This window comes from Qaidamihabitans albus (genome assembly GCF_016464705.1).
Taxonomy (GTDB): Bacteria; Actinomycetota; Actinomycetes; order Mycobacteriales; family Pseudonocardiaceae; genus Qaidamihabitans; species Qaidamihabitans albus.
Window position 1 is genome coordinate 57321 of sequence record NZ_JAEHOB010000016.1, and the last position, 54711, is coordinate 112031.

Sequence of the window (54711 nt, forward strand, 5' to 3'; positions counted from 1 at the left end):
CCGCCCTCCCCCGGCACGGCCGGAGGCGCATTTAGCCCGCTAAACGCACCACGCTGGCCCGGTGGAGCTGCCTTCTGCGGGCAAAAGGCAGCTCCTAGGGTCTGCTGGGTGCCGGGGGGTCGGATAGTCTCCCGCCATGGCCAGCAAGCCCAAGCAGTTGCTCGAGGAGCTTTCCTACCCCGGGCCGCACAAGGTGCTGCGCGGCGATCTCGCGCTCGTCGGGCTCCCCGGCGTCGTCTACACGCCACGCGAGGGCCGCAACCTCCCGGCCATCGCGTTCGGGCACGGCTGGCTCCAACCGCCGGGGCGCTACCGAGCACTGCTGCACCACCTCGCGAGCTGGGGCATCGTCGCGGCAGCACCGGCCACCCAGCACGGTCCCCTGCCGTCACACCGGCTCTTCGCCGCCGACCTGCGCTCGACGCTCGACATCGTGCGCGGCGTCCGCCTCGGACCCGACGGCGTCAGCGTGGACGCCGAGAAGCTCGGCGCCGCGGGCCACTCGATCGGCGGTGGCGCCGCCGTGCTCGCCGCGGCAGCCGAAGGGGAGCCCACGATCCGCGCCGTCGCGACGATCGCGGCCGCCCAGACCATGCCCCCGGCCAGCAACGCCGCCCGCACGGTGGACGTGCCCGGACTCCACCTCGCCGCGAGCGGTGACCTCGTGGCACCGGCCGCGGGCAACGCCGAGGCCATCACCAGGGCCTGGGCAGGCCCGGTTCAGCTGCGGACCATCCCGAAGTCGACGCATCTCGGCGTCACCGAGGGCTCGCACTGGAGCCAGCTGCTACTGCACGGCAAGCCGCACCGAGCCACCCAACGGGTCGTGCGTTCCCTCTTCACGGCCTTCTTCCTCACCGAGCTGACCGGGACCGGCACCTACCGCCCGCTCCTGGAGGCCGACCTCAAGGCCGCACCGATCAGCCACGACAGCCACCTCGCCGTCAGCTGAGCACCCGGAACAGCCCACAGCCCACGGTCCCGTCCTCGTCCAGCGCCGTCGCCAGCCCCAGCCCTGGCGCCTCCAGTAGCGCGGCGACCTGAAAAGGCCCGATCGCCGCGCCCACGTCGCCGATCACCTCGGCCGGCGACAGCACCGTCGCGGGCGGCCTACCGAGGACCGCCTCGACCGCAGCCGATTCGGTTACCGCGAACTCCCCCTCGGCCGCCGACAGCGCGTGTGCCCCCACGTCGCCGGGCCCCACCCCGGCCCGCTCGAGCACCCGCCGCACGCATTCGGCCAGCGGTCCGGCCACCTCCCCGGCGACGGCGATCCGCGTCTCGATCCCGAGCACCTCGGCCAGCGGCCGGCGGCCGGCATCCGCCGGCTCGACGAGCAGCATCGCGGCACCTTCACCGAGCACCCGCCGGCCACCGCGGTGCCGTTCCAGCCAGGCCCGGGCGGTGCTGTACTCCTCGACCGCACCACACACCACCGCACCGGCCCGCCCGGTGGTGAGCAGCCGCGAGGCGTACCGCAGCACGCTGAGCCCGGACATCCGGCCGCCGGCGATGCTCGTGTTCGGCCCGGTGAGCCGGTGCCAGATCGCGCACTGGCTCGCGGCGCTGTTCATCAGCGCGAACGGCATCGAAGCCGGGTTGACGAAGTAGGGCCTGCGCCTGGTCAGCGAGTCACGGGTGAAGTCGAACTGGGTCTGCGCGCTGCCCGATGTGGTGCCCAGCACGATGCCCGCGCCGGTGTCCACGTCGACCTCCGCCAGCAGTTCGCCGACGGCACCGATCGCCAGGCCGCTCGCCCGGTCCATCGAGCCGGTGCCCTTCCTGCCCAGCGCGTGCTCGATGTCGAAGGCGGACGCGAGGAACGCTCGTGTCCCCGGCTCCGGCCCGTCCAGCACACTCGACGACGCCCACCCCCGCTGCATTCCGCCCGCAAAAGGCGCTCGGCCGACGCCGCACGCCGAGATCGCCGACCAGGCGGTGATCACCGCGGTCATCCGCGTCATCGCTTCCCCAGGAGGACGACGGCGTTGTTGCCGCCGAAGGCGAGCGCGTTGTTCTGCACGATCCGCAGGTCGGCCTCCACCGCCTCGTTGGGCACACAGTCGATGCCGCACTCGGGATCGGTCTCACCGTGGTTGATCGTCGGCGGGATGAACCCGCGGGAGATCGCGAGCGAGCACGCGGCCGTGCCGAGCGCACTCGCGGCGCCCATGGTGTGTCCGAGCATCGATTTCACCGACACCGTGCGTGGCGGCCGGGGCCCGAAGACGGCCTGGATGGCCCTGCACTCTGTCACGTCGTTGGACTTCGTACCGGTGCCGTGGGCGGAGATCAGATCGACGTCACCTGGCTCGACACCGGCGTCGTCCAGCGCGAGCTCCATGCAGCGCCGCACGCTGTCGCCGTCGGGCGCGACCTGGTGGTGGGCGTCGCAGTTCAGCCCGTAGCCGAGGATCTCGGCGTAGCCGTGGACACCCCTGGCCAGCGCGGATTCGAGCGGCTCCAGCAGGAGCACGGCGGCGCCCTCGCCGGTGAGGATGCCGCGGCGGTCCTTGTCGAAGGGCCGGCAGCACTCGGGGTCGACCGCGCCGAGCCGGTAGAAGCCGGTGAACGTCATCCGGCACATGGCATCGGCGCCGCCGCAAAGCGCGAAGTCGGCCTCTCCGGTGCGGACCGCGTCGAAGGAGTCGCCGATGGCGTAGTTGCCGGCCGCACACGCCGTCGCGATTGTCGACGTGTCGACATCGCTGAGGGCCAGTTCGCGGGCCACCCCCACCGCGAGCCTGCTCGCGGGCATCCGGCGCGCGGCGACGGGGTCCATCGCCGCGTGGCCCGAGGCCACGGCCGTCGCGGCGAGCCGCTCGCCGTCGTCAGACCCGCCGTCGGTGGTGCCGATGGAGACCGTGCCGTGCCGCCGCCGGAGCTCGTCCTCACCGAGCCCGGCGTCGGCCAGCGCCATCCGCGCGGAGGCGATGGTGAAACCGCCGGCCCGGCCGACCTCGTCGAGCCGCACCCGCCTGATCCAGTCTCCCGGGTCGAAGCCGGTGACCTCGCATCCCATGGCATGCGCGAACCCGGTCGTGTCGAACGCCCCGATCGGGCGGGCACCGCTGCGCCCGGCACGGAGGCCGTCCGCGAAGGCCGCCACCCCGACACCGATGCTGGACACGACACCGATCCCGGTGATCACGACCCGGCGCATCGCTCAAGCGTCCAGCGCGGCGCTCAGCACGTCGTAGACGCCACGAAGGTTGACGAGCCGCTCGATCTCGTCCTCGTCGATCTCGACGTCGAACTCGATCTCCAAATGGGCGAGCAGCTCGATCAGCTTCATCGAGTCCGCCTCCAGGTCGTCGGTGAACAGGTCGGTCTCGCCGACCTGGCTCTCCTCGACCTCGAGCACCCGGCACACGAGCTGCTTGATCTCGTCGGCCCGCTGTGTGACCTGCGCGTTCATTTCATCCAGCTGTTGTTCGAGAAGTCGTCGTCGTCGAACGAGTCGCGCCGGGCGTGCCGGGGTGCCCGCCGGGGCGGCGGGGGCGGCGGTGCGGGCGCCGCGGGTTCCGGCTCGGGCGGCGGCGCGACCGCGCGGGAGAACTTGCGCTGCTGCTGTGGTTCCGGCTGCGGCTCGGCGGCAGGGGCCGGCTGTGCTGCCGCCGCCGCTGGCGGTGGCGGCGGGGCGGCGGGACCCGCGGGCCCGGGAGCCGGGGCGTAGGCGGCCAGCTCGTCCGCGGGCCGCTCGTCCTCCTCCGGCCCGAAGCCCATCACGAGGTCCTTGTCCGACAGCGCCTTCTCGGTGGCCCAGCCACCGGCCTCCTTCTGCCTGCGCCCGAGCTCGCCGAGATGCTCGGCGACCTTCTCGGCGACCTTTCCCTGTGCCTGGAGACTCTCCTTCGACTGCTGCTTGGCGGCCTCCGCACTGCGTTCTCGCAGCGCGCGACGGTCCGCCATCTCCCGGCTGATCTGCCCCAGTCGGGAGACGGCCGCCGCGGCCTTTCCCTCGGCCATCCGGCCTCCTCGTGTCCTGTGTCGACGCTTCCGTCACCGGTCGTAGCGGATCGATCGGTCGCCGTCGTCGTCGAGCGAACCACTGATCCGGCTGGCCGCACCACCGGTGTCGAAGACACCGCCGTCGATGCGGTACGGGTTCGAGCGTTCCTGGTCGCCGCCGCCCTGGCCGCCACCACCGCCGCCCATCGCTCCCATGCCGCCACCCATCATGCCCATACCGCCACCGCCGCCACCCGCGCCGCCCTGCGGGGACGCCGCCGCCATCGGCTCGGCCATGCCACCCGGTGCGGCCCCGAGACCCGCGCCCGAAGAAGCGGAATCCGTGCCGACACCGGACTGCGCACCGGCATTCAGCGCGTCACCGCCGGCATCACCGGCACCGCTCGCCGCCGGCGCGCCACTCATATCGCCGCCGCCACCACCGACTCCGGCACCGACAGCACCGCCACCGGCTCCACTTCCGGCGGCTCCGGCGGCTCCGGCCGCCACGGTGTCGGCACCGGACGGGCCACCACCCGCGCCCGGAGCGGCCGCGGCGGCTCCGTCGCCGCCCGCCGGGACACCGACGTCGGGCGCACCACCGTCGGGGCCACCCCGCGCCGTGAACGGGTTCTCCCCGGCCGCCGGCATCGTCCCGATCCGCTCGCGCGGCATACCACCGCCCGCGCCACCGGCGCCGCCCTGGCCCTCCGCCTCACCGAGCGTGTAGGTCGTCGGCTCGCCGTTGCCGTCGTCAACGGTGACCACGGTCGGCCCGTCCGGCCCGTCGGGCTGCTCGGCCGTGATCCGCAGGGGCCCGTCCTCGATGTGGATCTTGCCGTCGGGTCCGGGACGGTGGACCTCGTCTCCTTCGCCCTGCGGCCCGAAGTCCTCGCCCTGCCCTTCCTCGCTCGGCCCTTCCTCACCGAAGTCGAGCTGGTAGTCCTTCGGCTCCCCTGAGCCGTCGTCCACCGAGATGCCCATCTTGCCGTCGGCGTCCGGCTCGGTGAGTTCGAGCTTGTGATCGCCCTTCTCCACGGTGACCGTGTCCTGGCCGTCCCCGGTGTCCTTGATGGCCTCGCCGGTCGCCGGATCGATCGGGTACGGCTCGCCCGTCTCCGGGTTCAGCTCCAGATCCTCGCCCGTGACCGGGTTCTTGCCGGGAGCTCCGGCCTCCGGCGTCTCGGCTTCCGGCTTGTCCATCTCGGGTGGCGGCGGGGTACCGCCACCGCCGCCGCTGGGCCCACCACCACTCGGGCCACCGCCGCTGGGCCCACCCGGTCCCTGCGGCGCGGACGGGGTCGACGGCTGCTGCTCGCCAGGGCCCTGCGGGCCCGGGACCTCCGGCCGGCCCGTCGACTCCGGGAACTCGTTCTCGTACTCCTTGAGGTAGTTGTTCAGCGTCTCCCAGGCGGTGTCCACCGCCTCGAGCGTGTCGTCGCAGATCTGCTTGAACCGCAGGTAGCGTCCCTGGGCGCCGCTGTTGCCGTAGAAGTCGACGTTGAACGACTGGCGGATCCACTTCTTGCACTCGGTGATCGTCACCGTCTTGTTCTCTTGGTTGAGATCGCAGTCGTCGGCGCGGATCGTGGCTTCGAGGTTGCTGCCGCACTCCGCGTCCACCCAGGCCGCGACCTCGAGCACCTGGTCCTGCGAGTCGAAGTCGCCGTTGGCCAGCGTGACGACCTTCCGGGCCATGTCCGGTGTGGCGCTGCCCACCGTGGCGCTGTGCAGCGCGAGCACCTCGTCGGCCTTGGCCTTGCAGGCCTCGTAGATGGTCTGCACGGCCGTCTCGATGACCTCGGCGCCACCGCTGAGGTACTCCAGCAGCGTCGCCGTGTTGGGGGCGATGTCCTCGCTGTACTTCTGGTAGGACGCGTCGGCACCGGCGCCGGTCCAGTCCTTGTAGAGCGAGTTCAGGCTCGACTCGCCGGTGCGCTGCAGTTCCTCCAGCACGCCGTGAGCCTCCCGCAGCCGCGCGGCCTCGTCGAGGAACTTCTGGAAGTCGATCCCCCGCTGCTCGTCGAACCGCTTCTGGATGTCGGCCTGGAAGTCCAGCGGGCCCTCGACCCCGCGGGAGTCGGTGGGGATCTCGGCGTCGATCGGGATGAACTCCTGGAACACCGCGAGCGCGGGTTCGGCGAGGTCGAACAGCTCGTCGGAGGTCGTGACGCCACCGGTACCCGCGCCGGGAGCGCGGGCGTTGTCGAGTTCGCCCTGGTTGCCGTCGATCTGGTCCTGGACCTGGCGGGAGTGGTAGCCGCCCTCCTCCGACTCCGCCTTCGCCTGCTCGTAGACGGTGTCGGTCGGCATCCACTGCGCGCCGTGGATGTCGCCGTGGCTCAAGTCGTACTTCTCGTAGTACTCGCCGAACTCGGGGTTGGTCTCGGCCACCAGTCCGGGCCCGCCGAACTCGCCGCCGTTCTCATGGGCGTAGGAGGCGAGCAGCAGCTCCTTCTGGTCCGCCGAGACGTAGGGGTCGTCGAGCAGCGGCTTGATCTCTTCCCAGGTCTTGCTCACATTCCGCTCCCCGACTGCGTGGCGGCCGCCGCCTGGTCGGACTCGGCCGCGTCGTACGACTTGCCCGCGCTGCCGATCTGCTGGGCGAGCCCGGTCAGCGAGTTGCACATCGCGGTGGCCCCGGTGCCGAGCTGCTCGATCGCGGCGGTGTAGTCCGCGGCCCACTTCGTGTGCTCGGTACCGAAGTCCGCCTCGCTGACTTTCGCGGGTTTAACGTCCTTGACGTCCTTCGCGGCGTCCTCAGCGGCATCGTGGATGGTCTTCGCCTGGCTCGCCATCGCGCCGGTGTCGGCGGTGTACCCCTCGGGCGGCGCCACTCCGCTGGTCGGTGCCGATGACGTCGACGATGTACTCGGCGGCGGTGTGGGCACGGCGGCTTCCCCTCAGTCGATGCTCCCGGTGGTTCTCGCCCCTACGACGCACGCGGCCGGATCCCGGTGCCGTCGCTAATGCACAGAATGTACCGATGCGCAGGTCGGCGCGCACCGAATTCGGACATTTGCGAATCGAAACCGTAGGTCAGTCGGTGACCCAGTCGGTCTCCGCGAAGTCGTCGTCGTCCGGCCGTGGGCCACTGCGGGCGGGAGACGCGTCCGGGCGTCGTGGCGGTGCCGCGACAGGTTGCGTGCCGAGCTCGGCGTCCTCGAAGCCGAAGTCCGTCTCCTCGTTCGGATCGGCGCGCGCGGCGGTCGCCCACCCGCCGGCCTGTTCCGCCCGCCGCTGAAGCTGCCTGGTCTCCTCCAGGTCGCGTCGCGCGGCCGCCGCACGCTTCTCCCGTTCGGCGGCCGCAGCGGCCTCCGCCCCGGCCACTCGCCGGTCGCGCAGCAGCCGTCGTTCTCGCAGCTCCCGCGCGGTCGCCGCCTGTGCGGCCCGTGCGGCGCTCAGGCGCTCGGCCACGTTCATCGTCGCCTCCTGATCACCGCTCGAATCGGACCGCTCGTTCGGCGCCCTCGTCCAGCGAACCGCTGATGCGCACGGCGGCCTCGTCCCCGCCGAACAGGTCCAGCGCGATGCGTTTTGCGGGCGAAAGGCGCTCGCCGTCGCCGCTGGCGCCTCCCCCACCGCCCCCACCGGCTCCGCCGGCCACGCCCGCGCCGGCCGGCTCGTTTCCGCCGGGTGCGGTGCCGAGCCCGGCCCCGGAGACCTCCGGGCCGGCCTCGCCGGAGAAGAGGTCGCCCGCGGTGAACGCCTGCGGCGTGGTGGCCTGCTCCGCGCCGGGCGCCGCCTCCGTGTCCGTCTCTCCGGTGTCCTCGGTGAGCGTGTAGGTGGCGGGCTCGCCGGTCCCGTCGTCGACCGTGACCACCGTGGCCCCGTCCGGACCGTCCGGCTGCTCCGCCGCCACCCGGAGCTCACCCTCCTCGATATGGATCACGCCGTCGGGCCCGGGCCGGTGCACGGCATCGGACGGGCCGGGTTCCTCGGCAGGTGCCGGGTCCTGTTCTCCTTCGGGAACGGGTTCCGCGGTGCCGCGCTCGCTCGCGCCGAAGTCGAGAACGAACTCCTTCGCCGTACCGGAGCCGTCGTCGAGGGAGATCGTCATGGTGCCTTCGGGGCCGGGCTCCGAGAACGACAGCTCGACGCCGCCCCTGGCCACCGTGAAGGTCTGCGGTTCGTCGCCGGGCATGGGCACGTCGGTGACCGTTTCCGGTGCGGCGGCGGGTTCCGTTGCCGCCGGTGCGGTGGGGGCACCGGCCGGTGGTTCCGGTGCGGGTGGCGGAGAAGGTGCCGGTGGCGGTGGTGCCACGGTCGGCGTCGGGGACGGTGCCGCGGCCGGTGGTGCGCCGGCGGACGCGGTCGCGGGCACCCCACCGGTCGGCTGCGGGGCCGCCGGGGCCTTGGCCACGGGTCCGCTCTGGGTGAAGGCGTTGACGTAGCCGTCCATGAACCGGGCCAGCTGATGCCAGTGGCCGTCGATGGCCTCGTTGGCGGTTCGGCACAGCTCGTCGAAGGCGTCCAGCAACGGCCGGAACTCGGCCGTGAACTGCTCGCACCACGCCTGGCACAGCGGCACGACGAAGGCGAGCACGGCGGCGTCTCCGACCGCCCCGTTGCGGCCTACCTCGGCGAGGTCGACGCCCCACTGCGCCTGGAAGAACGCCACGGCGGTGTCGAACTCCGCGGGCGAGTGCTCCGGGCCGCCCGGTGCGACCCTGGCGATCGCCCTTGCAGTGTCGAGCGGCGCGCCGGCGACGGTGGGCCGGATCAGCTGCAGTGCCGCGTCGACCTTGTCCCTGAGCACGTCGTGGATGGCGGAGAGCGTCTCCGGGATGAACTGCAGCGCGCCGTCGAGGTGGTCGAGCAGTTCCTGCGCGTCCGGTTTGATCCCCTCGTCGAGTTTCGCGCGGGCGGCGGTGGCCCCGGCGCCCTGCCATTGGCCGAACAGCGTGTTCAGCTCGGCCTGCGCGGCGTCCATCGTCTGCTGGACGGTGTCGCGGGCCCGGGCCAGGTCGGCGGCTTCGTCGCAGAACGCGCGGAAGTCGATGCCGCGGTTCTCGTGAAAGCGGTCCCAGATGGTGCTCATGTAGTCGACCCGGCGACCGTCGCCCGCGTTCCACACCTGGTCGATCCAGGTGGCGAAGAAGTCGAGCGCGGGCTTGGCGAGGTCGAGAACCTCGTCGGAGCCACGGACGCCACCAGTGCCACCGACCTCGGGCGGCCGTTGGGCGTCCAGCCGGTCGTAGGCCTGCTGCCTGGCGTCGTCGGCGGCGTCGCCCGCCCGCGCCTCCCCGAGAGCCTGCTCCCGAATGGCGTCGTAGTCACCGTGGGTGCCGACGCCGACGACGGTCGATCCGGGCTCGGCCGCGGCGGCCAGCCTCGCCTTGGTCTGCGCGCAGATGTGCGGGCTGGCCATGAGGTCGTCGTACTCTTTGCGACGCGGGTCGCCTTCGGGGTACAGCAGCGGGCTGATCGCCATCAGAGCTGACCACCCTGCCTGGTGACGGTCGTCCCGGTAGAGCCCTCGGCGGCGGTGTAGCTCCGTCCGGCGGCTCCGATGCCCCCGGCGAGGGAGCCCAGCTCGGCGGACAGCCCCTGTAGCGCCGCGCCGATCTGCTCGATCCCGGCGCTGTAGCCCTGGAAGTGCTCGGAGTGGATGCGCCCGAACTGCTCGGCGGTGAGCTGCGTGGGCGCCACCTTGGTGGCCACTGCGGCGGGCTCCTCCACCGCTTCGGACAGGCGGACCTGCGCGCCTGCCATCGCCTCCGGGTCAGCGGTGTAACCACCGTTCGACATCGCTCCCCCTCACGTTCCGTACGCTCACGGTTTCACACGGAATGTACCGATCGCCCGTGTTCTGCGCAGACGTTCCGGTGAGGTGAGCTCAGGAGGCGGCGGAGACCACTCCGGCGAGGCGGTCGGCGGCCGCTTGGGCGGTGTCCTCGGCGGGGGCCTCCACCATGACGCGGACGAGTTGCTCGGTGCCGGAGGGCCGCAGCAGCACGCGGCCCTCGTCGCCGAGCTCCGCGGTGACCGCGTCGACGGCGTCCCGCACGGCGGGCGAGTCGGCGACCGCGGCCTTGTCGGCGACACGGACGTTGACCAGCACCTGGGGCAATCGGCGCATCACTCCCGCGAGCTCGGCGAGCGGTTTGCCGGTCTCGGCCACCCGGCTCATCAGCCGCAACGCGGTAAGCAGGCCGTCGCCGGTGGTGGCGTAGCCGGGCAGGACGACGTGGCCGGACTGCTCGCCGCCGAGCGAGTAGCCGCCGGCGCGGAGTTCCTCCAGGACGTAGCGATCGCCCACCGCGGTGGTGCGGAGGGTGACGCCGTGCGCCCGCATGGCGAGGTGCAGGCCGAGGTTGCTCATCACGGTGGCGACGAGTGTGGTGTCGGCGAGCTCGCCGGCATCGGCCATCGCGAGGGCCAGAACGGCCATGATCTGGTCGCCGTCCACGAGTGCGCCGGTGGCGTCGACGGCGAGGCAGCGGTCGGCGTCACCGTCGTGGGCGATGCCGAGGTCGGCGCCGTGGTCGACGACGGCCTCCTGCAGCCGCTCGGGATGGGTGGACCCGCAGCTGTCGTTGATGTTCACGCCGTCCGGCTCGGCATGCAGAGCGACGACGTCCGCGCCGGCCTTTCGATAGATCTGGGGAGCGGCGGTCGATGCGGCGCCGTTGGCGCAGTCGACGACGACGCGCAGGCCTGCGAGGGAATGCGGGGTGGAGGCGAGCAGGTGGGCGGCGTAGCGGTCGAGGGCGTCGGTGGCCTCGGTCACCCTGCCGATCTCCGCGCCGGTGGGCCGGGTGCCGTGTTCGGAGAGGCCGGTTTCGATCTCGTCCTCGATGCCGTCGGGAAGTTTGTGCCCGCCTTCGCCGAAGAGCTTGATGCCGTTGTCGGGCATCGGGTTGTGTGACGCGGAGATCATCACGCCGAGGTCGGCGGACAGGTTCGCGGTGAGATGGGCGACGGCCGGGGTCGGCAGCACGCCGAGACGCAGCACATCGGCACCCGCGGAGGCAAGGCCGGCGACCACGGCAGCCTCGAGCATCTCACCGCTGGCTCGGGGGTCCCGGCCGACGAGCGCCACCGGCCGGTGCGAGCGGTCGTGGGCGGCGAGTACGCGGGCGGCGCTGGCGGCCACCGCCGTCGCGAGCTCGGGGGTGAGCTCGGCGTTGGCGAGACCACGGACCCCGTCGGTGCCGAATAGGCGAGCCATGTCTCGACCTCCGTGTGATGTGTGAACCACGGCATCCAGTGGTGCGCACGCCCCCGCGTGCCTACCACTGTGTGCGTGTCTGAGCGCCCCGACAACCTAGCGGCCCCGGTCCCCACCCCGCAGACCGGTCCGCCGAGAGCGCCTTTAGCCCGCAAAAGGCACCCCGGGGCCGCCCTCCGGCTGCATTCTGCGGGCAAAATGCAGCCCGCGGCCGGGGCAGGGGGCGGACAGCACGAAGCGCCCATCCGGCGGGCGGATGGGCGCTTCGGTGGGACGAAATCAGCGCTTGCTGTACTGCGGCGCCTTGCGGGCCTTCTTGAGGCCGTACTTCTTGCGCTCCGTGGAACGAGCGTCCCGGGTCAGGAAGCCGGCCTTCTTCAGCGCCGGACGGTCGTCGGCGTCGATCTCGGCCAGCGCACGGGCGATGGCGAGGCGCAGCGCACCCGCCTGGCCGGAGATGCCGCCACCGTGCAGGTTGGCGAAGACGTCGAAAGAGTCGGGCTTCTCGATGGTGACCAGCGGGTCGCGGACGAGCTGCTGGTGAACCTTGTTCGGGAAGTAGTTCTCGAGGCTCTTGCCGTTGAGCTTGAACTCGCCGGTACCGGGCACGATCCGCACCCGGACGACGGCCTCCTTGCGGCGGCCGACGGTCTGCGCGGCGCCACCGGCGGCACGAGACGGCTTCGGCGCGGCCGACGTCTCGCTGGTCACGACCGCTTCGGTTGCGGCGGCCTCGGTCTCGGTGCTGGTCACAACCTGTTCCTCACTCACTGGGTCACCTGAGCGACTTTGGTGATCTCGCGCGGCTGGGGCTGCTGCGCCGCGTGCGGGTGCTCGGCGCCGGCGTAGACCTTGAGCTTCTTGGCCTGGGCACGGCCCAGCTTGGTCTTCGGCAGCATGCCCTTGACGACCTTCTCGACCAGCCGCTCGGGCCGTGCGTCGAGCAGTTCGCCGAAGGACCGCTTACGCAGCCCACCGGGGTGGCCGCTGTGCCGGTACGCGAACTTCTGCTCACGCTTGTTACCGGTCAGCGCCACCTTCTCAGCGTTGACGATGATGACGAAGTCACCGGTGTCCACATGAGGGGCGTAAGTCGGCTTGTGCTTGCCGCGCAGCAGTGTGGCGACCTCGGTCGCGAGCCGGCCGAGCACGACATCCTCGGCGTCGATCACGTGCCAGGCACGAGTGACGTCGCCGGGCTTGGGGCTGTACGTGGGCAAGGGTCTACCTCGTCGTCAACATTGCTTGTGGGGTCCGTGCGGGCCTAGCGCATACGCGCCGCAGCGCACAACAGCTTATGAAGATACCCGGTCGCCCGGGCGAGGGTGCGGGCGGGGGTCCGGTCCGCCGTCCCATACTAGTCTCTCCGCCAGCACGGCGCGACGAGACTCACCGGGGGCGACGATCATGACACAGCGTATGCGGAGGCTCGTCGCGGTCGGCGCGGTCCTCGCGCTCGCCGCCGGATGCGCGCAAGGGCGCGCGGGTACCGCCGTCCCGGACGGCGACCAGGCCGCCGAGTACGTGAGCGCCAAGTTCTCCGCGACGCTCGATCGCCTGGACGACGACCTGTCCGCCAACGAACCACGCAAGAGCGTGCACGACTCGTTCACCCGCATCGACGACAAGAAGTCCGACCACACGCTCACCGCGGTCCAGGTCGGCAGCCCACCGTCCCGGCTGCTGAAGAACCACTCCAACCGTGACTCCGAGGACTACCGCGACTACTTCCATCCCGCGGGAAGTGACGTCGAATACACCCTGCTCGGTCCGGAGTACGCCAGCCTGGCGCCGACCCCGTGGGTCTCGGAGCCGTACACGGCGGGCGGGCTCGGCCCGTGCGCGTGGGGCGGCTACATCACCGTCTGCAAGATGGTGGGCACGGTGAGCCAGGCGCTCAAGCGCGGCCACGCCGCGAAACAGGCGAAGAGCCTCGAAGACGGCAGCGTCGAACTCACCGCGGAGGTGACGCTGCGTGACTTCCTGGATCAGCGGGTCGTCGTGTTCCCCGACTGGGCACTCGAGCGGATCACCGACAAGATGCGGGACGGCGTCATCGACACCCGGATCCGGCTCGACCCGGAAGGCAAGCTCGAGGCGATCGAGATGACCGGCCTGATCAAGGCGGACGGGCACGAGGTGGAGGTCAACGAGCACTACCAGGTTCTCGAACCACCGACGGAGAACGACCTGCCTGACGAACCACCGCCGGACGAGGTCACCGCTCTGACCACGCAGGCCGAGGTCGATGACTTCTACCGGCGCATGGACGAGATCACCAGCAGCGGCGGTTGATCGCCTCCGTATCGACACGAGGGGTACCTGATGACACAGCCACCCGGACAGCCACAGGGCTGGTGGCAGCCGCCGAGTCCGCCGCACGGGCAGCCCGCACCAGGCCAGCCTGCCTTCGGCGGCGGCTTCCAGTCCCAGTACGGCGGACTCGGTGCCTTCGGCGAACCACCGGCTCCGGGACGCCGCTCCAAGAAGCCGCTGGTGACCGGGCTGGTACTTGTACTCGTGCTCGCCGGCGGCGGCGCTGCGGCCTGGTTCCTCGGCGTCTTCCGTGGCGATGTCCTTGACCACGAGTCGGTGGAGAACGGCGTGATCTCGGTACTGCGCGACAGCTACGGCGAGCACGACGTGCAGGATGCGCGCTGCCCGGCCGACCAGAAGATCGAGACCGGCCACACTTTCGAATGCTCGGTCGAAGTCGCCGGGCGGCCGAAGACGGTGTCGATTCGCGTGCTCAACACCGAACCGGAGTACGAGGTCGGCGCACCGAAATAGTGTCCAAAACGAGAAAACGGGCCTCGGCGAAGCGCCGGGCCCGATCTCTCGATGCGGAGCAGGAGTCAGAACATCCCCTGGATGCCCTTGTCGGTCGACTGGTAGCCGTCCGCGATCTGCGGCAGCGCGGTGGCGATCTGCGCGAGAACCTGCTTCATCTCGTCAAGCGACTGGTTCCACTGGTTCTGCACGTGCTGCCAGGCCTCCATGGCCTCACCGGACCAAGTGTCGACCAGCGGCGCGAGGCGCGACTTGAGGTCCTCGAACAGGGCGTCCAGCTCGGAACCGGTCTTGTTGCAGTCTTCCGCCGCGGTGTGAATGGTGGCGTAATCTACGACGATGCCGCTCGGCATTTTTTCCCTCCGTTTTGTAGTGAAGTCTTTTCTGGTGAACGTGACCGCGTGGCGCTTACAGGCCGCCGAGCGTGCTGCCGATGTTGCTGATGGCGGAGTTCTGCTCCTCTTCCGCCTGCTGGTACTTGACACCGGACTGCTGGAGCAGCTCACCGATGTTGGCCAGCGCCTCGTTCAGCTTCCGGGTCTTCTCGTCGAACGACATCATCACGTTGTTGAACGCCTTGGCCGCCTCGCCCTGCCAGCCGGCCTGCGTGGCCTCGATGTTGTTCCGCAGCTGGTTCAGGTTCTGGTCCATCGACGCCTTGATCTGGTCGACGTCCTGATACGCCTGCTGGAACTGTTCCGGTGTCCCGGTAAAACCGCCTGCCATCGGGAATTACCCCCTTCGCTCGTGGGTCGCCTGTACGTCGTTCGTTCGTACTGGCCCTACGACGGAGACATTGCCACGATTGGTTCCGCATTGTCGCCACCTCGACCCAAGTAGTTGCTACCGTTAACGCTCCACTTCGGAACCGCCTCGACTGGCTTCCGGACGATCCCGGGAATCGAAGACGAAAAGCGCTGCGCCCCAACGCATCCCGCTGTCCACACCGGCCCCGGCCGCACCAGGGAGGCATTCGCGCCCGCGAACGCGCTCCTGATCATCACCCGGTGGTGGGGCGTTCCCTACTGCTAATCGCCGCCTCAGTTGGTGAACTCGAGGGTGCGCACGATCTGCTCGCAGGCCGTTCGGACCCGCTCGGCCAGTTTCGCCTCCTGGCAACCCACGCTGACCTGTGCGTTCCGGTTCGCCAGCACGTACCAGTGCACGGTGGCGGCGGGCTTGGTCTCGACGTAGTAGATGAGCGTTCTGCCCGCGAAACGATGGTCGGGGTCGAAATCGCGGAACTTGGCAGGCTCGGCGCCGGTCCTGCCGCGCAGCTCGGCCGCGAGCCGGTCGCGCTGCGCTCCACCGTCGTAGGTGAGCACGAACTCCTGGACCACCACGAGGTCGTCATCGGTGGTGTCCTGGGCGTCACGGGGCTTCACCACCACCTGGCGGTCGGCGACGTTGTCACCCGTCTGTGTCCAGTCCGACGGCGCGATGAACTTGTAGGCGTACTGGGCGAACGTCCGCCCCTCCGGCTGTTCGGGCGCGCTGTCGGAGAGCACGAGGACCAGCGTGACGACGGTAGTGGCCACCAGCACGACCGCGCCGGCGATCGGCCAGAGCAGCCTGGCGCGCTTACGCGCGCCGGGCGACGGGGCATTCTCGGCCGGTTTCGCGAGCGCGACCGTCTGCTGGCCGGGCATCAGTGCCTGCTGCGTGACGGGCCTTGCCGGAGCCGGGTGGTGGGGCCCGCGCGGCCCTGGTCGACCGGCGTACCCAGGCCGGGCGACCACCTCGGTGCGCTGCTCCCCGGCCGGCTGCATTCTGCCCGCTAAATGCGGCCGGCCGGGGACGACTTGGACGGTCCGGAGGGCGCCGCGGGCGACGACCGTCTCCGGCTGGTCCAGTGTCGTGGGGACGACACCGGTGCGCTCGTGTACCAGGCGCGACACCATGGGGATCCGGCTCGACCCGCCCACCAGGAAGATCCCGGTCAGCTGCCGGGGTCGCATCCCGGCGGCCTCGATCGTGGCGCTCGTGAGCTCCACCGCCCGGCCCAGCGGCGCGGCGACGAGCCGTTCGAGGTCCTCCCTCGTCACGTGCGCATCCGCGAACGGGGGCGGCATCGGCACGTCGGTGAAAGAGTGGCGGGAGAGCGACTCCTTCGCGCCCCGCACGTCCTGCCGCAGCACCCGCCGCCGACGCCGGTCGGTGAGCTCGCGGCCCTGCACCAGCTGGTCCCACGCCTCCGGGTCGGCCCCGGAAACCAGTGAACCGACGTGTTCGAGCAGCGCCTGGTCGATGTCGGCGCCGCCGAAGCCAGGATCCCCGCGCGTCGCCAGCACCTCGAAGCCGCCGCGCCTGCCTCGCTCCGCGGTGCGGCGCACCACGCTGACGTCGATCGTGCCGCCACCGAGGTCGAGCACGGCGAGCGTGTCGCCCGGTTTGCCGCTGAACTCGACCGTCCGTTCGGAGTGGACATCGGTGGACTGATAGGTCGCCGCGTGGAAGACGGCAGCCGCGACCGGCTCGGGCACGAGTGCCACCTCGCGGGCCAACTGCCCCGCCGCCTGGCGCAGCAGACGGGTGCGGACCGCGCCCCAGTCGGCCGGATGGGTCAGCACCAGCAGGTCGACCTCCGCACCACCGGCGAGCCGGCGAGCCTCGTCGACGGCGCGCCGGAGGACGGCATGCACGACATCGACGACCCGGAGCACGGTCTCACCGAGCAGCAGCTCGCCCTCGTCGATCCGCCGCTTCGGATTGGGCTCGTAGCGGGACGGATCCACCGCCGCCTGCCGCTCCGCCTCCTGCCCGACGAACAACGTGCCATCCGGCGCCGCATACACCGCGGACGGCAGCAGCGGCTGCCCGTCGACCACGACAACCTGTGGTTCACGGCCGTTCACGGAGGCGGCCACACAGGTGCTCGATGTCCCGAAGTCCACCGCCACCCGCAAGGTCACCCGCAGCTCCCACCAGTCACAGATCTACACGGCACTCTGTCAGACCCCTCCGGCGACACCGAAATCGGCCGACCGCGCTACTCCGGCTGGATCCACGACTGCTGCATGAGCTGCCTACCGGTCTTGCGGCTCACGAAGATGCCCCGGCCCGGCGGCATCGGCCCGGCCTTGACGTTGCCGAGGAGCTGCCCCTCGTCCTTGGAACCGTTCATGACGACACCCGGCGCGGCGATCTCCTTGAGCTTGCCGATGATCGGGTCCATCCCGCTGCGCGCCGCACCACCCGTGCGCCGGGCCACGACCATGTGGAGGCCGACGTCCTTGGCCTGCGCCAGGTACTCCGACAGCGGCCGCAGCGGGTTGTTCGTGGACGTCGCCACGAGGTCGTAGTCGTCGACGATGACGAACAGCTCCGGGCCGGTCCACCAGGACCGCTCCTTCAGTTGCTGCGGCGTGACGTCCGGCCCGGGCAGCCGCTTCGCCATGGACGCGGCGACATCCTTGATCATGCCGTCGAGCTGGTTCGAGGACACCGCGTAACCGAGCAGCTGGTCGCCCTCGACGAAACCGAGCATGGTGCGCCGGTAGTCGACGAGAATGATGACCGCTTCCTGCTTCGTGTAGCGGTCGGTGATCCCGCGGGCGATCTGCCGTAGCAGGTTCGTCTTGCCCGACTCACCGTCGGCGTAGGCGAGGAAGTGCGGCTCGGCGTTGAAGTCGAGGTACACCGGGGCCAGCTCGTCCTCGTTGACGCCGATCGGCACGAGCTTGGTGTCGCGGTACTTGTCCTGCGCGAGCAGCTCCTCGTACGGCAGGAGGTCGGGCAGCAGGCGCACCTGTGGCGCCGGCCTGCCGTGCCACGCCGCCTTGATCTTGGCGACCGCGTCGGCGACGCCGGCACCCACGTCCTCGCCGCTGCTCGAGCCGTCGATACGTGGCAGGCCGGTGAGCAGGTGCAGCTTGTCCCTGGTCAGCCCTCGTCCCGGCCTGGCAGGCGGCACGTTCACCGCGACACGCCGATCGATGTCGGACTCGCTCGGGTCACCGAGCCGCAACTCGAACCGGGTGCCGAGCATGTCCTTGATCGCCGGCCGGATGTCCGCCCACCGGTTGGACGAGATAATCACATGCACGCCGTAGGTGAGACCCTGCACCGCCAGCTTGGTGATCTGCGGCTCCAGCTCCTCGAAGTCGTCCCGCAGGGCTCGCCAGCCGTCGACGATGAGAAACGCGTCGCCGAACGGGTCCTGCTCGGCGGTGATCTCACCCCGGCGCTTGCGGTTGCGGAACTCGTTCATGGAGTCGATGCCCATCGCGCCGAAGCGGGACTCCCGCTCGTTGGCGAGCGTGATGAGCTCGGCGACGATCCGGCGCGCCTTGTCCGGCTCCCGCCGCGCGACCGCGACGCCGCCGACGTGCGGCAGGCCGTCCAGTGCGGCCAACGTGCCACCGCCGAGGTCGACGCAGTAGAACTGCGCCTCCTCGGGGGTGTGGGTCAGCGCCATCGACATGACCAGGGTCCGGAGCATGGTGGACTTGCCCGACTGCGGGCCACCGACGATCGCCCCGTGGCCGGAGCCGCCGGAGAAGTCGGCCCACAGCGGATCGCGCCGCTGCTCGTACGGCCGGTCCACGATGCCAAGGGGCACCTGCAGCCTGCCGTTGCCGAAGAACCCGACCGGCGAGAGGCCACGGTCCTCGGTGGGGTTGAGGTTCGGCAGCAGGGTGTCGAGCGAGTTCGGCTCGTTCAACGGCGGCAGCCACACCTCGTGCGCGGGTGGGCCCTGCCCGATCAGTCTGGACACGATGACGTCCAGCTCACTGGGCTCGACGGCCTCTTCGGACTCCGGTTGCTGAGGCTGCTCCACCTCGGGCTCCGGCACGGGTTCCGGCTCCCTCGGCAGCTCCACGAAGTCCGGTACGAACAGCTGCGGCCGCTTGTCGGCGCGCACGACGGTGGCTCCCGGAGCGGCCTGCTTGATGCCGGCGGGCCGGTAGGGCCCGGAGACGTAGGACGCCTTGAACCGCACGAGGGAGGACGTGTCGTACTTGAGGAATCCGCCACCGGGCACGGAAGGCAGCTCGAAGGCGTCGGGCACGCCGATCGCGGCACGGGACTCGGCCGCGGAGAACGTCTTCAGACCGATCCGGTAGGACAGGTGCGAGTCCAGCCCGCGCAGCTTGCCCTCCTCGAGGCGCTGCGAAGCCAGGAGCATGTGCATCTGCAGCGACCGGCCGAGGCGGCCGATCGCGACGAAAAGGTCGATGAAGTCCGGTTTGGCACTCAGCAGCTCGGAGAACTCGTCGACGACGATGAACAGCGCGGGCAGCGGATCGAGGTCGGCGCCGTTCTCGCGCGCCTTCTCGTACTCCCACACGTTCTTGAAGTTGCCGCCGTTCTTCAGTGCCTCCTGGCGCCGGTTCATCTCGCCGGCCAGCGCGTCCTTCATCCGGTCGACGAGCGTGACCTCGTCGGCGAGGTTGGTGATGACCGCGGAGACGTGCGGTGACTTGTCCAGCCCGAGGAACGTCGCACCACCCTTGAAGTCGACGAGCACGAAGTTCAGTGACGTCGACGAGTGCGTGGCGAGCATGCCGAGCACGAGCGTGCGGAGGAACTCGGACTTGCCGGAACCGGTGGCGCCGATGCACAGGCCGTGCGGGCCCATGCCCTCCATCGCGGCCTCCTTGATGTCCAGCTCCACCGGCTGCCCGTACTCGCCGACGCCGAACGGAACCCGGTAGCGGTCGCGGACGGGCCTGGGCCGCCATGCCTGCTGCACGTCGAAGGTCATCGGGTCGCCCGGGATGCCGAGCAGTTCGAGCAGCGACGGGTTGGACAGCAGCGGCTGCTCCTCGCTGTCGTCCGCCGTGGCCGTGCCCACCCGGTACGGCGAGAGCTTGCGCGCCAGCGCCTCGGTCTCGATCACGCTCAGCCGGTCGGGCCGACCGAACCACTCGACCCCGCCGGCACTGCGGGCGCCGAGCCGTTCCTCCTCGACGACGAGCCGGAGCCCGCGCCGCGCGGGCAGGTTGCCGAGCGAGTCGGACAGGTCGATGAGCGTGACGCCGACCAGGCCTTCCTCCAGCAGGATCTGCTCCTCGCCGGTGACCTCGGCGTCGTCGATGACGATGACGACGTGCGGCTGGTCCGGCGCGGGGGTGGCGTTGCGGGAGAACCGCTGCCGGTCCCGCAGCTCCTCGTCCAGCCACGCCTCGATCTGTGCCAGGGAGCCGGCCATCATCCGCAGCTGGCCGATGCCGTCGGACAGTGCGGGGTGCTGCACGTGCGGCAGCCACTTGGCCCACTCCCAGTCCTCCTTCGCCCGGCCCGCGGTGGCGACCGCGACCAGCACGTCGTCCGGGCTGTGGAAGGTGACCAGCTGCGCGATCATGGCCCTGGCCAGGCCACGGGTGAGCTCCCGTTCACCCTGCATGCCGACGGCGGCGAACCCGCGCAGCGTGATCTGCGTGGGCAGGTCAGGCACGATCGAGTGAGCGCGCACGAAGCGGCGCAGCGCCAGGGTCGCGATCGGCTCGAGCTCGTCGACGGGGCCGGTCTGCGGTGGCACGAGGCGGGTCGCCAGCCGGTGCGAGCTGCGCCCGACCCGCAGGTGCAGGAAGTCCTGGTCGCTCTGCCTGCGCTCCCACATGCGCCGGCTGGTGGCCAGCGACCAGAGGCTCTGCGGGTCCGGATGCACCCATTCCAGAGCCGCGCGCTGGTCGATCATCGCCTCGCGGGCGCGATCCCGCATCTGGCCGAGGTAGCGCAGGTAGTCCTTGCGGTCCTCGTTCATCTCGGCCTTCTTCTGGCCACCGCCACGACCGCCGCCCGCGAACATGCCGACCATCGACATCATCATCATGAGCGGCATCATGAGGAAGAACGGGCTGCGGGCCATTCCGGCGTTGGCCGTGAACATGAAGACGACCATGCCGAGCATGGCGACCACCATGACCACGGGCATGAGCTTCATGAGGATGTTGCCCGGGATCGTCCTCGGCACCTCGGGAGGCGGCTCGAGGTGGACCTCCCCGCCCGGTGGGCGTGGAGCAGCAAGCCGTGGCGACCGCTTGAACTGCAGCGTGCTCACCGAAAGACCCCTCTTCAACTCGGCAACGGCGGCCAGTGGGTACGCGGCCGCTCCGTACGGTAGCGAACCGCGGGCCTCCGCCGACGACGACTGCCCGACCCGGTGCATTCACCCGAAGTGACCCCACATGCGGTCCGGGTGCGCTAATACTAGGGCGGCACTACGACACTGTGGGCCGGTTCGCCGAGGTTGCCGGTCCTTGCGCAGGTATTCCACCCGAGACGGTATAAGTACCCTGCGGGCAATCTCTCCAGGTAGGGGGCGGAACAGGTGGCAACGGGCACGACGGTATTCAGCAGGGTCACGGTGGTGGCACCGCGCACCCGGATAGACGTCGCGCTGCCGGCCGACGTGGCGGTGGCCGACCTGCTGCCGATGCTGCTGGAGATGGCCAAGGAGGTCACTCCGGACGGCGGCGCGCGGCACGGCGGCTGGGCCCTGGCAAAGCTCGGCGACGGGCCGCTGGACCCGAGCCGGACGCTGGCGTCCCTCGGCGTAGTCGACGGCGAGTTGCTGCAGCTGCGCAAGCGTAACGAGAACCCGCCGCCGCCACTGTACGACGACGTGGTCGACGCCATCGCGGAGTCCGACCCGGACAGCTTCCGGCCGTGGACGAAGGAGACCGCCCAGCGCATCGGGCACATCGCGGGCGGGCTGGCGCTGTTCAGCGCGGCGCTGGCCCTGTTCTTCGGCGGCCCCCTCTTCGGCGGCAACGGCCTGGCCGCGGCGATCACCGCCGGGGTCGGCGCGATCGCGTGTGTCGCGGTCGGCGCGACGTTGGCGAAGGCGTACCAAGCCGAGTCGACCGGGGTGCTGATCGCCGCTGCCGGCGGGTTGCCGTTCGCCTTCGTCAGCGGCTTCTACATCGTGCCGGGCGTGTCGGTGCGAGCGAACCTCCTGCTGGCCAGCGCCCTCGTCGTCGTGGTCGCGGCCGTCTGCATCCTCGTCATGGGCGCGGGCATCACGACGTTCATCGCCGCGGCGACGGCGGGGGTGCTCGGCCTGCTGGCGTTCCTGTTCGCCACGTTGATCGCGCACCCGGCGCCCGGTATCGCCGCGGGCACCGCGGCTGTTGCGCTGGCCGTCATCTCGGTGCTGCCGAGGGCCACGATCTGGCTGGCGAAACTTCCGCTGCCGCACGTGCCGGGAACCGCCGAGGAGCTCAAGGAGGACTCCGGCTTCCCCGACTACACCTCGATCGAGCGCCGGACCAGCGTCGCGCACAACTACATGACCGGTCTGCTGATCGGCTGCGGTTCGGCGACCGCGGTGGCCGCGATCGTCACGGCGAGCGCGCCGAGCGTGTTCGGGATCATCACCGGCATCGTCGCGACGCTGGTGCTGCTGCTGCGGGCCCGCACGTACGCCAACGGCGGCCAGGCAGTCGCCCTGCTCACCACGGGGATGGTCTCAGCGGGCGGGATCCTGCTCGGCTGGATGTGGAACGAGGATCCCCTGGGCCGGGTGATCTGGGTGTTCGGCGCGTTCGTCCTGATCGCCGCGGCCGCGCTGGTCGTCGGGGTGATTTTCCCGAACCAGCGCTTCTCGCCGCCGATGCGGCGCACGGTCGAGATCATCGAGGCCATCTGCATCGCGACCGTGCTGCCGCTCGCGCTCGCGGTGATGGGCCTGTACTCGACGCTGCGCCACCTCGACATCGGATGAGCACGCGCATGGGGGCACCGGGGCCGATCACCAGGACCGCGGCGGCGCTGCTGGCCGGCACGATCGGCGTCCTCGTGCCGGGGACCGCACCGTTGCCCGCGGCGGCCCAGTCGATCTCACCGGACGACGGCGGCTACTACAAGGAGCCGCCGCCGGTCGACCTGGGTCTGCTGCCGCAGGACACCGGGCAGCCGGACCAGAACTACGCGCAGAAGACCGGTTGCGTCGAGCGTGACCTCGACAACAACGTCGTTCTGAAGAACAAGCCGTGGGGCCAGCAGTTCCTGCGGCTCGACGACGTGCACCAGCTGATGAACAGCACGGTCGGCTCGGCGGGCAAGGATGCGAACGGGAACCCGATCCGGGTCGCCGTGATCGACACCGGGGTCACCGCGACCCATCCGTTCTTCGAGGGCCGGGTCACCGGGGGCGGCGACTATGTCCAGACCAAGCCGGCCGGCCCGGGGCTGGAGGACTGCGACGGGCACGGCACGGAGGTCGCCGGGATCATCGCGGCGGACACCCCCGACAACATCGGCTTCACGGGCATGGCGCCGGACGCGCAGATCGTGTCGATCCGGCAGTCCAGCCAGGCGTACGAGCCGGACGACTCGGCGACGGAAACCACGCCGGACACCGGCGGCGAGCCCGGCGAGGGTGATCCGGCCGACGGCGAGGGCGGCGAAGGTGAAGGCGGCGAGGGCGACGGGCAGGCCCAGCCGAACGCGCTTCGCGCACCCGACGCCGGCGAGGCGACCGCGCCCGGGCAGAACGGCCGGACCCAGGATCAGGAGGGGTCGGCCGGCAACCTGAGCACGCTGGCCCAGGCGGTCGTCAACGCCACCAACCAGGGCGTGCAGGTGATGAACCTGTCGATCAACAACTGCCGGGCCGCCGACGGCACGATCACCCCCGGCGAGCAGGCGCTGCAGGCCGCGGTGCGCAATGCCGTGGACAGGAACGTGGTCGTGGTCACCGCGGCGGGCAACACCGGTGACAGCTGTGAGCAGAACACCGGCGATCCCAACACCCCGCAGACGATCGTCACACCGCCGTGGTTCGCCGACGACGTGCTGTCGGTGGCGGCGATCGACGAGAACGGCAGCGTCGCCGACTTCAGCGTGCGCGGCCCGTGGGTCAGCGTGGCCGCCCCTGGAACGAAGATCATCTCGCTCGATCCGGCGCAGGGTTCCGGCGGACTGGCGAACCTGACGATCGAGAACGGCGAGTCGCAGCCGATCCGCGGCACGAGCTTCGCCGCGCCGTACGTGGCGGGGCTCGCGGCGCTGGTGCGGGCCAAGTTTCCCGACCTCACCGCACGTCAGGTGATGAACCGCATCACGAGCACGGCGCAACACCCGGCGGCACCGGGTGGGCGGGACAACTTCGTCGGCCACGGTGTGATCGACCCGATGGCGGCGCTGACGGCGACCGTTCCGGAAGAGGAGGGCGAGTCATCCGCCGCCGCTGTGGCGCTGCCATCGGATCTGCCGCCCGCGAACAATCGCGACTGGACCCCGGTGATCGTGGCGCTCGCCGGCTCGGGCGGCGCACTGGCCGCCTTGATCATCGCCCTGTTCGTAGTGCACACCATCCGCCGCAACCGCCGGCCCGCGTAGCCGCCTTTTGCGGGCTGAGTGCACTGCCGAGCGGTGCACTCAGCCCGCAAAAGGCAGCGTCGGCGGGGTGGTTCCCTTGTTCGGGACCGGCGTCGCGGTCCCCTCAGTAGGCCGCCGCGGACGGCCGAGGTGAGCACCCTCGGGATGCGGGTCCCCGGCACCGGCCGGGAGGCGCCTCGTCCGCGAAGGCCAGGCACGCCGGGCGTGCCTTTAGCGGGCTAAATGCACCGCGGCGCCACCCGGACCCGGCAAGTGCCTCCGTGGACTCTCTCTCCAGAGCGCGAGGCGGTTCAGTTGCCGCCAGCGGCCGCCTGCTCCTCGGGGTTCTCGAACGTGCCGGCATCCGGATCGATCGGCACGGCATCGAACGTGCGCATCACATCCTGGGTGTTCAGCGACGCCCCAACGGGCAGCAGCTTCAGAATCGCCTCCGGAGCCGGATCCTGGTTGCCGAGGCCCAGACCCTGCGCCGTGGCGAGGTCAGGCACGCCATAGCGCATGCCCCGGTCCGAAACCAGCTGGATGTTGCCCCGGCCGAAGGTGTCGCTCGTGGTCGCAGAGCGGACCACGGCGGCAAAGCCAGGCTTCATGTAGAAGTGGTCGACCTTCCAGCCGTCGGGGCCAGGCGAGCCGATATCGACAACCTGCGGGTTGTTCTGGGCGTCCTTCGGGCCCGGCAACAGACTGCCCACGTACACCGCCGTCTGGCTGTCCTCGTTGGCGCCGTCTCCCTTGACGGTCCATCCGAGACAGCCGACCGGGTATCGCGCGGGATCCAGCACGGTCGGCACGGTCTGCGGGTAATGGCCGACGTCCAGGTAGTCGGGGTCACCCTCGCCGACCTCCGGGAGATTCCGAAGCTCATCCGGGGCCACGCTCGGCATGCTGTCGGCCGAGGTCTCCGTGTTCTCGAAGCGAAGCATCTCGGCCACCGCCTGCGAGACCTCCTGGACACCGTTCCTGGTGACGACGTGATAAGTCGTGCTGTCGGTCCGCGCGGTGGAGAACACGGTGCCGACGTTGAACGACTCGACGTCGTAGCCACTCGGCGAACTGCCCGCTCCATCGATCACCGGCGCCTTGAGGTCGCCGACGGCGGGGATGGCGTTGAGCAATCCCATCGAGATGTTGCGCGAATCGTCCGGATCCAGCCGGAGCGCGTTACGGACCGAGCTCTTCGACAGATCCACCTCGGCCCGCACCGCGTTCGCGGTCTGGTTCGGTCCACCACCCTGCCGATAGATCAGATAGCTCTTGCCGTTCTCTGCGGTGACCAGGATCGACTCGTCCTGCCCGAGTTCCTGCCCGAGATCCGGCAGCCCGGCGAAGACGGTGGTCTCCGTCGTCGCCTGTTCGAGCGCGACCGAGGACGGCAGGCTCCGGTCGATCTTGGTTTCGTCACAGACGGCCCAGTCGCGCGAGATCCGCTGGTCCTCGGTGGGCAGCAGCTCGGGACCGTTGGGAATGCCGTGGAGCCGGCCACGCGGGATGTCCTTGAGCTGCTCGTCGGGCACGACGCTGGCTTCCGCGACCTCGGCCGCGCCACCCCCCTGGGCTGCGCCCCCCTCGCCCTGCTGCCGCGCCATGAGGATCAGGCGCGCGGATGCGAGGTTGAAGGTCGGGACCAGCTTCTTGGGGTTCTCGGTCACCACGTAGACGGAGCCGGACTGCTCGCCGATGACAATCCCCGAATCGGGTGGTGTGGGCGCCGGTTTGAAAAACCCGAAAATCACGAAGCCGAGCATGGCGATCGCGCTCAACACGACACCGACAAGTGTGGCGCGGGAGTGTGTGCGCATGGGGTCATGCAGCATCACGGCATCCCTGCGGACCAGCGCGGACTGCATGCGCCGGAGCACGAACTGATACGCCTGGACTTGTGACTTCGTCGTGGGTGTTGACGGCATTCTCGACCTACAGCTCTCCCAGTCGCGGTACGGTTCCGCAGGATAGCCGTACGGGGACCGTCTGGTGTTGGTTTCTACCAACTCCGGTCGGCCCCCGGCCTGTCGGGACCGGCTATCGGCTCAGTTGCACGAACTAGGGGAAGAGAACGAGCGGATGTCCGTCACCACTCCTCCACGTCGGACGGGCCCGCCGCCAGGGTCCCAGCCCCCTCCGGGGCGTCCTCCGGGCCCACCACAGCGCCCGGGCGGACCCGGCGGACACGGCGGTGGGCCGAACGGCCCCGGTGGACCGCGTGGACCCGGCGGGCCTGGTGGACCGGGAGGACCCGGCGGACCTCCGCCTGGTCAGCCACCTCCCCGGCCTGGAGGAGCTCCACGTCCCGCTCCTGTCGCGCCGCCGGCTCGGCGGCGCAGGTTCGGGGCGAGCCTTGGCCCGCTGCCCGTGGTCAACGTCGTGGTGCTGGAGATCGGCCTCGCGCTCGGCCTGCTTCTTCTCGCGATCAACGAGTCGCTGCTGTACGTCGCGGTCGGCGTCGCCGCGGTGGCCCTGATCATCGCGCTGCTGCGGTGGAAGGGCCAGTGGTTCACCCAGTTGGCTGGTCTTATTGCGCGCTACACCTTTCGGTCACACGATCGCGTGGCCACGCCGCCCGCACCGGCCAGCTTGGAGGCGATCGCGGCCGAGGACGACGGCGCCACCGGGCCGGACGACGCCCGCGTGAGCCTGCTCAGGCTGGCGATTCCGGATCTGGTCGTGGCGCACGGTAAGGATCACGAACACCAGCAGGTCGGTCTCGCCTGGCACGAAGGAACCTGGACGGCGGTGCTGCTGGTGGAACCCGCACCCGCGTTGATCACGCAGGCCGGTGGTGCTCCGAGCCTCCCGTTGTCCGCCCTCGCGCCGTGCCTCGAGGATCGCGGAGTCGTCCTGGACTCGATTCAGATGCTCTGGCACTGCTACCCCGGCAGCGCTGCGCTGCCGTCGGACTCCCCCGCGCTCAGCTCCTACATGGAGGTGCTCGGGCCGCTGCCGGCCGCGGCGAGGCGCACGACCTGGATCGCGGTCCGGCTGGACCCCAAACGATGCCCGTCGGCGGTCCGGGAGCGCGGCGGCGGTGTCGTTGGAGCACACCGTGCGCTGATCGGTGCGCTGTCGCGGGTGCGCAACGCGCTGGAATCGCGAGGCGTCCCGACGCGCCCGCTCGATCCGGATGAGCTCCTGCGCGCGGGGATCTCCGCCGCCGAGCTCACCGGCGTAGCCGGCTCTGGAGTCAAGGTCACGATGCAGGAGCGGTGGACCGGCGTGTCGGCGGCAGGGATCGGGCACGCGAGCTACGCGATCACCGGCTGGCCGAAGGGCAAGATCACGAACAGCCTCAATGCGCTGACCAGCGTGCGTGCACTCTCCGCGACGGTCGCCATGTCGATTTCGCCCGCCACAGACGAAGGACAGATCGGGCTTCGTGGTGTTGTCCGGCTCAGCGCGCGGAACCCGCGTGAGCTGGATGCGGCCGATCAGCGGCTCACGAGCACCGCCGAACGGCTCGGCGTCACGCTCACACCGTTGCGAGGCAGGCAGGCCGCCAGCTTCGCCGCCACGTTGCCGATGGGAGGCACGGCATGACCATGCGGGTGCGTGACGCGAGCGAGCGCAACGGGGTGGCGCCTGAGTTCTTCGTCGATCCCGCGCTGCTTGACGCGATCAGTCCGTCTGGTGACCGGGGCGGCATCGTACTCGGCTCCGGCCTGCAGGGTGAGCCGCTGACCATCTCCGCGCTGCGCTCGACACCCACGAGGATCGTGTTGGTCGGCGGCCTGTATCTCGCGAGGCAGGTGGCGCTGCGTGCGATGGCGGTCGGCGCATGGGTCGTCGTCGCCACCGGGCGGCCCACCGCGTGGCAGGTCTTGTCGAAGGCGGCGGGCACGCAGCCGAACGGGCGACCGTCGCCGCTGGTGCAGATCAGGCGCCTGTCGCCGGTCGAGCTGCCACGGCCCTCCGAGGACGCTCCCCTGCTGGTCGTGCACGACGGTGGCCCGACGCCGCAGGACCTGTTCCCACCGCGGTCGCCGTGGCAGACGACCGTGTACGTGCTTCCGTACCTGCACCCACAGGCAGGCGCGACGGCGAACGCCGCCGACCTCGTGCTCATGCAGCGGCTGCCTGCCGGGCAGGCTGAGCTGGCGGCACGGCTCTGGCGGCTGCCGCCGCAGATGATGCGGCAGTTGACGACCCTCAAGGACGACCAGGTCGTGGCGCTGGGCCGTAACCTGTGGCGTCCGCTACGTCTGGTGACCACGAGCAAAGAACAACAACTCCTCGGCCCCGTCCGCCGGGGAGACTGACCCACGCCGCATTTTGCCCGCTAAAGGCGCCCGCGGTGCGCCTTTAGCGGGCAAAATGTCGCCAGGGACGGGGCGGGACGGACAGGGATCGGGTTGCGAATCCTGTCAAGCCGGAATCCCTGATCTGTGGACAACCATGGCGTTGTGGACAACTGGGCCGCTTCTGTGTCGGAGCGGCTCGGGTTGTCGGATGCAGCCGCAATTCTGCCGTGGTGACGATAACAACGAAGCCACATGAACTCGTCGATGTATTCAGGGGCTCTGTCGCCAGGCGGGATGGCTACGTAACGAAGGGCCAACTGCGCGGACCCCGGTTCCGGCGGCTCTTCCAGGACGTCTACGCACCAGCCGACGTGCCGGTGACACATGCGCTGAGATGCCGTGGGGCCGCCCTCATCGTACCCAAAGAAGCCGTGCTCACCGGCCGCTCGGCCGCAACGGTCCTCGGAGTCGAACTCGCCAGACCCAATGATCCGGTCGAGTTCGTCGTACCAGAGGAATCCAGATTCGGCCCCATCAAAGGCATCCACGTCCGCCGCACTGCGGTCGATCGTAAGGAATCACGTCCATGGCACGGCATTCGGATTGCCCGGCCACCCAGGGTCGCACTCGACTTGATTCTGCGACTGTCGCCGCGCACCCGTGGCTGGGTACGTCGGCTTCGCATTGCGGTTCCAGATATCGACGCCTTCCTGCGGGCGCGCAAAGTCAACGCGCGGCGGCTCCTGCGTGAGATGTCCGGGCGACGAAACTGGGGAATCCGACTCGCTCGTCAGGTGGTGGCGTTGTCCGATCCGCGCGCCGAATCGCTCCCAGAGTCGGAACTGCGCGTCGTTCTGACTGTCGGCGGCCACCACGCGGTCCCGCAATACAGGATTCTCAGGCACGGCAGAGAGGTCGCGAGGCTGGATCTCGCGATCGAGGAGACGAAGACAGCCATCGAGTACGACGGGCGCTGGCACGAGGACGCCAAGCAACGCCTACTGGACGAAGCGCGACGAGAACGTCTGGTGGCGGAAGGATGGCGTTTCGTGATTGTCACCGCGGACAAGTTGGCGGGCGACTACCGACTGATCCTCGACGAGGTCCGTGAGGCTCGGCGAGGCCGCTAGTCGCTCTCGTCGCTGTGAGCCATCGAACGGACGTGGCGAGTCTGCGCGGCTCGCGCCGCCAACTCGGCATCCGGGGGATAGTCCACGCCGACAAGTGTAAGCCCGTGCGCCGGCGCTACCGCGCTCTCACGCGATCGGCTCAGCAGCGCCTCTGCAGGCCATCCGGCATCACGTCGGCCATCCCCGACAAGCAGGAGAGCGCCGACGAGGCTGCGCACCATCGAGTGACAGAACGCGTCCGCGGACACGGCTACCTGCACGTCATGATCACCAATACGGTGCCAGCGGAACTCCTGCAGTTCCCTGATCGTGGTGGCGCCCTCCCTCTGTTTGCAGAACGCTGCGAAGTCATGAAGACCGAGCAGGGCAGCCGATGCTTCGTTCATGGCGTCGACCGACAACGGTCGTGCCCACGCGAGGGTGTCGTGACGACGCAGCGGATTCACGCCCCACGGGGCGTCCGAGACCTGGTAACGGTAGTGGCGCCGTACCGCGGAGAAGCGCGCGTCGAAGCCCGGCGGTGCCACCCGAGCGCGCAGTATGCGCACGTCATCGGGGAGGTAGCGGTTCCACCGGTGCCGCATGCGGTCCAGATCCGGAATGCCGTGTTCATCGACGGGCAGCCGTCGCGACGACGTTTCGCCCGCAAAAGGCGCCACGTCGACGTGAACGACCTGGGCGGTGGCATGGACACCCGCGTCCGTGCGGCCTGCCACCACGGTCGAGCCGGGCACGTCGGTGCCCGGTGGCTGCTTCGCCAGGGCCTCCTCCAAGAGGCCCTGGACTGTCCGTCGATCAGGCTGGCGGGCCCAGCCAGAAAAGCCAGTGCCGTCGTAACCGACGTCGAGACGGAGACGAACGAGCCCGCCCTCCCCGGCGGGAGAAGCGGGCTCGTTCGGGTGGTTCACAGCCGTCAGGACTGGTCCTTCTTGTCCTCGGCCGGGGTCTCGACGTCGTCGGCACCCTCGGCCGGCTCGGCCGCCGCCTCGTCGGTGGCCGACACCGGAGCCTCCGCATCCTGGTCGGCTACCGGCTCACCCGCCGTCCCCGAGGTCTCGGTGACGTCCGAAGCCTCGACGGCCTCCTCCGCCCTGGCCTCGGCCTCGGCGGGCTTCGGCTGGTCCTTGGCGAACTTGGTCTTGCGAGCTGCCTCGGCCTCCGCGGTAGCGGTCTTCTCCGACACCAGTTCGATGACCGCCATGGGAGCGTTGTCGCCCTTGCGCGGCATCGTCTTGGTGATCCGGACGTAGCCGCCATCGCGGTCGTCGTAGAACGGGCCGATCTCGGCCATCAGCTTGTGCACAACGTCCTTGTTGCGGACGACGCGCATGATCTGCCGCCGGTTGTGCAGGTCACCACGCTTGGCCTTGGTGATCAGCTTCTCGGCGAGTGGGCGGACACGCTTGGCCTTCGCCTCGGTGGTCGTGATCCTGCCGTGCTCGAACAGCGACGTGGCCAGGTTCGCCAGAATCAGCCGCTCGTGCGACGGCGATCCGCCAAGACGGGCGCCCTTGGTGGGGGTGGGCATCGGTTCTCCTCGTTCAGCTCCTCAGCGGCAAGACCGGGCGCCCACAGCGGGCCGCCCGCATCGGTCTTACAGCTGCTCCGTCTCTGCGTAGTCCTGGCCGTCGTCGTGGCCAGCGTCCGAAAGGCCGTCGACGCTCTCGGACCAACCTTCACCTTCGTAGCTGGCGGCAGCCGCCGTCGGATCGAATCCGGGCGGGCTGTCCTTGAGCGACAGGCCGAGGCCGACGAGCTTCATCTTGACCTCGTCGATCGACTTCGCGCCGAAGTTACGAATGTCGAGCAGGTCGGCCTCGCTGCGCGAGACCAGTTCGCCCACGGTGTGGATGCCCTCACGCTTGAGGCAGTTGTACGACCGCACGGTGAGGTCGAGGTCCTCGATCGGCATCGCGTAGGCGGCGATGGTGTCCGCCTCCTGAGGCGACGGGCCGATCTCGATGCCCTCGGCGTCGATGTTCAGCTCGCGCGCAAGGCCGAACAGCTCGACGAGCGTCTTACCCGCCGAAGCGACGGCGTCCCGCGGCGTGATCGACGGCTTCGTCTCCACGTCGAGGATCAGCTTGTCGAAGTCGGTCCGCTGCTCGACACGGGTGGCCTCGACCTTGTAGGTCACCTTGAGCACCGGCGAGTAGATCGAGTCGACCGGAATGCGGCCGATCTCGGCGCCGGCCTGCTTGTTCTGCAGGGCGGGCACGTACCCGCGGCCGCGCTCGACGACGAGTTCGATCTCGAGCTTGCCCTTGCCGTTGAGCGAGGCGATGTGCAGGTCCGGGTTGTGCACGGTGACACCGGCCGGCGGCACGATGTCCGCCGCGGTGACCTCGCCGGGCCCCTGCTTGCGCAGGTACATCGTCACCGGCTCGTCCTCCTCGGAGGACACCACGAGCTCCTTGAGGTTCAGGATGATCTCGGTGACGTCTTCCTTCACCCCGGGGACGGTGGTGAACTCGTGCAGCACGCCGTCGATGCGGATGCTCGTGACAGCGGCGCCCGGGATGGACGACAGCAGCGTGCGCCGCAGCGAGTTGCCGAGTGTGTAGCCGAAGCCGGGCTCGAGGGGCTCGATGGTGAACCGCGAGCGTGTCTCGTTGACCGTCTCTTCGCCGAGAGACGGCCGCTGGGAAATCAGCACTTTCCTTCTTCCTTTCCTGCCGACGCCCGCCATATGACGTCGAAAGGTGTGGCGTAGCGGCGACGCGCTCGGGGCGCCGCCGCCAGACCCCGTCCTGGCCGGAGCCAGGCTGGGATCACTTCGAGTAGAGCTCGACGATGAGCTGCTCCTGAACCGGAACGTCGATCTGGGCACGCTCGGGCAGCTGGTGCACGAGGATGCGGAGATTCGACGGCACGACCTGCAGCCAGCCCGGGATCGGCCGGTCTCCGAACGATTCCTTCGCGGCCACGAACGGCAGCATCTGCAGCGACTTGGGCCGCACGTCGATGATGTCGAACCTGGAGACGCGGAAGCTCGGGATGTTCACCTTCTCGCCGTTGACCACGAAGTGTCCGTGGCTGACGAGCTGGCGAGCCTGCCTGCGGGTACGGGCCAGCCCGGCCCGGTAAACCACGTTGTCCAGACGGGACTCGAGGATCTGCAGCAGGTTCTCACCGGTCTTGCCTGCGCGGCGGTTGGCCTCCTCGTAGTAGCGCTTGAACTGGCGCTCGAGGATTCCGTACGTGTGCCGGGCCTTCTGCTTCTCCTGCAGCTGGAGCAGGTACTCGCTCTCCTTGATCCGACCACGGCCGTGCTGGCCGGGCGGGTAGGGGCGACGTTCGAATGCCTGGTCGCCGCCGATGAGGTCGACCTTGAGGCGCCGCGAGATACGGGTTGCGGGGCCGGTGTAGCGAGCCATGTGTTCTTACTCCTCCCCGTTCCTCAGACCCGGCGCCGCTTGGGCGGGCGGCAGCCGTTGTGGGGCTGCGGGGTCACGTCTTGGATAGTGCCGACCTCGAGACCCGCCGCCTGCAGCGAACGGATCGCGGTCTCCCGGCCGGAGCCGGGGCCTTTGACGAACACGTCGACCTTCTTCATGCCGTGCTCGGCGGCCTTACGGGCAGCACTCTCGGCGGCCATCTGGGCGGCGTACGGCGTGGACTTACGGGAGCCCTTGAAACCGACGTGGCCGGACGACGCCCACGAGATCACCGCGCCGTTGGGGTCGGTGATCGAAACGATCGTGTTGTTGAACGTGCTCTTGATGTGGGCGTGCCCATGAGCGACGTTCTTCTTCTCCTTGCGCCGGACCTTCTTGGTCCCCGCAGTACGAGACTTCGGTGGCATGTCTGGGTGATCTCCTCGTTAGCGCGAGTTCTCTTGATGGGCTGCCGCTGCCTCACGCTGACCGCGCCGGATCAGCGAACCGGCGTCGGTGTAGAGCTGGCGCAGCGCCATCGGGCGGGCGTAGAGGGCCTTCGGTGAAACGCATGAAGCCGCGTCACGGCGCTGAACACCGCCCGCGCGCACGACCTTCCTGCCTCGAACGCTCACTTCTTGCCTGCCTTCTTCTTGCCGGCGACCGTCTTCTTCGGACCCTTACGGGTGCGGGCGTTGGTCTTGGTGCGCTGCCCACGGACGGGCAGACCGCGGCGCCACCGCAGACCCTCGTAGCACCCGATCTCGATCTTCCGACGGATGTCGGCGTTCACCTCGCGGCGGAGGTCACCTTCGACCTTGAAGTTCTCTTCGATGTAGTCCCGCAGCCTCACGAGATCGTCGTCACTGAGGTCCTTCACGCGGGCGTCCGCGCTGAGGTCCGTAGCGGCGATCATCGCCTTGGAGCGGGTACGGCCTACGCCGTAGATGTAGGTCAGCGCGATCTCGAGCCGCTTCTCGCGGGGAAGATCGACGCCAGCGAGTCGTGCCATTGGCGCTCGTGCTCCTTCTTCGTCGTCTCTCCAGGTCTTCTCCCCGTCCATCCCGGGACCGACTCGCTGTCGTCCGCCCGCTCTCGCGGGCGGTGTCCCGGCCCCGGCCTGGAGTCCGGGGGTGAACCTGGCCGCTGTGCGGCCCGGCAGGCGCGGGGAGGGTTATTGAGATGTCAATCCACTCCGAACGAGTGCTGGCGATCAGCCCTGCCGCTGTTTGTGCCGCAGGTTGTCGCAGATCACCATGATGCGCCCGTGCCGACGGACGATCTGGCACTTGTCGCAGATCTTCTTGACGCTCGGTTGAACCTTCACGTCTCCTGCTCTCCTGCTTGTGCTGAGTTGTTGCGCGCCCCCTGGCGGAGGTCAGCCTCCACCACGCTCACCGTGATCACTTGTAGCGGTAGACGATGCGACCACGGGACAAGTCGTAGGGCGACAGCTCCACGACAACCCTGTCCTCTGGCAGAATACGGATGTAGTGCTGCCGCATCTTGCCGCTGATGTGTGCAAGGACCTTGTGGCCGTTCTCCAACTCGACGCGAAACATCGCGTTGGGAAGCGGCTCGATCACGCGGCCTTCGACCTCGATGGCCCCGTCCTTCTTCGCCATGTCCTCCGCGTTTCGTAATTGGTTGAGCGGTGAGTGCCTGTCTGACTGGTACCGACACGCGCGTCACCCCGACTCCAGTGCCCAGGAATACACAAGCGCGATGGAATCGACGTGATGAGCACGCCGAATAGACAGTGTACGCATCCCGTGTCGCGGACCCCAAGCGGGGTCCGTTTGTGCTAGGCACAGCTACTCAGTGTTAGGCACCTCAATGATAACACTGTCACCGGTGCGCGCTCGACCAGTCACCCATCGCACCGCCCACGCGACCTTTAGCCCGCTAAAGGCGGCGGCCGGGTGCCTGCGGGCTGCCTTTAGCCCGCTAAAGGCAGCGTCGGCGGGCCGCAGGTTGGGGCGTGATCTAGAGCTCGGGGGCCGTCAGGACTCTGGGGCCGTCCTCGGTCACGGCCACGGTGTGCTCCCAGTGCGCCGCGCGGGAGCCGTCCGCGGTCACGACCGTCCAGCCGTCCTCGAGCTCGACCGTGTCACCCGTTCCGGCGGTCAACATCGGCTCGATCGCCAGTGCCATCCCGGCCCGCAGCCGAGGCCCCTGCCCCGGCTTGCCGACATTCGGCAGGAACGGGTCCATGTGCATCTGACGGCCGATCCCATGGCCGCCGTACTCGGCGACCATGCCGTACTCGGCGCCGTGGTCCGCCGCGGCCTGCTCCGCTGCCGACTGCACGGCAAACGAAATATCGGTGAGCCGCGCACCGGGTACGACCGCCTTGACGCCCGCCCACATCGCAGCCTTGGTGGCCGCGGACAACGCCCGGTCGGCCGCGGAGACCTCGCCGACCTCGATGGTGACCGCCGAGTCGCCGTGCCAGCCGTCGAGGATCGCGCCGCAGTCGACCGAGAGCAGATCGCCCTGCGCAAGCGTTTGCGCGGTGGACGGGATGCCGTGCACTATCTGCTCGTTCACCGATGCGCAGATCGACGCCGGGAAGCCGTGGTACCCCTGGAACGACGGGACGGCGCCCGCATCGCGGATGCTCTGCTCGGCCAGTTCGTCCAGCTCGGCCGTCGTCACACCCGGCTTGGCGGCCTCTGTCACCGCGGCGAGCGTGCGCGCGACGATCAGGCCGGCGGCGCGCATGGCCTCCAGCTCCGCCGGGCTCTTGACCTCGATCGTGTGCCTGCGGCCGACGCGCCGCAGCACCTGTAGTACGCGGGAGCTCACCGGCGCTTACGCAACGCGTCCAGGACCCTCGCCGAGACCTCGTCGACGTCGCCCACCCCGTCCACGGTTACCAGGATGTCCGCGTAGTACTCGAGCAGCGGAGCCGTCTCCGAGCGGTACACCTGCTGCCGACGGCGGATGACCTCCTCGGTGTCGTCCGAGCGCCCGCGGGACAGCAGCCGGTCGACCACCACATCCTCGGAGACCTGGAGCTCGATCACCGCGTCCAGCGCGGTGTCGGACTCCGACAGGATCTGCCCGAGCACTTCGGCCTGCTTGGTGTTGCGGGGAAACCCGTCGAGCAGGAAACCGGTCTTGGCGTCCGGCTCCATAAGCCGTTCCCGGACCATCTCGTTCGTCACCGAGTCGGGCACGAGCTCGCCCGAGTCGAGGTAGCGCTTCGCCTCCTGGCCCAGCGGGGTCTGCTCACCCACGTGGGTCCGGAACAAGTCACCGGTGGAGATGTGTGGCACGCCAAGACGTTCGGAGAGTGCAACCGCCTGGGTGCCCTTGCCCGCCCCCGGCGGGCCAACGAGAACCACACGCGTCATCGGAGGAACCCTTCGTAGTTGCGCTGCATCAGCTGGCTCTCGATCTGCTTCACGGTGTCGAGACCGACACCAACCATGATCAGCACAGCCGTACCGCCGAACGGGAAGTTCTGGTTCTGCCCCTGGTCGGTGATGGACAGGAAGAAGTTGGGCAGGATCGCCACGATGCCGAGGTAGATCGATCCCGGCAGGGTGATCCGGCCGAGCACGAAGCCGAGGTACTCGGCGGTGGGCCTGCCGGGACGGATGCCCGGAATGAACCCACCGAACTTCTTCATCTCCTCCGCACGGTCGTCCACGTTGAACGTGATGGTGATGTAGAAGTACGTGAAGAAGATGATCAAGCTGAAGTACAGCAGGATGTGCACCCAGCTCGACTGGTCGACCAGGTAGGTCTGCAGGAACCGCTGCCAGGCGGATGCCTCGCTGGGATCACCGATGAGCCTGCCGATCAGGTCGGGCAGATAGAGCAGCGACGACGCGAAGATGACCGGGATGACGCCGGCCTGGTTGACCTTGATCGGCAGGTAGGTTGAGGTGCCGCCGTACATACGGCGGCCGACCATGCGCTTGGCGTACTGCACCGGAATCCGGCGCTGGCCCTGTTCGACGAAGACAACGCTCGCGATGATCGCCAGACCGAGGAGGCACACGAAGGCGAACACCATGCCACCCTGGTTGCTCAGGATGTTGGCGCCCTCGACCGGGATGCGGGCGGCGATGTTGAGGAAGATCAGCACCGACATGCCGTTACCGACACCGCGCTCGGTGATCAGCTCGCCCATCCACATCATCACGGCGGTACCCGCGGTCATCGTGAGGACGATGATCGCCAGCGAGTACACGGTGTTGTCAGGGATGACCGGCTGGCTGCAGTCACCGAACAGCGCACCGCGGTCGGCCAGGGCGACGACGCCGGTCGCCTGCAGGATCGCCAGCGCGATCGTCAGGTACCGGGTGTACTGGGTGAGCTTGCTCTGCCCGGCCTGCCCCTCCTTCTTGAGCTCCTCGAAGCGAGGGATCACCACGGTGAGCAGCTGAACGATGATGCTCGCCGTGATGTAGGGCATGATGCCGGTCGCGAACACGGACAGCTGCAGGAGTGCACCGCCGCTGAACAGGTTCAGCAAACCGTAAATGCCCTGCTGGTCGATCTCTGCTTGGCAGGCCTGCACGTTGGGATAGGAGACCCCAGGCGCTGGAGTGACCGCACCCAGCCGGTAAGCGGCCACGATCATCAGCGTGAAAAGGATCTTCTTGCGCAGGTCCGGCGTCGCGAGAGCCGAGCGGAAGGCGCTGAGCACGCGGGGGACCTCCTCGGCGTCGTCGGTGATCAGCCGACGATCGGCTTGGCCGGCATGTAACCGGCAGGAACACTATCGCTGGCGGGCAAGCCAGGAACGCTTCGGGGCACATACGTCCCGAAGCGTGCAGCCGACTCTAACAGCCCCCGGGAACGGGACCGCACGTAGTGCTGTTTTCGCCGGGTGGCAGCGTTCCGACGGCGCGGTGGTCGCGCTGCACGCCGACAGCATTCTGCCCGCTAAAGGCGCTCCGTCGAGGTCGGCGAGGTGCATTTAGCGGGCAGAATGCGGTCCGGGACTCGACGGGGGCCGGTCCGGGTGGGCGTGGCGCGGGTCACGGGCACGCCGAACGATGCGGCGGGCCGGCCTTTCGACCGGCGTGACCGGCTGAGTACCCGGGGGCCGGCGGGTGCACTTAGCCCGCAGAAGGCAGCACGCGCACCGCGGCGGAGTGCACTTAGCCCGCAAAAGGCAGCACGCGGTGGGGGTGGTGGGACGCAGAAGGGCGGCCCGCCTGGTCCAGGCGGGCCGCCCCTTTGCAGCTCAGCTCGTTCGCTCAGAGCTTGGTGGCGGAGCCACCGGCGGCTTCGAGCTTCTCCTTGGCCGAGTTGGAGAACGCGTCGGCGGTGACGTCCAGCTTGACGCCGTTGACGTCGCCGTTGCCGAGCACCTTCACGAGCTGGCCCTTGCGGACCAGGCCACGGGCCACGAGCTCGTCCTTGCCGACCGCGCCACCGTCGGTGAACACGCGGGCGATGTCGCCCACGTTCACCGGCTGGTACTCGGTGCGGAACCGGTTCTTGAAGCCACGCAGCTTCGGCAGCCGCATCTGGATGGGCATCTGCCCACCCTCGAAACCGGCGGGCACGTTCTTCCGGGCCTTGGTGCCCTTCGTACCGCGACCGGCCGTCTTGCCCTTGGAGCCCTCACCGCGACCGACGCGGATCTTGTCGGTCTTGGAGCCGGGCGCCGGGCGCAAGTGGTGGATCTTGATGGCCATTACTTGACCTCCTCCACAGTCACCAGGTGCCGGACGGTGTGCACGAGCCCCCGAACCTGCGGGGTGTCCTCACGCACGACCGACTGCCGGATCTTGCGCAGCCCGAGGGTGCGCAGCGAGTCCCGGTGGTTCTGCTTCGTGCCGATCGTGCTCTTGATCTGGGTGACCTTCAACTGCGCCATCTCAGACCCCCTGCCCCGCACGCATGCGCAGCATCCGGGCCGGAGCCACGTCCTCGAGCGGCAGGCCACGGCGCGCCGCGACCTCCTCGGGACGTTGCAGGCCCTTCAACGCCGCCACGGTCGCGTGCACGATGTTGATCGCGTTGTCGCTGCCGAGCGACTTCGAGAGCACGTCGTGCACACCGGCGCACTCCAGCACGGCACGCACCGGGCCGCCGGCGATGACACCGGTACCGGGACTGGCCGGACGAAGCAGCACGACACCTGCGGCCGCCTCACCCTGCACCGGGTGCGGGATGGTGCCGGCGATCCGAGGCACGCGGAAGAAGTTCTTCTTCGCTTCCTCGACGCCCTTGGCGATCGCCGCGGGCACCTCCTTGGCCTTGCCGTAGCCGACACCGACCTGTCCGTCGCCGTCACCGACGACGACCAGCGCGGTGAAGCTGAAGCGGCGGCCGCCCTTGACGACCTTCGCGACGCGGTTGATCGCTACGACGCGCTCGAGGTGCGGGGTCTTGTCCTGGGCCGCCCCGCCACGGCCACCGTCACGACGGTCCCTGCGGTCCCGGCCACCACCGCGTTCGCGGTCGCCGCCCGGGCCGCCCTGGCCGCCGGATTGCCGCGTACGTCCCGGCATCAGGCGTTCCTTCCGTTCTCGAGAATGTTCACTTCTAGAGCTCCAACCCCGCCTCGCGGGCGGCGTCGGCCAGCGCCGCGATACGCCCGTGGTAGCCGTTGCCACCCCGGTCGAACACCACGCTTGAGATGCCCGCGTTCTTCGCGCGGGCGGCGACCAACTCGCCTACCTTGGCGGCCTTCGCCTTCTTGTCGCCCTCGATCGAGCGCACGTCCGCCTCGAGGGTGGACGCCGCCGCCAGGGTGTGCCCGGCGATGTCGTCGATCACCTGCACGTGGATGTGCCTGCTGGACCGCTTCACCGACAGCCTGGGCCGCTCCGCGGTGCCGCTGATCTTCTTGCGGAGCCGGAAGTGCCGACGGGTCTTCGCAACACGACGGCGGGTCGAGATGTCCTTGCCGACCGGCTTGCGCTTGGTAACCGTTTCGCTCATGATCACTTACCCGTCTTTCCGACCTTGCGACGGATGCGCTCACCCTCGTAGCGCAGGCCCTTGCCCTTGTACGGGTCGGGACGCCGCAGCTTGCGGATGACCGCAGCGGTCTCGCCGACCCTCTGCTTGTCGATGCCGGTGACCGAGAACCGCGTCGGGCTCTCCACCTTGAAGGTGATGCCCTCCGGCGCCGCGATCTTCACCGGGTGGCTGTAGCCCAGCGCGAACTCGAGGTCCTCGCCCTTGGCCTGCACGCGGTAACCGACCCCGTGGATCTCCATCTTCTTCTCGTACCCCTCGGTGACCCCGACGACCAGGTTGTTCACCAGGGTTCGGGTGAGGCCGTGCAGCGAACGGCTCTCCCGCTCGTCGTCCGGCCGCCGGACCTCGAGCGAGCCGTCCTCGACCTGCTCGACGGTGATCGGCTCCGCGAGAGTGTGCTCGAGTACGCCCTTCGGCCCCTTGACCGTGATGTGCTGGCCGTTGATGGTCACCTCGACCCCGGAGGGGACCGCGATCGGCTGCTTTCCGATGCGAGACATGCTCAGTCCCCCTTCCTCACCAGACGTAGGCGAGGACTTCGCCGCCCACGCCGTTGCGCTTGCACTGCCGGTCGGTCTGCAGCCCGGACGACGTCGAGATGATCGCGACGCCGAGGCCGCCGAGCACGTTCGGCAGGGTGGTCGATTTCGCGTACACCCGCAGGCCCGGCTTCGACACCCGGCGCAGGCCGGCGATGCTGCGCTCACGGTTCGGGCCGTACTTCAGCTCCACGACGAGGTTCTTGTGCTTCTCGCCCGGCTCGTCGCGGTAGCTGGCGATGTAGCCCTCGCGCCGGAGGATCTCGGCGATGTTCGCCTTGATCTTGGAGTGCGGGAGCACGACCTCGTCGTGGTACGCCGAGTTCGCGTTACGCAGACGTGTCAAGAAGTCTGCGATCGGGTCGGTCATCGTCATGGTGACCTGTCAACCTTTCTCACCTGGTTCCCTGGTCCGGGTGCCTCGGAGGACACGGCCCGGGGCCTGTGGCGAAGTGGGAGTGTGGGAAGCCTTACCAGCTGGACTTGCTGACGCCAGGCAGCTGGCCCGCATGCGCCATTTCCCGCAGGCAGATCCGGCAGAGCCCGAACTTGCGGAAGACCGCGTGCGGCCTCCCACAACGCTGGCAACGGGTGTAGGCACGCACCTTGAACTTCGGCTTGCGTGCGGCCTTGGCGATCAGGGCTTTCTTGGCCATCGACTCAGTTCTCCTTGAACGGGAAGCCGAGCTTGCGAAGCAGCGCACGGCCCTCGTCGTCGGTAATGGCAGTGGTGACGACCGTGACGTCCATACCGCGCGGACGGTCGATCGAGTCCGGATTGATCTCGTGGAACATCGACTGCTCGGTCAGACCGAACGTGTAGTTGCCCTTGCCGTCGAACTGCTTGGGCGAGAGCCCACGGAAGTCGCGGATACGGGGCAGCGCGATGGTCAGCAGCCGGTCGAGGAACTCCCACATCCGGTCGCCGCGCAGCGTCACCCGCGCGCCGATGGGCTGGCCCTCACGCAGCTTGAACTGCGCGATGGACTTGCGGGCCCGGCGCACCTCGGGCTTCTGCCCGGTGATGGTGGCGAGGTCACGGACGGCGCCCTCGATCAGCTTGCTGTCGCGGGCGGCGTCGCCGACGCCCATGTTCACCACGACCTTCACCACACCGGGGATCAGGTGGGGGTTGGTGTAGCCGAACTCCTCGCGGAGCTGGCCGCGGATCTCCTCGCGGTACCGGACCTTCAGCCGCGGCACGGTGGGGGTCTCAGTGCTCGTAGGGGCGCTCATCAGATGTCCTTACCGGTCTTGCGCGAGACGCGAACCTTCTTGCCGTCCTCGCCGATGCGGTAGCCCACCCGGGTCGGCTTGCCGTCGGAGTCCACGACCATCACGTTCGAAACGTGGATGGACGCCTCCTGGGTGACGATGCCGCCGGACTGAGCACCACGCTGGGTCTGGGTGATCCGCGTGTGCTTCTTGATCCGGTTGACACCCTCGACGAGCACGCGCTGACGCTCGGGGTAGGACTGGATGACCTTGCCCTTCGCGCCCTTGTCCTTACCGGCGATGACGAGGACCGTGTCCCCCTTCTTCACCTTCATCACAACACCTCCGGCGCGAGCGAGATGATCTTCATGAACTTCCGATCGCGCAGCTCACGGCCAACCGGCCCGAAGATGCGGGTGCCTCGCGGCTCGTTGTCGTTCTTGATGAGCACCGCGGCGTTCTCGTCGAAACGGATGTAGGAGCCGTCAGGGCGACGCTTCTCCTTCACCGTGCGGACGATGACGGCCTTGACCACGTCACCACGCTTCACGTTGGCGCCCGGGATGGCGTCCTTGACGGTGGCGACGATGATGTCGCCGATGCCCGCGTAGCGCCGCCCCGAGCCACCGAGCACGCGGATGGTCAGGATCTCCTTGGCACCCGTGTTGTCGGCGACTCGTAGTCGCGACTCCTGCTGGATCACGTCAACTCCTGTATGTCGCGCCGGTTCTCGGCCTTTGCGAGCCTGGCGGAACGAATGGGACTCGTGGAGCCCCTGTTTACTTGGCCTTCTCCACGATGCGCACCAGGCGCCAGCGCTTGGTCGCGGAGAGCGGCCTGGTCTCCATGAGGATCACGCGGTCACCGACGCCCGCCGCGTTCTGCTCGTCGTGCACCTTCACCTTCTTGGTGGAGCGCACGACCTTGCCGTACAGCGGGTGCTTCTTCCGGTCCTCGAGGACGACGACAACCGTCTTGTCCATCTTGTCCGAGACGACGTAGCCCTCCCGGACCTTCCGGTAGTTACGGCCGGAATCGACCTTCTGTACCGGCGTCTTCGCGAGCTCTTCGGCCTTCTCGCTCATGCCGCACCTTCACTTTCAGCTTCTTCAGGGGCGACCGACAGACCGAGCTCACGCTCCCGCATCACGGTGTAGATGCGCGCGATGTCCGAACGGACCGTGCGCAGCCGGCGGTTGTTGTCGAGCTGCCCGGTGGCCATCTGGAACCGGAGGTTGAACAGCTCCTCCTTGGATTCCTTCAGCCGCAGCACGAGCTCGTCGGCCTCAAGCTCACGAAGTTCTGACGCCGCAACACCTGCAGCCTTAGCCATCAGAACTCACCACCTTCGCGGGTCACGATCCGGCACTTCATCGGGAGCTTGTGGATCGCACGGCGCAATGCCTCGCGAGCCGTCGCCTCGTTGGGAAAGCTCATCTCGAACATCACCCGGCCGGGCTTGACGTTGGCCACCCACCACTCGGGCGAGCCCTTACCGGAACCCATGCGGGTCTCGGCGGGCTTCTTGGTGAGCGGGCGGTCCGGGAAGATGTTGATCCAGATCTTCCCGCCACGCTTGATGTGCCGGGTCATGGCGATACGAGCGGACTCGATCTGCCGGTTGGTCACGTAGCTGTGCTCAAGCGCCTGGATGCCGTACTCACCGAAGGTGACCTTCGTGCCGCCCTTGGCGGCGCCGGAACGCTTCGGCGAGTGCTGCTTGCGGTGCTTGACCTTGCGTGGGATGAGCACGCGTCAGCCCTCCGTCTTCTCTGCCGCGTCCGGAGCGGCCGTCTGCGGCGCCTGCTTGCTGGCGACGTCGGTGTCGGACTGCGCACCACCCTGCGACGCGGCAGCCCGCGAAGCCTCGGTCGAGGTGGGGGTGGTGCCCGACGAACCGGACCGGCGCGGGCGGGCGGGACGCTCGCGGCGCGGCGCGCGCTCGGCGGCCGCGGCGGCGTCACGCGCCTCCTTGGCCTTGAGGCCACCGACGATGTCGCCCTTGTAGATCCACACCTTCACGCCGATGCGGCCGAACGTCGTCTTGGCCTCGAAGAAGCCGTAGTCGATGTCCGCACGCAGCGTGTGCAGCGGGACGCGGCCGTCGCGGTAGTGCTCCGAACGGGACATCTCGGCACCGCCGAGACGACCACCGCACTGCACGCGAATGCCCTTGACCTGCGGCGAGCGCATGGACGTCTGGATCGCCTTGCGCATCGCGCGCCGGAAGGCGACGCGGTTGGACAGCTGCTCCGCGACACCCTGGGCGACGAGCTGGGCGTCAGCCTCGGGGTTCTTCACCTCGAGGATGTTCAGCTGCACCTGCTTCTTGGTCAGCTTCTCCAGCGCGCCACGGATCCGGTCGGCCTCCGCGCCGCGGCGGCCGATGACGATGCCCGGCCGGGCGGTGTGGATGTCGACCCGGACGCGGTCACGGGTGCGCTCGATCTCGACCTTGGAGATGCCGGCGCGCTCCATGCCCGTGGAGAGCAGCTTGCGGATCTTGACGTCCTCGGCGACGTACTCGGCGTACTGCTTGTCCGCGTACCAGCGGGACTTCCAGTCCGTGGTGATCCCGAGCCGGAAGCCGTGCGGGTTGATCTTCTGGCCCACTACCGGCCACCTGCCTTCTTCTTGCTCTTGGACTTGCCCTTGGCCTTGTCCGACGCGGGCCGCGACTCGACCTCGACCGTGATGTGGCTCGTGCGCTTGCGGATCCGGTACGCACGACCCTGTGCGCGCGGCCGGATGCGCTTGAGCGTCGGGCCCTCGTCTGCGTAGGCGTTCTTGATCCAGAGCGTGTCCGGGTCAAGGTCGAGGTTGTTCTCGGCATTGGCCATGGCGCTGGCGAGCACCTTCGCCAACTGGTCACTGGCGGCCTGCGGAGCGAACCGGAGCACGGCCAGGGCCTCGTTGGCGTTGCGGCCCTTGATCAGCTCGATCACCCGGCGCACCTTGGTCGGCGAGTCCCGGACGAAGCGAGCCCGCGCCACGGCGACGGGCAGGGCTTCTGCCGTCGCGGCGTCGTTCTGGGCGTTCATCGCTTTCTTCCTTTTCCTGTACCCGCTCAGCGGCGGCGCGACTTACGGTCGTCCTTGATGTGACCCTTGAAGGTCCGGGTCGGGGCGAACTCGCCCAGCTTGTGACCCACCATCGCCTCGGTGACGAACACCGGGACGTGCTTGCGGCCGTCGTGCACCGCGATCGTGTGCCCGAGGAAATCAGGCAGGATCGTGGAGCGGCGGGACCAGGTCTTGATCACCGTCTTCTTGCCCGACTCGTTGAGCGCGTCCACCTTCTTGAGCAGGTGGTCGTCCACGAATGGGCCCTTTTTCAGGCTACGCGGCATGTTCTTCTACCTCCCTGCTCAGCGCTTCTTGCCGGTGCGCCGGCGGCGGACGATCAGTTGGTCGCTCGGCTTGCGACGGCGGGTGCGACCCTCCGGCTTACCGTTCGGGTTCACCGGGTGACGGCCACCGGACGTCTTGCCCTCACCACCACCGTGCGGGTGGTCGACCGGGTTCATGACGACACCGCGGACGGTCGGGCGCTTGCCCTTCCACCGGCTGCGGCCCGCCTTGCCCCAGTTGATGTTGGAGTGCTCGGAGTTGCCGACCTCGCCGACCGTGGCGCGGTTGCGCACGTCCACGTTGCGGATCTCGCCCGAGGGCATCCGCAGCTGGGCGTACGGGCCGTCCTTGGCGACGAGCTGCACGCGGGCACCCGCGGAACGGGCGATCTTCGCGCCGCCACCGGGGCGGAGCTCGATGGCGTGCACCACGGTGCCGACCGGGATGTTGCGCAGCGGCAGGTTGTTGCCCGGCTTGATGTCGGCCCGCGGACCGCTCTCCACCGGGTCGCCCTGCTTCAGCTTGTCCGGGGCGATGATGTAGCGCTTCTCGCCGTCGGCGTAGTGCAGCAGCGCGATGCGCGCGGTGCGGTTGGGGTCGTACTCGATGTGCGCGACCTTGGCCGGGACGCCGTCCTTGTCGTTGCGCCGGAAGTCCACGACCCGGTACGCACGCTTGTGGCCACCGCCCTTGTGCCGGGTGGTGATCTTGCCGGACGAGTTACGGCCGCCACTGCCGTGCAGCGGACGCAGCAGCGACTTCTCCGGCTCCGATCGCGTGATCTCGGAGAAGTCGGAGACGCTCGAGCCACGCCGGCCCGGGGTCGTCGGCTTGTACTTGCGGATGCCCATGTCTACTCAGTCCCTTACGCGGCTGGTCCGCCGAAGATCTCGATCGGCTTGCTCTCGGCCGACAGCGTCACGACGGCACGCTTGGTGTCCTTGCGCTTGCCGAAGCCGTACCGGGTGCGCTTGCGCTTGCCCGGACGGTTGAGCGTGTTGACGCTGACCACCTTCACGCCGAACACCTTCTCGACCGCGACCTTGATCTGGGTCTTGTTGGCGTCCGGGCGAACCAGGAACGTGTACTTGTGATCTTCGAGCAGCCCGTAGGACTTCTCGGAGATCACCGGCGCGACGAGGATGTCGCGCGGGTCGGGGATCGCCACCGAGCTCACTGCTCGTCACTCCCTTCGGCACGCTTGCCCGCCTTCGCGGACCCCGCGAGGAACGCGTCCAGCGCAGCCTTCGTGAAGACCACGTCGTCGTTGACCAGCACGTCGTAGGTGTTGAGCTGGTCCGGCGTGATCAGATGCACGTACTCGAGGTTGCGCGCGGAGAACCAGCCGAGCTTGTCGTCGCGGTGCAGCACCAGCAGCACTCGCCTGGCCTTCGTCACCGCGGCGAGCGCGGTCTTGGCGGCCTTGGTCGAGGGCTCCTCGGCGGAGACCAGCTCGGTCACCACGTGCAGCTGGCCCGCGCGGGCCCGGTCCGAGAGGGCGCCACGCAGGGCGGCGGCCTTCATCTTCTTCGGGGTGCGCTGGCCGTAGTCGCGCGGCGTGGGACCGTGCACGGTGCCACCGCCGGCGAACTGCGGCGCGCGGATCGAACCCTGGCGGGCGCGGCCGGTGCCCTTCTGCCGGTACGGCTTCTTGCCACCACCACGGACCTCGCCACGGGTCTTCGTGTCGTGCGTGCCCTGGCGGGCTGCGGCCAGCTGGGCCGTCACCACCTGGTGCATGAGGGCCACGTTGGCCTGCACGTCGAAGATCTCGGCCGGGAGCTCGACCGTGCCGCCGGCCTCGCCCGCGGGGGTCTTCACCTCGACCGTCCTCGTGGACTGCGCGTCGGAAACAGTCGTCGTCACTGGGTCACACCACCCTTCGCGGCGCTGCGGACGAAGATCAGGCCGCCCCTTGGGCCGGGCACCGCACCCTTGATCAGCAGCAGGCCGTCGTCGGCGCGCACGGAGTGCACGGTCAGGCCCTGCGTGGTGACCCGGTTGTTGCCCATCCGGCCCGCCATTCGGACGCCCTTGAAGACGCGGCCCGGCGTGGCACAGCCACCGATCGAGCCCGGCTTACGGTGCACGGCCTGCGCACCGTGGCTGGCGCCCTGACCGCGGAAACCGTGCCGCTTCATGACGCCGGCGTAGCCCTTGCCCTTGCTGGTGCCGGTCACGTCGACCATCGCACCGGTCTCGAAGACCTCGGCGGTGATCTCCTGGCCGACCTCGTAGGTGTCGGCGTCGGCCGTCCGCAGCTCGGCGACGAAGCGCCGGGGCGTGACGCCCGCCTTCTCGAAGTGCCCGGTGCGCGGCTTGTTCACCTTGCGCGGGTCGATCGAGCCGAAAGCCAGCTGCACGGCCGAGTAGCCGTCGTTGTCCTTGTTGCGAACCTGGGTCACGACATTCGGCCCGGCCTGCACGACGGTCACCGGAACGATCCGGTTGTTCTCGTCGAAGACCTGGGTCATGCCGAGCTTCGTGCCCAGGATGCCCTTTACTTGCCTGTCAGACATGAGTCTCTTATCTCCGCCGCTGCGCTGCGCTTACTGGATGTTGACATCGACGCTCGCAGGGAGGTCGATCCTCATGAGTGCGTCCACCGTCTTCGGCGTCGGGTCCATGATGTCGATCAGCCGCTTGTGGGTGCGCATCTCGAAGTGCTCGCGCGAATCCTTGTACTTGTGCGGCGAGCGGATGACGCAGTAAACGTTCTTCTCGGTGGGCAGCGGCACCGGCCCGACGACGGAGGCGCCGGTGCGCGTCACCGTCTCCACGATCTTGCGCGCGCTCGCGTCGATCGCCTCGTGGTCGTAGGCCTTGAGCCGGATGCGGATCTTCTGTCCCGCCATGGTGGCAGCTCGTTCCTTGTCGTTTGCTGAGTCGGGCTGTCGTCTTCTGGGGAGACGCAGTCGTCTCGTGCCGCTATCTCACACCGGCATTCGGAGGAGCTTTTCCGCCCCTCGTCGCGCCGGTCTGCGCACGTCAACGCTCTGGAGTCCGGTCCACGCGGTCGGGCGTGTCGCGCCCGTTACGCAGACTGATCCCGCAGGAACGCCCTGGTGCCGGTAGGTCTCTCTTCGTCGCGGAGTGTTCCGGCTCGGCCGGAACCTCCTGACTCGCCGCTGTGCGCGAGCCCCGACGCTCGTGGCAGGGCGGCCGATTCTTTCCGTGTTGCCACAGAATCGGCCGCCCCACAACGAGCAACCCTAATAGGATGCCATATTCGTTATCGGCACCCGTATCCGGGGGTACTTACTTCGAGATCTTGGTGACCTGGCCGGCGCCGACGGTGCGGCCACCCTCACGGATGGCGAACCGCAGACCCTCGTCCATGGCGATCGGCTGGATCAGCTGCACCGAGATGTTGGTGTTGTCGCCCGGCATGACCATCTCCGTACCCTCCGGCAGCGTCACGACACCGGTGACGTCCGTGGTGCGGAAGTAGAACTGCGGGCGGTAGTTGTTGAAGAACGGCGTGTGCCGGCCGCCCTCGTCCTTGGCCAGGATGTAGACCGAGGCCTCGAACTCCGTGTGCGGGGTGGTGGTGCCCGGCTTCACGACGACCTGACCGCGCTCGACGTCCTCACGCTTGATGCCGCGCAGGAGCAGCGCGGCGTTGTCGCCGGCCTGGCCGTAGTCGAGCATCTTGTTGAACATCTCGATGCTCGTCACGGTGGTCTTGCGAGCGTCCGGACGGATGCCGACGAGCTCGACCTCTTCGTTCAGCTTGATCTCGCCACGCTCGATACGGCCGGTGACGACCGTCCCGCGACCGGTGATCGTGAAGACGTCCTCGATCGGCATCAGGAACGGCTTGTCGGTGGCCCGCACCGGGTCCGGCACGTTGTCGTCGACGGCCTCCATGAGCTCGAGCACGGTCTGCGCCCACTTCTCGTCGCCCTCGAGCGCCTTCAGTGCGGACACCTTGACGACCGGGGCGTCGTCGCCGGGGAACTCCTGCGAGGACAGCAGCTCCCGGACCTCCATCTCGACGAGCTCGAGGATCTCCTCGTCGTCGACCATGTCGGCCTTGTTCAGGGCGACCACGATGTAGGGGACGCCGACCTGACGCGCGAGCAGCACGTGCTCACGGGTCTGCGGCATCGGCCCGTCACTCGCGGCGACCACCAGGATCGCGCCGTCCATCTGGGCGGCACCGGTGATCATGTTCTTGATGTAGTCGGCGTGCCCGGGAGCGTCGACGTGCGCGTAGTGGCGCTTCTCGGTCTGGTACTCGACGTGCGAGATGTTGATCGTGATGCCGCGCTGCTTCTCTTCCGGCGCGTTGTCGATCTGGTCGAACGCACGCGACTGGTTGAGTTCCGGGTACTTCTCGTGCAGAACCTTGGTGATCGCCGCGGTCAGAGTGGTCTTACCGTGGTCGACGTGACCGATGGTTCCGATGTTGACGTGCGGCTTGCTCCGCTCGAACTTCGCCTTCGCCACTGGAATGTCCTCCTGGACTTTGCTTGCTCGCCGGCCGGCGTGGCCGTGCCAGCCGATGATCGATCTAGTCGGTTGTGCGGACCTTAGGGGAGGCCCCCCTGCCCGCGGCTAAAGGGTTACTCCCCGTCGCCACTGCACCATTCGGAAGGCTCCGGAATCGCTCCGCTCCTCGCTCGCTGTGCTGGTGCGGGACACCCGCGCCCGGGCAGCTCGCTGCGATGCTCACTCTCCCGTCGCCTTCGCGATGATCTCCTTCGCGACGTTCGCCGGAACCTCCGCGTAGGAATCGAACTGCATGGAGTAGTTCGCACGACCCTGCGTCTTGGACCTCAGGTCGCCCACGTACCCGAACATCTCCGACAGCGGCACGAGCGCCTTCACGACGCGCGTGCCCGCCCGCTCCTCCATGGCCTGGATGTGGCCACGGCGGGAGTTCAGGTCGCCGATGACGTCGCCCATGTAGTCCTCGGGCGTGGTCACCTCGACCGCCATCATCGGCTCCAGCAGTACCGGGCCCGCCTTCTTCGCGGCTTCCTTCATCGCGATCGAACCCGCGATCTTGAAAGCCATCTCCGAAGAGTCGACCTCGTGGTACGCACCGTCCAACAAGGTGAACTTCAACCCGACGAGCGGGTAGCCGGCCAGCACGCCGTACTGCATGGCGTCCTGGGCGCCCGCGTCGACCGAAGGGATGTACTCCCTCGGCACGCGGCCACCGGTCACCTTGTTGTCGAACTCGTAGAGAGCGCCGTCGCCCGTCTCGAGCGGCTCGAGCCTCACGATCACCTTGGCGAACTGACCGGAGCCACCGGTCTGCTTCTTGTGCGTGTACTCGAGCTTCTCGACGACCTTGCGGACGGTCTCGCGGTAGGCGACCTGCGGCTTACCGATGTTCGCCTCGACCTTGTAGTCGGACTTCATCCGGTTCACCAGCACTTCGAGGTGCAGCTCGCCCATCCCCTTGATGATGGTCTGGCCGGTCTCCTCGTCCTGCTTGATCTGGAAGGTCGGGTCCTCTTCGGCCAGCTTCTGGATCGCCGTCGAGAGCTTCTGCTGGTCCGCCTTCGTCTTCGGCTCGATGGCCACCTCGATGACGGGCTCGGGGAAGGTCATCGACTCCAGCACGACCGGGTTCTGCGGGTCGGCCAGGGTGTCACCGGTGGTGGTGTCCTTCAGGCCCTGCACCGCGTAGATGTGGCCGGCCTGACCCTCCTCGACGGGGTTCTCCTTGTTGGAGTGCATCTGGAACAGCTTGCCGATGCGCTCCTTGCGCTCCTTCGTCGCGTTGACGATCTGCGCGCCGGAGGCGACCTTGCCCGAGTAGACCCGGATGTAGGTCAGCTTCCCGTAGAACGGGTGCGCGGCGACCTTGAACGCGAGCGCGGAGAACGGCTCCTGCGTCGACGGCTTGCGGACGACCTGCGTCTCGCCGTCGGACAGCAGACCTTCGACCGGCGGCACGTCCAGCGGCGACGGCAGGTAGTCCAGAACGGCGTCGAGCATGGGCTGCACGCCCTTGTTCTTGAACGCCGAGCCGGTCAGCACGGGGAAAGCCTCGCGGGCGATGGTGAGCTTGCGGATGCCGGACTTGATCTCGGCCTCGGTCAGCTCCTCACCACCGAAGTACTTCTCCATCAGCTCGTCGTCGGTCTCGGCGACCGCCTCGATGAGCTTGTCGCGGTACTCGGCGGCGCGCTCGGCGAGTTCCGCCGGGATGTCCTCGACCTCGTAGTCCTCGCCCTTCTTGACGTCACCGCGCCAGGTCAGCGCCTTCATGCGGACGAGGTCGACGACGCCCTCGAATCCGCTCTCGGCACCGATAGGCAGCTGGATGACCAGCGGGCGGGCGCCGAGGCGCTCCTCGATGGTCCGCACGGTGAAGTAGAAGTCGGCACCCAGCTTGTCCATCTTGTTGACGAAGCAGATGCGCGGAACCTCGTACTTGTCCGCCTGCCGCCAGACCTGCTCGGACTGCGGCTCGACCCCCTCCTTGCCGTCGAAGACGGCGACGGCACCGTCGAGCACGCGGAGCGAGCGCTCCACCTCGACGGTGAAGTCGACGTGGCCCGGGGTGTCGATGATGTTGATCTGGTAGTCGGTCCAGAAGGTGGTGGTGGCAGCCGAGGTAATGGTGATACCCCGCTTCTGCTCCTCCTCCATCCAGTCCATCGTCGCGGCGCCGTCGTGCACCTCGCCGATCTTGTAGTTGATCCCGGTGTAGTACAGGATCCGCTCGGTTGTGGTGGTCTTACCGGCGTCGATGTGGGCCATGATGCCGATGTTGCGGACCTTGTTCAGGTCGGTCAGCACGTCACGTGCCACTTGAATGTTCCCCTGTCTCAAACGTGGGGCCCGGCATTGGCTCGATCGGGCGGACCGGGCGCGGGTGTCTGTTGCTCACCAGCGGTAGTGGGCGAAGGCCTTGTTCGACTCGGCCATCTTGTGGGTGTCCTCGCGGCGCTTCACGCTGGCTCCGAGACCGTTGCTCGCGTCGAGCAGCTCGTTCTGCAGGCGCTCGATCATCGTCTTCTCGCGGCGCTGCTGCGAGTAGGCGACGATCCAGCGAAGGGCGAGGGTGGTCGACCGGCCGGGCTTGACCTCGATCGGCACCTGGTAGGTCGCGCCACCCACGCGGCGGCTCTTCACCTCGAGGGTGGGCTTGACGTTGTCGAGCGCGCGCTTCAGGGTGACGACCGGGTCGGTGCCGGTCTTCTCCCGAGCGCCTTCCATCGCGCCGTACACGATGCGCTCGGCCAGCGAACGCTTGCCGTCCTTCAGCACCTTGTTCACCAACTGGGTGACCAGCGGCGAGGCGTAGACGGGGTCAGAGATCAAAGGCCGCTTCGGGGCCGGACCCTTGCGGGGCATCAGCTCTTCTCCTTCTTCGCGCCGTACCGGCTGCGCGCCTGCTTGCGGTTCTTCACGCCCTGCGTGTCGAGCGAGCCGCGGATGATCTTGTAGCGGACGCCCGGCAGGTCCTTCACACGACCGCCACGCACGAGCACCATCGAGTGCTCCTGGAGGTTGTGACCTTCACCGGGAATGTAGGCGGTGACCTCGATGCCGCTGGTCAGCTTCACACGCGCGACCTTGCGCAGCGCCGAGTTCGGCTTCTTCGGCGTCGTGGTGTACACGCGAGTGCACACGCCACGCCGCTGCGGGCTCCCTTTGAGCGCCGCGGTCTTCTGCTTGGCAGCCTTGTCCTGGCGGCCCTTGCGGACCAGCTGCTGGATCGTGGGCAATGGACCAGCTTTCTGTCGCGTCTATGGCTCTACAGCTCTACTTTGTCTCCCCGGTCCCCGCGGTCGGGCGTGTCGGCCCGCGTCAGGATCTTTCGATCCGCTAACTTCCCATCGGGATTTCCGTGGAGCTCCGCCTGGCCCCGGCCGCCGATCTGATGCGCTAGCACCCGGTCGTGGCCGAATGGCACACGGAGCTGCCCGACGCCTGCCGGGCACGGTCGTCAAAGATACCCGCCCGTTCCGACAGCGAGCACATCGGGGTCGGTTTGAACCCATGACGCAGCCCGGACGGGTGGCTCCGCAAGCCAGTTTACCCGATTCACGCACACGTGCACGTCATATCGGCGATCATTGGGCCCGCGTCGCGGCCGGATGTGACCACAACCATAGCCGGGGAGGAAGCAGGTGTCAGCCGAGTTCGAGCAGCTGGTGGCCCAGTTCGAAAGATTCCAGTCCAAGCTGAGAAACGTGGACGAGACGTTCGCGGACCTCGGCCAGCTGCGCGACGAGATCGCCGCGCTGGAGACGACCGCGATGTCGCCCGATCGTTCCATCACGGTGGTCGCGGGCCCCGGCGGCTCCATCAAGGACGTCCGGTTCACCGAGAGCGCGCTCAAGCAGCCGCCGCAGGCGCTCTCCGGCGCGCTGCTCTCGACGCTGCGGCAGGCGGTCGCCGAGGCGGCCCGCACCCAGGCGGGCATCGTCGAGAGCCATGTCGGCGACGACATGCACCTCACCGACCAGGTGCTTCAGACGCAGGCCCAGCTCTTCGACACCACCCCCGAGGAGCTCCGGGCGAGCATGGCCGACGCGCAGCCCGTGCACGAGGAGCTGCACGAGGACTACTCACAGCAGTCGGTGCTGCAGTCGGACGAGCCGGAACCGCCGCAGCCTCCACCACCGCCGTCCTCGCGGAGCTCGCAGGGTGAGGAGTTCCTGCAGCACCTGTTCGACGAGGAGGACCGTCGATGAGTGAGGGTTACCGGGTCGACGTGGAGGCACTGCGCCGCTACACCGACAACCTCGGCAGCTACCAGGACCAGACGGCCAAGTTCGGCGACCTCGTCGGGAAGGCCGATGTCGGGGACGAGTCCTGGGGCGTCATCGGCCTGTTCACCAAGAGCCAGTACACCGAGACGCTCGGACAGCTCACGGACCACCTGCGTGGCATGAAGGACGGTCTGCAGTCGGCCTCGGACAAGGTGACGAAGGCGGCCGAGACCTACCAGGGCATGGACGACGAGGTCGCCAGGCTGATGCGGCGGATCCTCGACGAGATCGGCCCGGCCGGGAAGAAGGGGGCGGCACATGGCTGAGGTCAAGGACGCCACCGCGGGCGTCACGGTGGAGCCGACCGGCGACCCGGGGCTCGTCAACACGGGAAACATCGCGGGTGCGCTGCCCGGCCCGGTCGGCGGCGGGGTGAGCCTGGTCAGCGACCTCGTCGAGGGTCCGGGCAAGGACCCGGACGTCGAGGACGTCGCATTGCACGCCGGCTCGATCATCAACGACACCGTCGGTTTCGTGCAGTCGCTGGGCGGCACGGCGATGGAGATCGCCACCGACCCGCTGGGCTGGCTGATCGGCGAGGGCCTGGACTTCCTGATCAGCGTCGTGCAGCCGTTGCAGGACGCGCTGCACTTCGTGAGCGGGGACGGGCCCGCGCTGGAGACGGCCGCGAAGAACTTCGGCAGCATCGGCGAGGGCCTGCAGGCGATGAGCGAGGACTTCGTCCGGGTGGCCGACGAGGCCCTCGCGGAATGGGACGGTGCCGCCGCCGAGGCCGCCAAGACCGCTCTCGCGGACTTCGCCGACGGCATCAGCGCGACCGCGTCCAAGTCCGGGAACGTCGCGGAGATCCTCCAGTCCTCGAGCATGCTGATGACCATCGTGGAGGAGGTCATCAAGGCCATCATCACCGAGTTCATCAAGTGGCTGATCATCATCTGGGTGCCCGCCCTCGCGGCCGCGATTCCCACGGCGGGCGCCTCCACCGCGGCCGCCGGGACCGC

Annotated in this window: 66 protein-coding genes (1 of these 66 cut by a window edge); 11 read left to right on the forward strand and 55 right to left on the reverse strand. The window is 68.7% G+C overall.

Annotated features, from left to right (window positions below; all coding sequences use genetic code 11):
- Positions 1-136: 136 nt before the first annotated feature.
- On the forward strand, positions 137-952 hold the full coding sequence (locus tag JAP66_RS25455) for a dienelactone hydrolase family protein (RefSeq protein ID WP_199434380.1): 816 nt from the start codon (positions 137-139) through the stop codon (positions 950-952).
- Here JAP66_RS25455 and JAP66_RS25460 read toward each other — a convergent pair.
- The 12 genes from JAP66_RS25460 to rplM all read right to left on the reverse strand — a co-directional run bounded on the left by JAP66_RS25460 (position 945) and on the right by rplM (position 12345).
- Positions 945-1964 (reverse strand): beta-ketoacyl synthase N-terminal-like domain-containing protein, encoded by a 1020-nt coding sequence (locus tag JAP66_RS25460; RefSeq protein ID WP_235999433.1) that lies wholly within the window; start codon positions 1962-1964, stop codon positions 945-947. The genes JAP66_RS25455 and JAP66_RS25460 overlap by 8 nt on opposite strands.
- Entirely contained in the window at positions 1961-3163 is a 1203-nt protein-coding gene (locus tag JAP66_RS25465) for a beta-ketoacyl-[acyl-carrier-protein] synthase family protein (protein ID WP_199434381.1), read from the reverse strand. Before JAP66_RS25465 ends, JAP66_RS25460 begins: the two co-directional genes overlap by 4 nt.
- Positions 3164-3166: 3 nt before the next feature.
- Positions 3167-3418 carry an acyl carrier protein gene (locus tag JAP66_RS25470; protein ID WP_199434382.1) on the reverse strand — a complete coding sequence of 84 codons (252 nt, stop codon included), beginning with the start codon at positions 3416-3418 and terminating at the stop codon, positions 3167-3169.
- Entirely contained in the window at positions 3415-3969 is a 555-nt protein-coding gene (locus JAP66_RS25475) for a hypothetical protein (protein ID WP_199434383.1), read from the reverse strand. The genes JAP66_RS25470 and JAP66_RS25475 overlap by 4 nt, the downstream gene beginning before the upstream one ends.
- A gap of 33 nt (positions 3970-4002) precedes the next feature.
- Positions 4003-6471, reverse strand: a complete 2469-nt coding sequence (locus JAP66_RS32780; RefSeq protein WP_199434384.1) for a WXG100 family type VII secretion target — start codon at positions 6469-6471, stop codon at positions 4003-4005.
- Positions 6468-6842 carry a hypothetical protein gene (locus tag JAP66_RS25485; RefSeq protein ID WP_307849715.1) on the reverse strand — a complete coding sequence of 125 codons (375 nt, stop codon included), beginning with the start codon at positions 6840-6842 and terminating at the stop codon, positions 6468-6470. Before JAP66_RS25485 ends, JAP66_RS32780 begins: the two co-directional genes overlap by 4 nt.
- 148 nt (positions 6843-6990) lie before the next feature.
- Positions 6991-7374, reverse strand: coding sequence for a hypothetical protein (locus tag JAP66_RS25490; protein ID WP_199434385.1), 384 nt, complete (start codon positions 7372-7374; stop codon positions 6991-6993).
- A gap of 13 nt (positions 7375-7387) precedes the next feature.
- Positions 7388-9385 carry a WXG100 family type VII secretion target gene (locus JAP66_RS25495; protein ID WP_199434386.1) on the reverse strand — a complete coding sequence of 666 codons (1998 nt, stop codon included), beginning with the start codon at positions 9383-9385 and terminating at the stop codon, positions 7388-7390.
- Positions 9385-9702 (reverse strand): hypothetical protein, encoded by a 318-nt coding sequence (locus tag JAP66_RS25500; RefSeq protein WP_235999434.1) that lies wholly within the window; start codon positions 9700-9702, stop codon positions 9385-9387. Before JAP66_RS25500 ends, JAP66_RS25495 begins: the two co-directional genes overlap by 1 nt.
- An 88-nt stretch (positions 9703-9790) precedes the next feature.
- Entirely contained in the window at positions 9791-11125 is a 1335-nt protein-coding gene (glmM, locus tag JAP66_RS25505; protein ID WP_199434387.1) for a phosphoglucosamine mutase, read from the reverse strand.
- Positions 11126-11404: 279 nt separating this feature from the next.
- Entirely contained in the window at positions 11405-11878 is a 474-nt protein-coding gene (rpsI, locus tag JAP66_RS25510; RefSeq protein ID WP_199434388.1) for a 30S ribosomal protein S9, read from the reverse strand.
- Between the two features lie 14 nt (positions 11879-11892).
- Positions 11893-12345: a 50S ribosomal protein L13 gene (gene rplM, locus JAP66_RS25515; protein ID WP_199434389.1), complete on the reverse strand. Its 453-nt coding sequence runs from the start codon at positions 12343-12345 to the stop codon at positions 11893-11895.
- A 187-nt stretch (positions 12346-12532) separates the two neighbouring features.
- Between rplM and JAP66_RS25520 the strand changes: the two genes are divergently transcribed.
- Complete coding sequence (locus JAP66_RS25520) at positions 12533-13420, forward strand: hypothetical protein (protein WP_199434390.1); 888 nt, start codon at positions 12533-12535, stop codon at positions 13418-13420.
- Between the two features lie 30 nt (positions 13421-13450).
- Positions 13451-13915 (forward strand): DUF4333 domain-containing protein, encoded by a 465-nt coding sequence (locus JAP66_RS25525; RefSeq protein WP_199434391.1) that lies wholly within the window; start codon positions 13451-13453, stop codon positions 13913-13915.
- 65 nt (positions 13916-13980) lie between these two features.
- Here the strand turns inward: JAP66_RS25525 and JAP66_RS25530 are convergent, their stop codons facing one another.
- From JAP66_RS25530 to eccCa, 4 genes are all read right to left on the reverse strand, one after another.
- Positions 13981-14268, reverse strand: coding sequence for a WXG100 family type VII secretion target (locus JAP66_RS25530; RefSeq protein WP_199434392.1), 288 nt, complete (start codon positions 14266-14268; stop codon positions 13981-13983).
- A gap of 55 nt (positions 14269-14323) precedes the next feature.
- Positions 14324-14641: a WXG100 family type VII secretion target gene (locus JAP66_RS25535; RefSeq protein WP_199434393.1), complete on the reverse strand. Its 318-nt coding sequence runs from the start codon at positions 14639-14641 to the stop codon at positions 14324-14326.
- Between the two features lie 314 nt (positions 14642-14955).
- On the reverse strand, positions 14956-16827 hold the full coding sequence (locus JAP66_RS25540) for a type VII secretion-associated protein (RefSeq protein WP_199434394.1): 1872 nt from the start codon (positions 16825-16827) through the stop codon (positions 14956-14958).
- Positions 16828-16904: 77 nt separating this feature from the next.
- Entirely contained in the window at positions 16905-20921 is a 4017-nt protein-coding gene (gene eccCa / locus JAP66_RS25545; RefSeq protein WP_199434395.1) for a type VII secretion protein EccCa, read from the reverse strand.
- Between the two features lie 270 nt (positions 20922-21191).
- Between eccCa and eccD the strand changes: the two genes are divergently transcribed.
- Together eccD and JAP66_RS25555 are read left to right on the forward strand one after the other, a co-directional pair.
- Positions 21192-22586 (forward strand): type VII secretion integral membrane protein EccD, encoded by a 1395-nt coding sequence (gene eccD / locus JAP66_RS25550; protein ID WP_199434396.1) that lies wholly within the window; start codon positions 21192-21194, stop codon positions 22584-22586.
- Positions 22587-22594: 8 nt separating this feature from the next.
- Positions 22595-24205: a type VII secretion-associated serine protease mycosin gene (locus JAP66_RS25555; protein ID WP_199434397.1), complete on the forward strand. Its 1611-nt coding sequence runs from the start codon at positions 22595-22597 to the stop codon at positions 24203-24205.
- A 290-nt stretch (positions 24206-24495) separates the two neighbouring features.
- On the opposite strand, the gene eccB is transcribed toward JAP66_RS25555, so the two are convergent.
- Positions 24496-26112, reverse strand: coding sequence for a type VII secretion protein EccB (eccB, locus tag JAP66_RS25560; protein WP_199434398.1), 1617 nt, complete (start codon positions 26110-26112; stop codon positions 24496-24498).
- A 161-nt stretch (positions 26113-26273) separates the two neighbouring features.
- Positions 26274-26489, reverse strand: a complete 216-nt coding sequence (locus JAP66_RS25565; RefSeq protein WP_199434399.1) for a hypothetical protein — start codon at positions 26487-26489, stop codon at positions 26274-26276.
- Between the two features lie 65 nt (positions 26490-26554).
- Between JAP66_RS25565 and eccE the strand changes: the two genes are divergently transcribed.
- The 3 genes from eccE to JAP66_RS25580 all read left to right on the forward strand — a co-directional run bounded on the left by eccE (position 26555) and on the right by JAP66_RS25580 (position 29567).
- Positions 26555-27736, forward strand: coding sequence for a type VII secretion protein EccE (gene eccE, locus JAP66_RS25570; RefSeq protein ID WP_199434400.1), 1182 nt, complete (start codon positions 26555-26557; stop codon positions 27734-27736).
- Complete coding sequence (locus JAP66_RS25575) at positions 27733-28455, forward strand: hypothetical protein (RefSeq protein WP_199434401.1); 723 nt, start codon at positions 27733-27735, stop codon at positions 28453-28455. Before eccE ends, JAP66_RS25575 begins: the two co-directional genes overlap by 4 nt.
- 212 nt (positions 28456-28667) lie before the next feature.
- Positions 28668-29567, forward strand: coding sequence for an endonuclease domain-containing protein (locus JAP66_RS25580; protein ID WP_199434402.1), 900 nt, complete (start codon positions 28668-28670; stop codon positions 29565-29567).
- Here the strand turns inward: JAP66_RS25580 and truA are convergent.
- From truA to rpsL, 37 genes are all read right to left on the reverse strand, one after another.
- Positions 29564-30475, reverse strand: a complete 912-nt coding sequence (truA, locus tag JAP66_RS25585) for a tRNA pseudouridine(38-40) synthase TruA (protein ID WP_199434403.1) — start codon at positions 30473-30475, stop codon at positions 29564-29566. The genes JAP66_RS25580 and truA overlap by 4 nt on opposite strands.
- 5 nt (positions 30476-30480) lie before the next feature.
- On the reverse strand, positions 30481-31095 hold the full coding sequence (gene rplQ, locus JAP66_RS25590; RefSeq protein WP_199434404.1) for a 50S ribosomal protein L17: 615 nt from the start codon (positions 31093-31095) through the stop codon (positions 30481-30483).
- Positions 31096-31161: 66 nt separating this feature from the next.
- Positions 31162-32223, reverse strand: coding sequence for a DNA-directed RNA polymerase subunit alpha (locus tag JAP66_RS25595; RefSeq protein WP_199434405.1), 1062 nt, complete (start codon positions 32221-32223; stop codon positions 31162-31164).
- A gap of 115 nt (positions 32224-32338) precedes the next feature.
- Positions 32339-32944 (reverse strand): 30S ribosomal protein S4, encoded by a 606-nt coding sequence (rpsD, locus tag JAP66_RS25600; protein WP_199434406.1) that lies wholly within the window; start codon positions 32942-32944, stop codon positions 32339-32341.
- Positions 32945-32967: 23 nt separating this feature from the next.
- Positions 32968-33372 carry a 30S ribosomal protein S11 gene (gene rpsK, locus JAP66_RS25605; RefSeq protein ID WP_199434407.1) on the reverse strand — a complete coding sequence of 135 codons (405 nt, stop codon included), beginning with the start codon at positions 33370-33372 and terminating at the stop codon, positions 32968-32970.
- Positions 33373-33390: 18 nt separating this feature from the next.
- Positions 33391-33579 carry a hypothetical protein gene (locus JAP66_RS32415; RefSeq protein WP_307849716.1) on the reverse strand — a complete coding sequence of 63 codons (189 nt, stop codon included), beginning with the start codon at positions 33577-33579 and terminating at the stop codon, positions 33391-33393.
- On the reverse strand, positions 33576-33956 hold the full coding sequence (gene rpsM / locus JAP66_RS25610; RefSeq protein WP_199434408.1) for a 30S ribosomal protein S13: 381 nt from the start codon (positions 33954-33956) through the stop codon (positions 33576-33578). Before rpsM ends, JAP66_RS32415 begins: the two co-directional genes overlap by 4 nt.
- Before the next feature lie 201 nt (positions 33957-34157).
- Positions 34158-34271, reverse strand: a complete 114-nt coding sequence (gene rpmJ, locus JAP66_RS25615) for a 50S ribosomal protein L36 (RefSeq protein WP_091673789.1) — start codon at positions 34269-34271, stop codon at positions 34158-34160.
- A 76-nt stretch (positions 34272-34347) separates the two neighbouring features.
- Positions 34348-34569: a translation initiation factor IF-1 gene (gene infA / locus JAP66_RS25620; RefSeq protein ID WP_005443304.1), complete on the reverse strand. Its 222-nt coding sequence runs from the start codon at positions 34567-34569 to the stop codon at positions 34348-34350.
- Positions 34570-34930: 361 nt separating this feature from the next.
- Positions 34931-35752: a type I methionyl aminopeptidase gene (gene map, locus JAP66_RS25625; RefSeq protein ID WP_307849717.1), complete on the reverse strand. Its 822-nt coding sequence runs from the start codon at positions 35750-35752 to the stop codon at positions 34931-34933.
- Positions 35749-36303, reverse strand: a complete 555-nt coding sequence (locus tag JAP66_RS25630) for an adenylate kinase (protein ID WP_199434409.1) — start codon at positions 36301-36303, stop codon at positions 35749-35751. Before JAP66_RS25630 ends, map begins: the two co-directional genes overlap by 4 nt.
- Positions 36300-37607, reverse strand: a complete 1308-nt coding sequence (gene secY, locus JAP66_RS25635) for a preprotein translocase subunit SecY (RefSeq protein WP_199434410.1) — start codon at positions 37605-37607, stop codon at positions 36300-36302. The genes JAP66_RS25630 and secY overlap by 4 nt, the downstream gene beginning before the upstream one ends.
- Before the next feature lie 556 nt (positions 37608-38163).
- A complete protein-coding gene (gene rplO, locus JAP66_RS25640) occupies positions 38164-38607 on the reverse strand; it encodes a 50S ribosomal protein L15 (RefSeq protein WP_199434411.1) in 444 nt (147 codons plus the stop codon).
- Complete coding sequence (gene rpmD, locus JAP66_RS25645) at positions 38607-38789, reverse strand: 50S ribosomal protein L30 (protein ID WP_199434412.1); 183 nt, start codon at positions 38787-38789, stop codon at positions 38607-38609. The genes rplO and rpmD overlap by 1 nt, the downstream gene beginning before the upstream one ends.
- A 1-nt stretch (position 38790) precedes the next feature.
- Complete coding sequence (rpsE, locus tag JAP66_RS25650) at positions 38791-39426, reverse strand: 30S ribosomal protein S5 (RefSeq protein WP_199434413.1); 636 nt, start codon at positions 39424-39426, stop codon at positions 38791-38793.
- A gap of 34 nt (positions 39427-39460) precedes the next feature.
- Positions 39461-39859, reverse strand: a complete 399-nt coding sequence (gene rplR, locus JAP66_RS25655; RefSeq protein ID WP_199434414.1) for a 50S ribosomal protein L18 — start codon at positions 39857-39859, stop codon at positions 39461-39463.
- 2 nt (positions 39860-39861) lie between these two features.
- The gene (gene rplF, locus JAP66_RS25660) at positions 39862-40401 is read right to left on the reverse strand and encodes a 50S ribosomal protein L6 (RefSeq protein WP_199434415.1); all 540 of its coding nucleotides are present in this window, start codon (positions 40399-40401) and stop codon (positions 39862-39864) included.
- A 16-nt stretch (positions 40402-40417) separates the two neighbouring features.
- Positions 40418-40816: a 30S ribosomal protein S8 gene (rpsH, locus tag JAP66_RS25665; protein ID WP_199434416.1), complete on the reverse strand. Its 399-nt coding sequence runs from the start codon at positions 40814-40816 to the stop codon at positions 40418-40420.
- A 94-nt stretch (positions 40817-40910) separates the two neighbouring features.
- A complete protein-coding gene (locus JAP66_RS25670; RefSeq protein ID WP_199434417.1) occupies positions 40911-41096 on the reverse strand; it encodes a type Z 30S ribosomal protein S14 in 186 nt (61 codons plus the stop codon).
- Between the two features lie 4 nt (positions 41097-41100).
- Complete coding sequence (rplE, locus tag JAP66_RS25675; RefSeq protein ID WP_199434418.1) at positions 41101-41676, reverse strand: 50S ribosomal protein L5; 576 nt, start codon at positions 41674-41676, stop codon at positions 41101-41103.
- Positions 41676-41990 carry a 50S ribosomal protein L24 gene (gene rplX / locus JAP66_RS25680; RefSeq protein WP_199434419.1) on the reverse strand — a complete coding sequence of 105 codons (315 nt, stop codon included), beginning with the start codon at positions 41988-41990 and terminating at the stop codon, positions 41676-41678. Before rplX ends, rplE begins: the two co-directional genes overlap by 1 nt.
- Positions 41990-42358: a 50S ribosomal protein L14 gene (gene rplN, locus JAP66_RS25685; protein ID WP_024876329.1), complete on the reverse strand. Its 369-nt coding sequence runs from the start codon at positions 42356-42358 to the stop codon at positions 41990-41992. Before rplN ends, rplX begins: the two co-directional genes overlap by 1 nt.
- A gap of 76 nt (positions 42359-42434) precedes the next feature.
- On the reverse strand, positions 42435-42740 hold the full coding sequence (gene rpsQ / locus JAP66_RS25690; protein WP_199434420.1) for a 30S ribosomal protein S17: 306 nt from the start codon (positions 42738-42740) through the stop codon (positions 42435-42437).
- A complete protein-coding gene (gene rpmC / locus JAP66_RS25695) occupies positions 42737-42988 on the reverse strand; it encodes a 50S ribosomal protein L29 (RefSeq protein WP_199434421.1) in 252 nt (83 codons plus the stop codon). Before rpmC ends, rpsQ begins: the two co-directional genes overlap by 4 nt.
- Complete coding sequence (gene rplP / locus JAP66_RS25700; protein ID WP_199434422.1) at positions 42988-43407, reverse strand: 50S ribosomal protein L16; 420 nt, start codon at positions 43405-43407, stop codon at positions 42988-42990. The genes rpmC and rplP overlap by 1 nt, the downstream gene beginning before the upstream one ends.
- Positions 43408-43410: 3 nt before the next feature.
- A complete protein-coding gene (gene rpsC, locus JAP66_RS25705) occupies positions 43411-44268 on the reverse strand; it encodes a 30S ribosomal protein S3 (protein WP_199434423.1) in 858 nt (285 codons plus the stop codon).
- Entirely contained in the window at positions 44268-44696 is a 429-nt protein-coding gene (gene rplV, locus JAP66_RS25710) for a 50S ribosomal protein L22 (protein ID WP_199434424.1), read from the reverse strand. Before rplV ends, rpsC begins: the two co-directional genes overlap by 1 nt.
- A gap of 26 nt (positions 44697-44722) precedes the next feature.
- Positions 44723-45004, reverse strand: a complete 282-nt coding sequence (rpsS, locus tag JAP66_RS25715; RefSeq protein ID WP_106181905.1) for a 30S ribosomal protein S19 — start codon at positions 45002-45004, stop codon at positions 44723-44725.
- Positions 45005-45022: 18 nt separating this feature from the next.
- A complete protein-coding gene (gene rplB, locus JAP66_RS25720) occupies positions 45023-45856 on the reverse strand; it encodes a 50S ribosomal protein L2 (protein ID WP_199434425.1) in 834 nt (277 codons plus the stop codon).
- Between the two features lie 14 nt (positions 45857-45870).
- The gene (gene rplW, locus JAP66_RS25725; protein WP_199434426.1) at positions 45871-46182 is read right to left on the reverse strand and encodes a 50S ribosomal protein L23; all 312 of its coding nucleotides are present in this window, start codon (positions 46180-46182) and stop codon (positions 45871-45873) included.
- Complete coding sequence (rplD, locus tag JAP66_RS25730; protein ID WP_199434427.1) at positions 46179-46871, reverse strand: 50S ribosomal protein L4; 693 nt, start codon at positions 46869-46871, stop codon at positions 46179-46181. Before rplD ends, rplW begins: the two co-directional genes overlap by 4 nt.
- Positions 46868-47524 carry a 50S ribosomal protein L3 gene (rplC, locus tag JAP66_RS25735; protein WP_199434428.1) on the reverse strand — a complete coding sequence of 219 codons (657 nt, stop codon included), beginning with the start codon at positions 47522-47524 and terminating at the stop codon, positions 46868-46870. The genes rplD and rplC overlap by 4 nt, the downstream gene beginning before the upstream one ends.
- 30 nt (positions 47525-47554) lie before the next feature.
- Positions 47555-47860, reverse strand: a complete 306-nt coding sequence (rpsJ, locus tag JAP66_RS25740) for a 30S ribosomal protein S10 (RefSeq protein ID WP_106181897.1) — start codon at positions 47858-47860, stop codon at positions 47555-47557.
- Positions 47861-48263: 403 nt separating this feature from the next.
- Positions 48264-49457: an elongation factor Tu gene (gene tuf / locus JAP66_RS25745; protein ID WP_199434429.1), complete on the reverse strand. Its 1194-nt coding sequence runs from the start codon at positions 49455-49457 to the stop codon at positions 48264-48266.
- Between the two features lie 222 nt (positions 49458-49679).
- Positions 49680-51779 carry an elongation factor G gene (fusA, locus tag JAP66_RS25750; protein ID WP_199434430.1) on the reverse strand — a complete coding sequence of 700 codons (2100 nt, stop codon included), beginning with the start codon at positions 51777-51779 and terminating at the stop codon, positions 49680-49682.
- A gap of 75 nt (positions 51780-51854) precedes the next feature.
- The gene (gene rpsG, locus JAP66_RS25755; protein ID WP_199434431.1) at positions 51855-52325 is read right to left on the reverse strand and encodes a 30S ribosomal protein S7; all 471 of its coding nucleotides are present in this window, start codon (positions 52323-52325) and stop codon (positions 51855-51857) included.
- Positions 52325-52699 (reverse strand): 30S ribosomal protein S12, encoded by a 375-nt coding sequence (gene rpsL, locus JAP66_RS25760; RefSeq protein WP_003102113.1) that lies wholly within the window; start codon positions 52697-52699, stop codon positions 52325-52327. The genes rpsG and rpsL overlap by 1 nt, the downstream gene beginning before the upstream one ends.
- Before the next feature lie 405 nt (positions 52700-53104).
- Here rpsL and JAP66_RS25765 point away from each other — a divergent pair, with 405 nt between their 5' ends.
- The 3 genes in view from JAP66_RS25765 to JAP66_RS25775 are tightly spaced (each overlapping or abutting the next) and all read left to right on the forward strand, a layout consistent with a single transcriptional unit that may run on beyond the window.
- A complete protein-coding gene (locus JAP66_RS25765) occupies positions 53105-53671 on the forward strand; it encodes a YbaB/EbfC family nucleoid-associated protein (RefSeq protein ID WP_199434432.1) in 567 nt (188 codons plus the stop codon).
- Positions 53668-54015: a WXG100 family type VII secretion target gene (locus JAP66_RS25770; protein ID WP_199434433.1), complete on the forward strand. Its 348-nt coding sequence runs from the start codon at positions 53668-53670 to the stop codon at positions 54013-54015. The genes JAP66_RS25765 and JAP66_RS25770 overlap by 4 nt, the downstream gene beginning before the upstream one ends.
- Positions 54008-54711 carry the 5' portion of a hypothetical protein gene (locus JAP66_RS25775; protein ID WP_199434434.1) on the forward strand. Its footprint extends 427 nt past the window's final position, so only the first 704 of its 1131 coding nucleotides appear in the window; its start codon is at positions 54008-54010; its stop codon lies beyond the right edge, outside the window. Before JAP66_RS25770 ends, JAP66_RS25775 begins: the two co-directional genes overlap by 8 nt.

Bases quoted from the DNA above. Each gene is read 5' to 3' on its own strand.
- JAP66_RS25455 (WP_199434380.1), top strand. From the start codon at position 137: ATGGCCAGCAAGCCCAAGCAGTTGCTCGAGGAGCTTTCCTACCCCGGG.
- JAP66_RS25460 (WP_235999433.1), bottom strand. From the start codon at position 1,964: ATGACGCGGATGACCGCGGTGATCACCGCCTGGTCGGCGATCTCGGCG.
- JAP66_RS25465 (WP_199434381.1), bottom strand. From the start codon at position 3,163: ATGCGCCGGGTCGTGATCACCGGGATCGGTGTCGTGTCCAGCATCGGT.
- JAP66_RS25470 (WP_199434382.1), bottom strand. From the start codon at position 3,418: ATGAACGCGCAGGTCACACAGCGGGCCGACGAGATCAAGCAGCTCGTG.
- JAP66_RS25475 (WP_199434383.1), bottom strand. From the start codon at position 3,969: ATGGCCGAGGGAAAGGCCGCGGCGGCCGTCTCCCGACTGGGGCAGATC.
- JAP66_RS25490 (WP_199434385.1), bottom strand. From the start codon at position 7,374: ATGAACGTGGCCGAGCGCCTGAGCGCCGCACGGGCCGCACAGGCGGCG.
- JAP66_RS25495 (WP_199434386.1), bottom strand. From the start codon at position 9,385: ATGGCGATCAGCCCGCTGCTGTACCCCGAAGGCGACCCGCGTCGCAAA.
- JAP66_RS25500 (WP_235999434.1), bottom strand. From the start codon at position 9,702: ATGTCGAACGGTGGTTACACCGCTGACCCGGAGGCGATGGCAGGCGCG.
- glmM (WP_199434387.1), bottom strand. From the start codon at position 11,125: ATGGCTCGCCTATTCGGCACCGACGGGGTCCGTGGTCTCGCCAACGCC.
- JAP66_RS25520 (WP_199434390.1), top strand. From the start codon at position 12,533: ATGACACAGCGTATGCGGAGGCTCGTCGCGGTCGGCGCGGTCCTCGCG.
- JAP66_RS25525 (WP_199434391.1), top strand. From the start codon at position 13,451: ATGACACAGCCACCCGGACAGCCACAGGGCTGGTGGCAGCCGCCGAGT.
- JAP66_RS25530 (WP_199434392.1), bottom strand. From the start codon at position 14,268: ATGCCGAGCGGCATCGTCGTAGATTACGCCACCATTCACACCGCGGCG.
- JAP66_RS25535 (WP_199434393.1), bottom strand. From the start codon at position 14,641: ATGGCAGGCGGTTTTACCGGGACACCGGAACAGTTCCAGCAGGCGTAT.
- JAP66_RS25555 (WP_199434397.1), top strand. From the start codon at position 22,595: ATGGGGGCACCGGGGCCGATCACCAGGACCGCGGCGGCGCTGCTGGCC.
- eccB (WP_199434398.1), bottom strand. From the start codon at position 26,112: ATGCCGTCAACACCCACGACGAAGTCACAAGTCCAGGCGTATCAGTTC.
- JAP66_RS25575 (WP_199434401.1), top strand. From the start codon at position 27,733: ATGACCATGCGGGTGCGTGACGCGAGCGAGCGCAACGGGGTGGCGCCT.
- rplQ (WP_199434404.1), bottom strand. From the start codon at position 31,095: ATGCCCACCCCCACCAAGGGCGCCCGTCTTGGCGGATCGCCGTCGCAC.
- rpsD (WP_199434406.1), bottom strand. From the start codon at position 32,944: ATGGCTCGCTACACCGGCCCCGCAACCCGTATCTCGCGGCGCCTCAAG.
- rpsK (WP_199434407.1), bottom strand. From the start codon at position 33,372: ATGCCACCGAAGTCTCGTACTGCGGGGACCAAGAAGGTCCGGCGCAAG.
- rpsM (WP_199434408.1), bottom strand. From the start codon at position 33,956: ATGGCACGACTCGCTGGCGTCGATCTTCCCCGCGAGAAGCGGCTCGAG.
- infA (WP_005443304.1), bottom strand. From the start codon at position 34,569: ATGGCGAAGAAGGACGGGGCCATCGAGGTCGAAGGCCGCGTGATCGAG.
- JAP66_RS25630 (WP_199434409.1), bottom strand. From the start codon at position 36,303: ATGACGCGTGTGGTTCTCGTTGGCCCGCCGGGGGCGGGCAAGGGCACC.
- rplO (WP_199434411.1), bottom strand. From the start codon at position 38,607: ATGGCCATCAAGATCCACCACTTGCGCCCGGCGCCCGGCTCCAAGACC.
- rpmD (WP_199434412.1), bottom strand. From the start codon at position 38,789: ATGGCGCAGTTGAAGGTCACCCAGATCAAGAGCACGATCGGCACGAAG.
- rpsE (WP_199434413.1), bottom strand. From the start codon at position 39,426: ATGCCGGGACGTACGCGGCAATCCGGCGGCCAGGGCGGCCCGGGCGGC.
- rplR (WP_199434414.1), bottom strand. From the start codon at position 39,859: ATGAGCGAAACGGTTACCAAGCGCAAGCCGGTCGGCAAGGACATCTCG.
- rplF (WP_199434415.1), bottom strand. From the start codon at position 40,401: ATGTCTCGCATCGGAAAGCAGCCGATCGCGGTCCCCTCCGGGGTCGAG.
- rpsH (WP_199434416.1), bottom strand. From the start codon at position 40,816: ATGACGATGACCGACCCGATCGCAGACTTCTTGACACGTCTGCGTAAC.
- JAP66_RS25670 (WP_199434417.1), bottom strand. From the start codon at position 41,096: ATGGCCAAGAAAGCCCTGATCGCCAAGGCCGCACGCAAGCCGAAGTTC.
- rplE (WP_199434418.1), bottom strand. From the start codon at position 41,676: ATGAGCGCCCCTACGAGCACTGAGACCCCCACCGTGCCGCGGCTGAAG.
- rplX (WP_199434419.1), bottom strand. From the start codon at position 41,990: ATGAAGGTGAAGAAGGGGGACACGGTCCTCGTCATCGCCGGTAAGGAC.
- rpsQ (WP_199434420.1), bottom strand. From the start codon at position 42,740: ATGAGCGAGAAGGCCGAAGAGCTCGCGAAGACGCCGGTACAGAAGGTC.
- rpmC (WP_199434421.1), bottom strand. From the start codon at position 42,988: ATGGCTAAGGCTGCAGGTGTTGCGGCGTCAGAACTTCGTGAGCTTGAG.
- rplV (WP_199434424.1), bottom strand. From the start codon at position 44,696: ATGAACGCCCAGAACGACGCCGCGACGGCAGAAGCCCTGCCCGTCGCC.
- rpsS (WP_106181905.1), bottom strand. From the start codon at position 45,004: ATGCCGCGTAGCCTGAAAAAGGGCCCATTCGTGGACGACCACCTGCTC.
- rplB (WP_199434425.1), bottom strand. From the start codon at position 45,856: ATGGGCATCCGCAAGTACAAGCCGACGACCCCGGGCCGGCGTGGCTCG.
- rplC (WP_199434428.1), bottom strand. From the start codon at position 47,524: ATGTCTGACAGGCAAGTAAAGGGCATCCTGGGCACGAAGCTCGGCATG.
- rpsJ (WP_106181897.1), bottom strand. From the start codon at position 47,860: ATGGCGGGACAGAAGATCCGCATCCGGCTCAAGGCCTACGACCACGAG.
- rpsG (WP_199434431.1), bottom strand. From the start codon at position 52,325: ATGCCCCGCAAGGGTCCGGCCCCGAAGCGGCCTTTGATCTCTGACCCC.
- JAP66_RS25770 (WP_199434433.1), top strand. From the start codon at position 53,668: ATGAGTGAGGGTTACCGGGTCGACGTGGAGGCACTGCGCCGCTACACC.